At 34.0% G+C, this 44,794-nt stretch carries 37 protein-coding genes and 1 pseudogene; 4 read left to right on the top strand and 34 right to left on the bottom strand.

Going from position 1 to position 44,794, the window contains the following annotated elements; all coding sequences use genetic code 11:
- Window positions 1-787 precede the first annotated feature (787 nt).
- Together BC952_RS14685 and BC952_RS14680 are read right to left on the bottom strand one after the other, a co-directional pair.
- Window positions 788-1,648, bottom strand: a complete 861-nt coding sequence (locus BC952_RS14685; RefSeq protein ID WP_121366334.1) for a glycoside hydrolase family 25 protein — start codon at window positions 1,646-1,648, stop codon at window positions 788-790.
- Between the two features lie 8 nt (window positions 1,649-1,656).
- Window positions 1,657-2,373, bottom strand: coding sequence for a CDP-alcohol phosphatidyltransferase family protein (locus BC952_RS14680; RefSeq protein ID WP_121366333.1), 717 nt, complete (start codon window positions 2,371-2,373; stop codon window positions 1,657-1,659).
- A gap of 364 nt (window positions 2,374-2,737) precedes the next feature.
- On the opposite strand from BC952_RS14680, the gene BC952_RS14675 reads away from it, so the two are divergent.
- A complete protein-coding gene (locus BC952_RS14675; RefSeq protein ID WP_482788925.1) occupies window positions 2,738-3,808 on the top strand; it encodes a putative type IX sorting system protein PorV2 in 1,071 nt (356 codons plus the stop codon).
- A gap of 230 nt (window positions 3,809-4,038) precedes the next feature.
- Window positions 4,039-5,178, top strand: coding sequence for a lipoprotein N-acyltransferase Lnb domain-containing protein (locus BC952_RS14670; protein ID WP_121366332.1), 1,140 nt, complete (start codon window positions 4,039-4,041; stop codon window positions 5,176-5,178).
- Window positions 5,179-5,428: 250 nt separating this feature from the next.
- Here BC952_RS14670 and BC952_RS14665 read toward each other — a convergent pair whose 3' ends face one another.
- From BC952_RS14665 to BC952_RS14550, 24 genes are all read right to left on the bottom strand, one after another.
- Window positions 5,429-6,823, bottom strand: a complete 1,395-nt coding sequence (locus BC952_RS14665) for an exopolysaccharide biosynthesis polyprenyl glycosylphosphotransferase (protein ID WP_121366331.1) — start codon at window positions 6,821-6,823, stop codon at window positions 5,429-5,431.
- A gap of 165 nt (window positions 6,824-6,988) precedes the next feature.
- Entirely contained in the window at window positions 6,989-8,329 is a 1,341-nt protein-coding gene (locus BC952_RS14660; RefSeq protein ID WP_121366330.1) for an O-antigen ligase family protein, read from the bottom strand.
- A gap of 1 nt (window position 8,330) precedes the next feature.
- The gene (locus tag BC952_RS14655; RefSeq protein WP_121366329.1) at window positions 8,331-9,404 is read right to left on the bottom strand and encodes a glycosyltransferase; all 1,074 of its coding nucleotides are present in this window, start codon (window positions 9,402-9,404) and stop codon (window positions 8,331-8,333) included.
- Window positions 9,401-10,519, bottom strand: a complete 1,119-nt coding sequence (locus tag BC952_RS14650; RefSeq protein WP_121366328.1) for a glycosyltransferase family 4 protein — start codon at window positions 10,517-10,519, stop codon at window positions 9,401-9,403. Before BC952_RS14650 ends, BC952_RS14655 begins: the two co-directional genes overlap by 4 nt.
- Before the next feature lie 7 nt (window positions 10,520-10,526).
- Window positions 10,527-11,531 carry a glycosyltransferase family 2 protein gene (locus tag BC952_RS14645; RefSeq protein WP_121366327.1) on the bottom strand — a complete coding sequence of 335 codons (1,005 nt, stop codon included), beginning with the start codon at window positions 11,529-11,531 and terminating at the stop codon, window positions 10,527-10,529.
- 30 nt (window positions 11,532-11,561) lie between these two features.
- The gene (locus BC952_RS14640) at window positions 11,562-12,431 is read right to left on the bottom strand and encodes a hypothetical protein (RefSeq protein ID WP_121366326.1); all 870 of its coding nucleotides are present in this window, start codon (window positions 12,429-12,431) and stop codon (window positions 11,562-11,564) included.
- 51 nt (window positions 12,432-12,482) lie between these two features.
- Entirely contained in the window at window positions 12,483-14,129 is a 1,647-nt protein-coding gene (locus BC952_RS14635; RefSeq protein WP_121366325.1) for a hypothetical protein, read from the bottom strand.
- A complete protein-coding gene (locus BC952_RS14630; RefSeq protein WP_121366324.1) occupies window positions 14,126-15,667 on the bottom strand; it encodes a glycosyltransferase family 2 protein in 1,542 nt (513 codons plus the stop codon). The genes BC952_RS14635 and BC952_RS14630 overlap by 4 nt, the downstream gene beginning before the upstream one ends.
- A 2-nt stretch (window positions 15,668-15,669) precedes the next feature.
- Window positions 15,670-16,815: a glycosyltransferase family 4 protein gene (locus BC952_RS14625; protein ID WP_121366323.1), complete on the bottom strand. Its 1,146-nt coding sequence runs from the start codon at window positions 16,813-16,815 to the stop codon at window positions 15,670-15,672.
- A 2-nt stretch (window positions 16,816-16,817) separates the two neighbouring features.
- Window positions 16,818-17,693: a hypothetical protein gene (locus tag BC952_RS14620; protein ID WP_121366322.1), complete on the bottom strand. Its 876-nt coding sequence runs from the start codon at window positions 17,691-17,693 to the stop codon at window positions 16,818-16,820.
- 132 nt (window positions 17,694-17,825) lie between these two features.
- A complete protein-coding gene (locus BC952_RS14615; protein ID WP_121366321.1) occupies window positions 17,826-19,259 on the bottom strand; it encodes an MBOAT family O-acyltransferase in 1,434 nt (477 codons plus the stop codon).
- A gap of 48 nt (window positions 19,260-19,307) precedes the next feature.
- Window positions 19,308-20,708, bottom strand: coding sequence for a glycosyltransferase family protein (locus tag BC952_RS14610; protein ID WP_121366320.1), 1,401 nt, complete (start codon window positions 20,706-20,708; stop codon window positions 19,308-19,310).
- Window positions 20,698-21,828: a UDP-N-acetylglucosamine 2-epimerase gene (neuC, locus tag BC952_RS14605; protein WP_121366319.1), complete on the bottom strand. Its 1,131-nt coding sequence runs from the start codon at window positions 21,826-21,828 to the stop codon at window positions 20,698-20,700. Before neuC ends, BC952_RS14610 begins: the two co-directional genes overlap by 11 nt.
- Before the next feature lie 220 nt (window positions 21,829-22,048).
- Window positions 22,049-23,089 carry an N-acetylneuraminate synthase family protein gene (locus tag BC952_RS14600; RefSeq protein ID WP_121366336.1) on the bottom strand — a complete coding sequence of 347 codons (1,041 nt, stop codon included), beginning with the start codon at window positions 23,087-23,089 and terminating at the stop codon, window positions 22,049-22,051.
- A 141-nt stretch (window positions 23,090-23,230) separates the two neighbouring features.
- On the bottom strand, window positions 23,231-23,908 hold the full coding sequence (locus BC952_RS14595; protein WP_121366318.1) for an acylneuraminate cytidylyltransferase family protein: 678 nt from the start codon (window positions 23,906-23,908) through the stop codon (window positions 23,231-23,233).
- Between the two features lie 90 nt (window positions 23,909-23,998).
- A complete protein-coding gene (locus tag BC952_RS14590) occupies window positions 23,999-25,018 on the bottom strand; it encodes a glycosyltransferase family A protein (RefSeq protein WP_121366317.1) in 1,020 nt (339 codons plus the stop codon).
- Between the two features lie 2 nt (window positions 25,019-25,020).
- Window positions 25,021-25,869, bottom strand: a complete 849-nt coding sequence (locus BC952_RS14585; protein WP_121366316.1) for a glycosyltransferase family 2 protein — start codon at window positions 25,867-25,869, stop codon at window positions 25,021-25,023.
- 25 nt (window positions 25,870-25,894) lie between these two features.
- A complete protein-coding gene (locus BC952_RS14580) occupies window positions 25,895-26,833 on the bottom strand; it encodes a glycosyltransferase (protein WP_121366315.1) in 939 nt (312 codons plus the stop codon).
- Between the two features lie 151 nt (window positions 26,834-26,984).
- Window positions 26,985-27,896, bottom strand: a complete 912-nt coding sequence (locus tag BC952_RS14575; protein ID WP_121366314.1) for a glycosyltransferase family 2 protein — start codon at window positions 27,894-27,896, stop codon at window positions 26,985-26,987.
- Between the two features lie 9 nt (window positions 27,897-27,905).
- Window positions 27,906-28,796 carry a glycosyltransferase family 2 protein gene (locus BC952_RS14570; protein ID WP_121366313.1) on the bottom strand — a complete coding sequence of 297 codons (891 nt, stop codon included), beginning with the start codon at window positions 28,794-28,796 and terminating at the stop codon, window positions 27,906-27,908.
- Window positions 28,796-29,659, bottom strand: coding sequence for a hypothetical protein (locus tag BC952_RS14565; protein ID WP_121366312.1), 864 nt, complete (start codon window positions 29,657-29,659; stop codon window positions 28,796-28,798). Before BC952_RS14565 ends, BC952_RS14570 begins: the two co-directional genes overlap by 1 nt.
- On the bottom strand, window positions 29,652-30,950 hold the full coding sequence (locus BC952_RS14560) for an ABC transporter ATP-binding protein (RefSeq protein ID WP_121366311.1): 1,299 nt from the start codon (window positions 30,948-30,950) through the stop codon (window positions 29,652-29,654). Before BC952_RS14560 ends, BC952_RS14565 begins: the two co-directional genes overlap by 8 nt.
- 185 nt (window positions 30,951-31,135) lie before the next feature.
- Window positions 31,136-31,492 carry a four helix bundle protein gene (locus BC952_RS14555; RefSeq protein ID WP_121366310.1) on the bottom strand — a complete coding sequence of 119 codons (357 nt, stop codon included), beginning with the start codon at window positions 31,490-31,492 and terminating at the stop codon, window positions 31,136-31,138.
- 186 nt (window positions 31,493-31,678) lie between these two features.
- Window positions 31,679-32,548, bottom strand: coding sequence for an ABC transporter permease (locus tag BC952_RS14550; protein ID WP_121366309.1), 870 nt, complete (start codon window positions 32,546-32,548; stop codon window positions 31,679-31,681).
- 643 nt (window positions 32,549-33,191) lie between these two features.
- On the opposite strand from BC952_RS14550, the gene BC952_RS14780 reads away from it, so the two are divergent.
- Window positions 33,192-33,371 carry a hypothetical protein gene (locus BC952_RS14780; RefSeq protein WP_147405286.1) on the top strand — a complete coding sequence of 60 codons (180 nt, stop codon included), beginning with the start codon at window positions 33,192-33,194 and terminating at the stop codon, window positions 33,369-33,371.
- A 1,130-nt stretch (window positions 33,372-34,501) separates the two neighbouring features.
- Here the strand turns inward: BC952_RS14780 and BC952_RS14545 are convergent.
- From BC952_RS14545 to BC952_RS14530, 4 genes are all read right to left on the bottom strand, one after another.
- Window positions 34,502-35,068 (bottom strand): DUF7010 family protein, encoded by a 567-nt coding sequence (locus BC952_RS14545; RefSeq protein WP_208639996.1) that lies wholly within the window; start codon window positions 35,066-35,068, stop codon window positions 34,502-34,504.
- 164 nt (window positions 35,069-35,232) lie between these two features.
- Window positions 35,233-36,117 carry a pepsin/retropepsin-like aspartic protease family protein gene (locus BC952_RS14540; RefSeq protein WP_121366308.1) on the bottom strand — a complete coding sequence of 295 codons (885 nt, stop codon included), beginning with the start codon at window positions 36,115-36,117 and terminating at the stop codon, window positions 35,233-35,235.
- A gap of 90 nt (window positions 36,118-36,207) precedes the next feature.
- Window positions 36,208-36,903, bottom strand: coding sequence for a DUF4386 domain-containing protein (locus tag BC952_RS14535; protein ID WP_121366307.1), 696 nt, complete (start codon window positions 36,901-36,903; stop codon window positions 36,208-36,210).
- Between the two features lie 264 nt (window positions 36,904-37,167).
- Complete coding sequence (locus tag BC952_RS14530; RefSeq protein ID WP_121366306.1) at window positions 37,168-38,325, bottom strand: hypothetical protein; 1,158 nt, start codon at window positions 38,323-38,325, stop codon at window positions 37,168-37,170.
- A 142-nt stretch (window positions 38,326-38,467) separates the two neighbouring features.
- On the opposite strand from BC952_RS14530, the pseudogene BC952_RS15215 reads away from it, so the two are divergent.
- Window positions 38,468-39,115 (top strand): annotated as a pseudogene (locus tag BC952_RS15215) (IS91 family transposase); the annotation flags it as partial.
- A gap of 189 nt (window positions 39,116-39,304) precedes the next feature.
- Here the strand turns inward: BC952_RS15215 and BC952_RS14515 are convergent.
- The 4 genes from BC952_RS14515 to BC952_RS14955 all read right to left on the bottom strand — a co-directional run.
- Complete coding sequence (locus BC952_RS14515; RefSeq protein ID WP_121366303.1) at window positions 39,305-39,901, bottom strand: DKNYY domain-containing protein; 597 nt, start codon at window positions 39,899-39,901, stop codon at window positions 39,305-39,307.
- A 740-nt stretch (window positions 39,902-40,641) separates the two neighbouring features.
- Window positions 40,642-42,585, bottom strand: a complete 1,944-nt coding sequence (locus BC952_RS14510) for a polysaccharide biosynthesis protein (protein WP_425269367.1) — start codon at window positions 42,583-42,585, stop codon at window positions 40,642-40,644.
- A 208-nt stretch (window positions 42,586-42,793) separates the two neighbouring features.
- On the bottom strand, window positions 42,794-43,936 hold the full coding sequence (locus BC952_RS14505) for a DegT/DnrJ/EryC1/StrS family aminotransferase (RefSeq protein WP_121366301.1): 1,143 nt from the start codon (window positions 43,934-43,936) through the stop codon (window positions 42,794-42,796).
- A gap of 634 nt (window positions 43,937-44,570) precedes the next feature.
- A partial coding sequence (locus BC952_RS14955; protein WP_208639995.1) for a hypothetical protein occupies window positions 44,571-44,794 on the bottom strand: 224 nt, incomplete at its 5' end.

The raw sequence follows: 44,794 nt of genomic DNA, 5'->3' as shown, positions 1-44,794 counted from the left end.
CGCTTTTACAAGCTTTTTTAAACTCTTTTTTTACCCTTTTCTTAACTTTTACTTTAAACTGCTGAAAACATGGTTTTTGAAACAGAAAGTTTTTTAAACAAAATAGCAACACAATTGCCGATGGGTACAATTTTAAGTAAAAATCGCCAATTTCAGTACCATTGCACGCTTTCAACTACCCTTCTTTATTTACTAAAGCTTTCAAAATTCAACCTTTATTCATGTTTCAACAGCTCGTCACTAAGCTCTACTCCTTCAAAACAGTCTGCTTTGACAGTATTTGAACAAAAAAACTCGTCTGGATTAATAAAATGGTTTTATGCCGTACCTTATATAGTAACAAACATCCCTTTTCTAGTCTCTCATATATATAAGGTATCATAATAGGTCCGCACTAAAAAACGACACGAAGTTAAACCATCAATTGACAGAATAAACAGTTGTTTCATTGATGAACTAATGATTCTTCTAGTGTAGAAAAAAATGATGAGAAAAGAGTAGTAAAACCGAATCTTGAATTTATTGGACAAGCTATAATTAATAGAATATTAAAGCGTACGTTCTTACTATGTCAAAATTACGGATGCTACTACAATAATTGGATTGCGAAACCAAGTTATTCACGCCTACGATAACATATCTAATGAAACTAGTTTGAGCTATACTTACCAAAAGTAAAATATAGAAATAGATACAGTATTGAAAGGTAACAAAAGCATTAAATACTACCATTTCCCAATTTGAATATTGAAACTCAAAAACTGAGACTAATACTATTCGCTGAAAACTACTCCACAGTAATAAACCGCAACTGCTGCAAATCTCCATTATAAATATTCACATCGACATTTCCTTTAATACCAGGAATTGAAGCCTTTTCGGTAAACTGCCAAAACAACCAATCTTCGGCTATTTCTTCCCTGTACAAATTATAATTGGCAATCCAAAAAAGATAATCGCTGAATTCTTCCTTTAAAAAATCATCATAATAGCGCTCACCGGTATAGATAATAGGTTTCACACCATAATGAGACTCTACCGCTTGCAACCATCGTTTTAATCCCAATTTAAGATTGGCAATAGACTGATTTTTAGGAAGTTTTTCGATATCCAAAACGGGTGGTAAATCTCCTTTTTGAAGAGAAACGGTTTTAATAAAAAGTTCAGCTTGTTCCAATGAATTTTCGTTAGGACGGTAATAATGATAGGCACCTCGAATCATTTTATTTTCTTTGGCGCCAAGCCAATTCCTTTTAAACTGATAATCTTTCCTATCCTTACCCACCGAAGCACGGATAAAAACATAGTGTAAAGGATATTTTTTTTCTAATGTATCAACATAAGACCAATTGATCTTCCCTTGATATTCTGAAACATCGATGCCAATACTTTTACCCTCATGTTTTTCTAAAACCTGAAAATTCCGAACATCTGAAATGCGTTTGGAATCTCGTTCTGTTCTGGAAATTTTATCCGACTTAAAACCAAAATAATACGCTAAACCATTTCGATAATGCAAACCTACTGCAACTAGCAATACAATAAAAAAAGTAACAATCAAATAGCGTAAGAACTTCCCAGAGAAAACCCTCGCTTTCTTTTTAGGCTTACGAACTGCTGTTTTTCTTCGAGCGGTTTGTTTTCTCATTCAAAAAACTACTTTTTAAGTACTTTATTATTCAGAACCGACAGTAAAACATACAACAGTATCAACAAAGGAATTCCTAAATAGTGAAAGAAAACCAACAACAAAAGGGAACAAATCAAAAAGACAACTTGAAGTGTGTTTTCTTTGAAACTAAACTTCTTGATTTTCAAAGAGAATAATGGAATTTCAGCATTCAGCATGTAAGCGCTCAATAGCGTTATAGCCAACAAAAACCATGGATTAGTCAACAATTCAATTAGCATTAAAGAGTCGGCGTATTTCAAAACCAAGGGCAGACTTAAAATAAACAGCGCATTGGCTGGTGTTGGCAAACCAATGAAAGAATCCGTTTGGCGGGTATCAATATTAAAATTAGCCAAGCGGTAACAAGAACCCAAGGCAATGATAAAACCTAAATAGGGAAAAAACTGCAAATGACCAGCCGCTGCGGTAGAGGAATGGCTAATCATCATTTGAAACATCACTAAACCCGGAACAACACCGCTGGTTACCATGTCTGCCAAAGAATCCAACTGCAATCCCAGTGGGCTGGACACATTGAACAATCGGGCAAAAAAACCATCAAAAAAATCCAAAAATATACCCAGACAAACAAAATAAAAGGCCATTTCAAAATCTTCGTTAAAAGCAAATACCAACGCGATACAGCCGCAAAAAAGATTAAGTAAAGTAATGAAATTCGGGATATGCTTTTTAATAGTCATCATGATAAAGTTTTAAGGAATCAAAGGTGGCAAATTTAGCATAATAAGTCAATGAAAAATACGTTTTTAATAGCGATTTACAATAGAAACAGTCAACATCACCCGTTTTGACGGTACTTTTTCTATTCTCAAATTTATTATGTCGAATAAACCACGTCAGTAAAGCATTCTATTTGCAAAAAATCATCGAAAATCCGCTTCATCAGTATCATCCGCGTGCAATTTTAAACTTATAGTAAGAATCCATTAAAGCTAAACCACACTACCATCACACTAAATTCAACAGTAAAATGAAATAACCTCAGTAAAAAATTATATTTTTGATAAAAATTAAACAGACGTTCCGTTTGTAAAAATGACACCCTTGAAAAAAAGTTTTTTAGTGGCAACACTTTTGCTAAGCACCTTGACATACAGTCAGGCCGTTAGGAAATATTCGAATGAGTTCATGAATATCGGCGTGGATGCGGCAGCATTGGGTATGTCAAATACTGTCGTGGCTTCCACCAATGATGTCAATTCAGGATATTGGAATCCTGCCGGTCTCATTCGTCTGGAAGACCATCAGGTATCGTTAATGCATGCTAATTATTTTGCGAATATTGCCCAATACGACTACTTGGCGTATGCCAGTCCTATCGATGATCGCAGCGCTTGGGGGATTTCACTAATCCGTTTTGGGGTAGATGACATTTTGAATACTACAGAACTAATCGACAGTCAAGGGAATATTGACTACAACCGAATCAGTTTGTTCTCAACCGCTGATTACGGATTCACTTTTTCTTATGCGCGAAAATTACCGGTTCCTGGATTTCAATATGGCGTAAACGCAAAAATCATCCGACGCATTATTGGAAAATTTGCCAACTCTTGGGGATTTGGTTTTGATGCCGGAATCCAATTCGAAAAAAACAACTGGCAATTTGGGCTGATGCTTCGCGATATCACCACCACATATAATGTTTGGAATATTGACGAGGACGAGTATCAGAAAATTGCCAATGCAATACCCGGAGAAAATCAGGAATTACCAGAAAGCACCGAGATTACAGCTCCAAAAGCACAACTTGGAATTGCCAAAAAGTTTATTATCCGCTATGATTACAGCATTCAGGCTGCAGCCAATGTGAACATGCGGTTTGCCAGAACCAATGATATAATTGCAACTGATTTTGTCAGTATCGATCCAGCTTTGGGTTTGGAATTTGGATATACTGATTTGGTTTTCGTTCGTGCCGGAGTGGGAAATTTTCAGAATGTACAGCAACTGGACAGTACAGAAAAAGTAGGTTTCCAACCCAATATCGGCTTGGGATTCAAATACAAAGGCATTCAGATTGATTATGCGTTGACCGATTTAGGCAATCAAAGTGCCGCTTTATATTCAAATATTTTTTCGGTAAAAGTAGATTTGGGAATGTTTAGAAATTAATTCCGAAGAATATTCAGAATCAAATAGCAACTTTAAATCTTTGGCAGTTTTTCTGAAGGTTACACCAAATTGCAATAATCCGTTTCAACAGCAACAGTTTTTGGTTTAACAAAAAACTATGTGCGTCTTTTTTCTTTCTTTGAGTATCTTTGTCAGACAAATCCAATCAATGGGATCGTAAATCAGTTCAATCTGTGTCATCCGTGTTCCATATTTTAACATTCTCTTAAATGCATACATATCCTTTCAAAAAAATAGCACTGCTCCTATTCTTATTTCTAACGGTACACTTAAGTTTCGGACAAAACATTCAATTATCAAAAAACACGCACGTCAGCATAATCACTTGTGGAACGGGCAATGAATCCTATTCGCTTTTTGGACACACGGCCATTCGGGTACAGGATACAGCCAACGCCATTGATGTAGTGTATAATTACGGTGCTTTTGACTTCAACACGCCAAATTTTGTGATGAAATTCATAAAAGGAGATTTACAATACTTTGCTGTAGCCCATTCCTATCCTGATTTTATCAATCAATATCAATATGAAAAAAGATCCGTTTATGAGCAGGAACTGAATATTCCGGTCGATTTAAAACAGAAACTGTTTGACAACCTGAATATCTCTTTGGCTTCTGGTGAAAGTCATTACACCTATAAATTCATTGACAAAAATTGCACCTCGATGGTGGTTGACATCATCAATAAAACACTGGACACAGTTGCCATCGTAAAAAACACCGATACTGATATCACCTATAGAACCATATTATACCCGTATTTTGACGGTCATTTTTATGAAAAATTAGGCACCAGCATTATCTTCGGTAAAAAAGTAGATCAATTGGGAACCAAAATATTTCTCCCGTTTGAATTGCAAAAAAGCCTGAAAAAGGTTTCTTTTCAAAACCAGCCATTGGCACAGGAAAACAAAACCATAATAGAATTCAAAAATGAAACTCCTTTCTCTTGGTGGAATAATCCCTACACGTACTTTATACTGCTTAGTTTCATCGTTTTTATAAACAAGAAAAGCATTGATTTGTTTTACCTCAGCATCATTGGTATACTTGGAATATTCTTTGCGTTTGTTGGGCTATATTCCTCACATCTGGAATTAGGATACAACTACAACATGCTACTGTTCAACCCCACTTTATTAGGATTACTCTATTTTTACTGGACAAAAAACAAAAAGGGAATTTACAATTTGGCGCTATTCAACATACTGTCAGTAGTAGTTTATTTCTTTTTTATAATCAACAAAGCACATTTAGTATTAGTACTGCCGTTGGTAGTTTGCACCGGAGTTATTTTAGTGAGAATGGCCATTCAAAACAAGAAACGCATTCCTATCATTATCTAAGGAACCGTTCTAATACTCTTATTAGATTTTTTTGACTAGCAGTATTCAACCGCTAATTCGCTAATTTTTTTTAAGCATGAATTCGTGTAATTTGTCGCTAAAATAATTATTTTATATTAGGCAGAAATAGTTCTAAAAATAGAAAGTCATTTTAAATTTAATCTGTGTATAACAGCAAAAAAGTAACAACATTGCTTTCCACAATAAATAATAATAATAATAATAATAATAATAATAATAATAATAATAGCTACTGTCCCCTATAAAACAATACGGTCGTTATCGTTTTGAAAGCAATGTTCAAATCCAGATAAATACTGCGGTGCTTGATATAATACAAATCATACTGTAGCTTGATTAAACTATCATCTATCGTTTCCCCGTATGAATAATTGACTTGTGCCCAACCGGTAAGACCTGGTTTAATGATGTGCCTGGTTTCATAAAAAGGCATTATTTCAGCAATTTCTTTTACAAAAAAAGGACGTTCCGGACGTGGTCCAATAACAGCCATATCACCTTTTAAAATATTAATAAACTGAGGAAATTCATCCATTCTGGTTTTGCGTAGAAATTTACCAAACACAGTCACTCTGGAATCATTTGTAGCGGTAAAAACAGCACCATCTGACTCTGCATTTTTCACCATCGTACGAAATTTCAAAATCTTAAAAATAACACCATCTTTGCCCACACGTTGCTGTGAATAAAACAACCGTCCCTTGTTCCCTATCGCATTTCCAACCAAAATAAGCGGCAACAATAATAATCCTACAGCAAGACCCAACAAGGAAATCGTTATCTCAAAAACCCTAACAATCAATAAATACAATTTATTCTGATTGCTTCGGCTAAAAGGAAAAAAACGATAAAAATCTCGTGACATATATTGTACCGGAATACGCTGCGTTTTACTTTCATACACCTGCGTATATTCTCGAATGATATTACCGGACTCCAATAAATGCAGTAATTGTTGGTACAACTCAGGGGTGATCCCTTCTGTCTTTTGAGAGGCAATGACAATCTCAGATATACCATTTTCTTTTACAAAAGAAAACAAATCATCTCTTTTTATCAGTTTCACATAATGGTAATCCAAAACCGCATCTTCGGCAACATCAGTGTTAACAAATCCAACTATTTCATAATGCGGATCAATGTTTTCTAATCCTAAAATCAGCTCTTGAACTTGCTCTTTATCACATATCAATATCGCTTTCTGTACAAATCGATTGGACGCCAAAAACAGTACATAAAACATTCGCCATGAAAATAACGTCATAAAAACTACTAAAAAAAACAATACAACCTGAAGTCTGTTTGAGGGTAACTCAGGCGAGAAAAAAGGGGTAAAAAGATAAACAAAAACAGTTGTCGAAACCGTAAGGATCGTATTTTTTAAAACTAAAAACTGATTACTGGCAACTTGAAGATTGTACATTTCGAAAATTGTTGCAAAAAAAACAAGATAAACGACTAAGACAATGGTCCAGAAAGGGGTACTGACAGCTACAGTCAAGTATTCCTGATTAAAAATAGTACCAATAAAATACAAACCCAATAGAACAAAAAACACATCAAAAAAGCGAAGAATGATTTTTCGCTCAGAAATTTCAAAATGTATTTTCCTTTTAGTAGACATGCTTTGTTTTTGGTATTTTGGCAATTTAGTGATTTTGTCTCCAAATAATTAGGGAGATGGAAAATAATCTAATAAAATCGATACACGAAACGATGGTAAGTTCATTGTTAAAGCTATTAATACATAACATTAGAAAAACTAAAAAAAACTATTCTAATCCCAATACTATCCTTCTCTTTTTGGGGAACTTTCAAGTCGAATAATAAGCAACGACAAAGCATAGACAAACCCTGGTGCAGCGGTTCGCATAGCGGCATGATTAATTGTCAAAAACCAAAATGCTACAAAACACAGTAAGAAAACATTAAACTTATATTCTAAATACAAAACAAAAGGAGTAATAATAAGAATCAATAATCCAATTATCCCCAACACACCATGTTCGGCTAACATACGGGTAATTTCGTTGTGGGACGCCGCAGTCTCTCCTGTTTCGGATTGCCTGATTTCGATTACTTTGCCAACACCGGCACCAAAAAAAGGATGGTCTAAAAAAATATCAATTTCTTCATTTGCTAAATTCTCCCTGCCGGTAAACTGACTCGTTTTAACTCTTCCCGAAGCATCTTGATTCGCATACCGGTTATTGATAAGTCCTCCTGTTTGAAAAGAAGTATACATCCATACTCCTACAATTGCAAGAACAATTAGTACTAAACTATAATTCAATTTAACTTTTCCTTTGTCATTCGACTTAACATACAGAAATGCTAAAAGTATAAAAATCATTACTAAACCAGTAATCATACCTCCTCTGGAAAAAGTGATAAACCCCCTATAACTAATGTTTAAGGCAAGGAATAAATTGATGATAACAAGCAATTTTGTTTTGGATGCTAACAATACCCGTGAAAAAAAAATAAAAACACCAAGCCCTAAAGCGGTTGATACTTGATTGGGTCCAAAACCTCCTGAAGTTTGAAAATTAGATTCTGTTCCGGTAATTACATCTTTTATGATGGGTGTATAAGCAGTCAAATAGACCATGCAGGTAACAATAGGCAAACCCATATAGAGCAAGATACGATTCATCTGTTCTAAAGAAATACTACGCCTAAAAGTGTAGATGGAAGCAATCCCTAAACATAGGGGTCCAGAAATATTAAAGGCTATCCTAGTTCTAATATTAGTATCTAGATCTAAAGCAAAAGTAGCAACGATAAGGCCGGGGATTAATAAAATCAAAAAAAGCCAATACGAAATGGCTCCCCTTGAAAACCCACTGAAATACATCCCTAGGAGTAAAAAAAACAAGACACCATATTTAGATATTTCATAAAGGGGATTTCCGCCGGTCATTCTCAAAAAAACCTCACTTCCTACTACATACGCTGCAACTAGTAGGGCTTCATTATTTTTATTGCTGCTTTTTATGATGTAAATAGTACCAAAAATAAAAATGGAATACCCATATATCTTTGCGGTAAATGGCAATGCATAGACCAAAAGTCCAATCAAGGCATGAACAAGCAACAAACAGATATAGGAGATTTCCTCTTTTTTCATTTTAGATAGTTTCTAACCAATTTAAATAGTGTTTTATAATAACATTCTCTGAATTTCCCTCAACTACACTGGCATACAAGGCATCTCCAAACTCAACTTTAAGAGCATCATTTTCTACTAAAGTTAGCAGTGCAGTATAAAACAGATTGACATTCTGGGCTGGAACAATAAAACCATTTTTACCGTCCTGGACCAAAGCAGCTATTTCTCCGACATTTGTAACTACTATGGGTTTCTTATGCCAGCCGTATTCTAAAAGTGCAACGGGTAATCCTTCTGATTTTGAAGTTAGGACTGCAACTGTCGATTGATCCAAAATATTTTTTATATCTTGTTTCGAGCCGTAAAGAAACACATTTTTTTCTAAATCAAACGCCACAATTAAATCTCTGATTTCCTGGGAATAGTCATCTCTAAAATCTTTACCAATCAGATGAAAAGTCCAATCAGCGTTAAACACTTTTAGTTTCTTAGCAACTCTTAATAAGGTAAAATGATCTTTCTGATCTCTTAAATTAGCAACACAAACAATCCGCTTTCCTTCGATTCCCCTTAAAATTGTATGCTCGAAAACAGCATTCTCTTCCGAAGGGAAGTTAGGCAGATAAATGGCATTACTACTTTTGAGCCGCTCATCAGCCCAGTCTTTTAATTTTTGGTTTACGGCAATTATTCCATTAAAAAACGGAAGGATTATTCGTAAAATCCCTGATGGTCTTTTTGACAAAAACTCACTTTTTCCGTAATGGTCATGCCAAATTAACTTCAAAGAAGGCAACGTTAACTTTAGTAAAAAAGCAAGAAAAAAGGAAGAACTATGCGCATGAACAAACGTTACCTTATGCTGCAGCACATAATTTCTCAAGGCAAAAAGAGCTTTAAAATCAATTTTTTTTTTCTTTTTGAGGTATAAATAGGATACTTTAGTATGAATCTGAGAAGATAGCGCACCTTCTTTTCTTGTTACCACTAAACCTGAAAATGCTACAGACTTACTCAATGCATTGGCATAATGAACCGCCATGCGCTCTGCACCTCCTGGCTCTAAACTATCTATTAATTGAATAATTCTCATGGTCGAAGGAGTTTTTCAATTTCATTTTCAAATGCATCTAAAGTATAGGTTCTAGACCAATCACTGCTTCTTTTAGACATCATTTGAAAATAACTTTCATCATCTAAAACTGCTTCTAATTGTCGGACATCATTTCCCAAATTCATTTCCAGCAAAATACCGCTATTCCCATTATCCAACATAAGCGGAACACAAGACACCGCTGTTGCCACTGGCACACAACCCCAAAACATGCCTTCGGCAATTGCTTTCGGCCATCCTTCGCTTTCAGATGGCAAAACCACAAAATGACTGTTTTGATAGGCTTTTTTTATAATTTCCTGATTTTGATTGCCTTCCAATACAATTATTCCTTCTAATTTATGCTTCAAAATATAAGACTCCAATAGGGCTCGCTGAACCCCTTCTCCATAAATCCTTAACACAACATCGTATCCTTTTTGAAACAATTCTGCAACCAATTGAACTGCATACAACGGTTTTTTTCCTTGTACCAAAGTCCCAACAAAAACAAAAGTAATCGTGCCTTTTAATTCTTTTGGCAGTAATGGCAATATATCTTGATCCGGATAAGTAGCAGTGAAAAAAGATTTTATATTTTTAGTTTGATTGGGCCATTCTCCATACACTAAAACCTGCATATTTCTGGTCAGGAAGGAATTATTTAAAATCCATTTCTGCAAACGATAACTCCAAGGCTGCTTTGATTTTGGATCCCAATTGCCGGCATATTTGGCGGTTTTCGGTGTATTTGGAAATAGCATTTGAACAAAACAACCCAATAAACCTATATTTCCTGGACATCGCAAATGAATGTGATCGGCACAATACATCGCTTTATAAAGCGCTAAACTAATTTTAGGAACATTAAAAATAGTTTTAAATAGAGAACCAAAACTCAAAATATTAAAACTATCAACAGGAACAAACTTGATACAGGTATGATCATAAAAACTGTCTACAGGTGTTCTTTCTTGCTTTGTCATCGGGGCTACAACAATTAATTCTTGCACCTGTTTTGCCCAAACATTCATTTCTCGCACATAAGGGGCATAAGCATAATATTTCTGCTGTTCAAAAAAGTGAGGGACATGTGTAATGATAACGAAAGTCATGGCTTTTTCATTTTGGGGTATTAAAAAATAAACTCCACCAACCTACTGTTCTACCAAAGGCTTCAGTAAAGGCTTCTTTCCGTTTTTTTGTTGTAAATATATTGCTAAATCGAATCAATGTCAAAAGTACCGTAATGGAATGCCACTTAATTGTAGCATCAAATGAAGGCTTCCTGTTTTTTGTCCTCCAAACATACCAACCATTTCGCACTACCATTTTTCCATATTGATATTGATTGGGTCTTCCTGATGGATCATGATAATGATTCAACTGTACCTTTGTATTAATTACATTACTTCCAAATTGCAATGCCCTAATACTAAAATCAGCATCTTCATACAAACCGTAACCTTCAAAATAAGAGGAAAAGCGGATGGAGTCAAAAACCTTTTTCCGAAAGGCAAACGACATCCCTATAAGTAAATCAACTTTATAGATTTTAGTATTCAAAGGAAACCCACAGGTTTTACCATGAGAATAATCAGGCATTCTCCCAGGTCCAAGATTGGATTGTAATCCTAAATAATTACGAACCACATTACGTTGACCTTCTTTGTATACAAATTCATCAAATTGAAAATAATGATATTTATTATAATCTTTATTAGGTTCCGCCAAAATCCAACTATTTTCATTGATGGCGACTCCTCCAACACCCGAAATGGTTTCATTATCTTCAAATGTTTTGATAAGCTCTTCAAAATAACGGCGCTCTAAAACCGTATCGTCATCTAGAAAACAAATAATTTCCATCGCTGTTCCAACACGGGCAATACCATAATTTCGTTGTTTAGTCAAACCACGATGTTCCGAAGAAACTCTAAAATAATTTAAATTATCAAAATAATTTTGATTTAGAATAATTTCCGTTTCATCATTCGTAGAACCATCAACAATCAAGATTTCATCTGGATATAAAGTTTGACCCTGTACCGATTGCAATAATCGCAACAACGGATTGGGGCGCATGTAGGTACAAATAATCAGGGTAAACGGAAAGTGAGTTTTCATAAAACAAGGAGTAAAAAACTATTTTTATCATTAAACTTTTAGAACTACAAGAATATTTCCCGCTGTTAATTGCTCATCAGAATACCTCATATAATCAGTATTCAATTTAACTTTTTTAAATAAATCATATAATTTTGTTCCGCTTTTTGTACTTTCATATTCTAGATGAACAACCTCCAAACCACAAGTAGTAAAGATTTCTAAAAACTGTGGCAATCGCAAACGGTTATGATAATCAAATTTAGTATGAATTTTATCCCACTCTAACGTGCTATACTTTAAAAATTCCTGAAGTGATATAGTGTTGTCTCCGTGCTGCCGCAAATCACTTGGTGAAATGAAATGAATGACAGTGGTACCTTTCTTTAATTCCATTTTCATTTTTTTGTGGAGCGAAATCACATCATTTTCTCTCATATGGGATAATACATAACGCGAGAATACAATATCCGGACTTGGAATCCCTTGTGTTATTATATTATAGTTGGGAAAATATTCAATACCATTAGGCAATCCGAACTTATTACCCGGTTCAGGAATAATAGTACAATTGTATTTCTTAGAAAAGATCTGGTTTAATTCTAAAACGGTATCTTTTTTAAAGTGTTTATTGATATCATACGTTAAGACTTCTTTTGCTTCATACTTATATTTAAAAAAATAAGGCATACTCGGAAACCAACCAGACCCAAACTCGAAAACTGTTTTATCTCTTACATCTATATTCAATTTATGCAGCACTTTAGACAACCTCAAACAGGTATATTCTACACTTTTTAGCCGATCTTCAAGAGTAGATTTATCAAAAAAACCTTGAATTTTATGGTAAAAAAAATCGTCAACTTTATTGGGTAATAAAGCTAACATTCGAAACAATATTGTTTTTAATTTATGGTCCATTTTTTACTAAAAATTTAACAAGCTAATACGAAAGTAGTTTTAATGGCATAATTACTTAACCTTTCTATAATTCAAATCAGTTTTATTTTTCACAAACACAACTCCATTTAAGTCAACATCTAAAACTACAGTATCAAAATTAGACCAATACTCAACTAATTCAGTAAGAGTTGGATTCCAAATTTCATTATTTATAATTTTTGCACCTAAATAGTTGAAGTTGCCAGCCACAAAAGCATCAATTGTATTGGGTGTGGCAAACATCCTGCCTGTATGGTAGGAAATAGGCACCGAAAAATAGGTATGCGCAATAAATATCCCTTTTTCCTGTATCAAATCATCAATGTTTTTTTTACTTAGTGCTTTTTTAAAATCTACCATTTCAAGAGTTTGAAAAATGTAAAATTCTTTTTCAAAAATACAATGTTTAAACAAAATCGGTTGATACTTGGCCAGTTTATACGGTTTTATTTTAGTGCGTTTCCAAAAAATAAAGACAGAAAGGATTGCAACACTTAGTTTGAACGCATTCTTTAGTAATGGAAGTAAACTGCCTGCCTTTTTCTGAAAAAATAATTTTTTAAAATGAGTCGCAGTACTTTTATATTGCAATAGCAATACATTGTCATTATAATAATGAAATATAATATTCTTGATCATTAACTGCATCCTTTTTATCAAATGCAAATCTTTATTTCCAATCAAAAAACGCGACAAAGTAAAATGTTGAACATTGAGCTGGTTGATGACCCCAGAAGTCGCAGTGCCGGAATCGATATAATTCCATAGCGTACGGATTTTTTTTTGTTGTAAAGCATCTTCATAGACCTTATTAGCTACTTTTCTGTTTTGAAAAAGAGACAAATTATAAGGCTGATAACCATGATCAATCCAGGTTTCCACATCGGTAAACGGCGGCACAAAACAATAGAAATCATCAAAACTATCCTTTTCTGATTTTATCGATTGCGACAGTGAATGATAACACAATTCATGTCCGTCTTCCTTCCATTTAGCCAATTCTTCGGCATCATTCTGAAAGGATGCATTATCAGGTCGTTTGGAAAAATGATTTAAGAAAAAACCTTTGCTGATTTTTATCGCATTCTCCTTAAAAAAAGTCCGCTGTAATGCTATATTTTCTGCTGTATCAAAATCACAATGATCCGTAAAAGCGGCTATCGCTGAAAAAGGAATTTTAGATCGACTAATCTCTATCGCTTCATTTGAAGTAAATAATAACGCCGGATGCTCTTTAAAATTAAAATTTTGTTCGGCTTGCACAATTACTTTTTCATTTTTGCTCCCTAAATAAAGGGCCATTGGTGAAGACATTTCCGGATTAAACCGCCAAAGTAAAACTCTCGCATTATTTTTGTTTACTTCCCAAATACCATTCGTAATATTGGCCTGAACAAAAAACCCATTACTCAATTGGATGATTTTGGGGGAATACTGATTAGCAACACAATCAACAGGGCATTTTATCCAAGTATAATCGTGATTTCGGAATTTAGCAATAGGAATCGTAAAAACAATTTCGATATCGAATGCATTAAAATCGGGAAGATTTAAGTTTCCTGTATCGATACTCGTTTTATGTTTTTGATTTTCATCAAAAACAATTTCTTTTTTTCCTAAAGGTGTGATTACCGAAACAGACTGTATCAATTTTCTTCTCTGATTAATTGTATTCAACTTCTTTCTTTTAATTTATTGGCCCAAAATACACTTTGATTCCATTGTTTTCTGAAATTAAAATAATACCGTAACGGATTTTTAAAAGATTGTTTGGTGTAAAATTTAAAAAACAAAATCATCCGATATCCCTTTTGTTGCTCGTGGCTCAAATGTAAAATTTTAAACAACTGAACCGTTGGGGATGGTTTGGGTTGAATGCTATCTTTTTCCCAAGCGAATACCGGTTTTGTTCTAAAACCACCTATTGGGGCTTTAAAATGCAAAATTTCTGGAGAAGGCAAATACAAAATATCAATACCCTGATTACGGAGTTGCATTCCAAAATCAGCATCTTCTCCAAAACCAAATTCGTATTTTTCATTGAATTTGATTTTTTGAACTTCCCTTACATTAACAATACTGCAACCTGAACCGAAAGTTGACCATTGAATTATTTTCTCGTAAACCTTTTTTTTATTTTCTTGTAAGCAACTAAAAGTAAACGCTTTATTTTTATACTTAGAAATACCATCAAGCGCATTTCTAATAAAATAATTAGCAATACAAATATCATCATCTGCCAGAAAAACCCATTCGCTTTCCGTTTGTTTCAATGCTAAATTCCTAGCATTACAAACCCCCATTTGATGGGTAAACGTATGTTTTATGACAAATGGCCAAGTTTGATTAGTAAGATAATCCAATTCAGAAACACTATGCTCCGATGGATTTTGCTCTACTATAATTACGTTTATAGGCAGATGCGTTTGCTGCGCTAGATCTTTCAAAACATTAAACAAATATTCTTTTCTGCCAATAGTAGGTATAATAACATCAATAGATCCTTTATCAACAACTTTCAATGAAGAGTTGACTGCAATAGCGTCAACATGAATACTTTTTTTGTTTCTACTTTTAAAAAAAGCGGTATTTAGAAAAGCTACAATTGGAAAACTTCTCTCATACATCAGTAGATTAAAAAAAAGCAACCATACCCATCTTGTTTTATAATGTTGTTTTACAAATTTAAAGAGCGTAAAAACAGACGCTTTTTTACCATCAAAAACAGCAGTTTTGGTTAACAGTTTTGGTTCTGAATAACACAGCAACCCTAAAGACATGCATATTTTAGCGACCGAATTAAGATAGTAATCAAAATCATTGTCTGATTTGATTCTACCCTCTATTTTTAAAAGCAAAGAAGCATGGACCACTCCTACTAAACTACTCATTTGCCAGGTTGGATACGATACTTTTTTATTGATAGCAATGAATGGAGATTCTTCTATATAGCCAATTTTTCGTCCAAAATAAGCACTTTCGCCCGGAGAATAAGAAAGCATCATTTTATCATGATGAAAAAGGAATTCAACATCTTTTAAATTAATATACTCTTGACAGACCTCATCACACCAAACTATTTTTGATTTTGGAAATGCAGTTGCGAGTTGCAACAGTCCACTTGCAATAGTCGCACTCTTATCAAAAGATACCATTTTATTCTCAGCCGAAACTACTGTAGAAATTCGATTATTTTTATGGTAAACTACTATCAAAATTAAACGATTAGAGATTTAAAAAAAGTAATGTTTTCTATTGCTATTTTTTCAATATCAAATTTTGCCTCAACTCTTTCTCGTGCTTGGTTCCCTATTTGTATCATCAAATCAGTATTCTCAAAAACAGAATTTATTCTATTCGCAAACAACTGATGGTCTTTTGGATGAACCAAATAACCGCTTTCACCATCAACAATTATTTCTTTTGCCCAACCAATATTACTGTTGACGACAGGTTTTTGCATCGCCATAGATTCTATAGTCACCATTCCCAACGTTTCAGCAAAGGTGGGATATACACAAACATGAGCTTTTTTTAGATGCTCAAGTACTGCTTGGTATGGAATTTTACCCAAGTAAGAAACTTTTTCAAAATCATTGTCTTTGAATTCTTTTTGCATTAATTCCCAAGTAGATTTGGACTGCGTTGCAATGTCAAACGAATCACTTCCAATTAAAACTAGTGAGGCACCAGGATGTTTTTGCCTTACTAAATTAAAAATAGCGGCCAATTCGAGAACTCCTTTTTTCCGAATAATCGTCCCTATGTAAAGAATTACCTTTTTTTCGAAGTTTTCAGGATTGGAGTTCTGGAAAAAATGCAAATCCAATCCATTATGGATCGTTTGTATCGTTTTATTTTTAATGTTAAATATTTTTTGGGAAAGCTGACCAGCAAAAGTAGTTGGGGCTATAAATGCCTTCGCTTTTTGAAAAGCTAATTTCTCAAACCAATAGTTTTTTAATTTCTGTTTTCTATTTTCTAGATGACAGAAATACGCATCACTCCCGTGAAAACGAATCACCAACGGTACTTTCAGATTCATAAAAGCGGTAATTCCAGTCCAATCGGGTGCTTCAACCAAATCAATGTGCTCCGAAATAATTAATGTATTAAGATGATTTTGAATGTATTTTCGATGCAAATAACAACCCAATATTTTATATTTCTGTGTTTTTATCAAATGAAGTTTTACTCCTTCCTCCTCAAAATCAAGAGCTTCATTTTGACCATAAACAAAAACGGATACCTTCACTCCTTTTTGAGTTAAAGCAACAGCCAAGTTTTTGATACTTGTACCAATACCGGCTGAATGAAGCACACGCGAATGAGGGTATTCAGGAGTCAGAAAAGCAATGTGCATAATTATTTATTAAAAAAATCTTTTATAATTCGGGCAGTAAATAATCTAGAACCTGTGTCATTCATGTGTCCACAAGACGAAAAATAGCGATCTTCTAACACCACTTTTTCATAATTGTGAATTTCAGGATACAGTTTTTTTACTTTATCAAAATAATCCAATCCTTTGGTATTGGTACACATCGGTGTCATGATCGCTATAAAATTAATATTATTGGCTGCACAAATTTGCTTGATTTCTTGATAATACTTATTAGGTATGGGTTTCAAAGCGCGTATGTCATTTTTCATATTCCCTTTTTTCTTCCCTAAAGGATAATACCCTTGATTATCTAAATGAACTGTTTTCTTGTGAATACTATTAAAAAACATTTCCCTAAAACCTATTTTGGAGTCAAAAGCAACATAGCGGTAGAAAGGGATATAATACAATTCTTTGAAATTTTTCTCCTTAGAAAAATGCTCCCTAATGATATCCGATTGATGAATATAAGGCAAAAATTTAGCCGCTATTCCTTCTGCTTGATGCTCATTAGACAGATTCAAATCTGTTTCCAGTATCAGGTTTTTTATAACGTACTTACGCTCTACCATCAGCTTCAGCAGTAGCGAAGCTTCAAATAAATGAGAGCCACTCATACCAAAATTAAAGGCTTTCAATCCTTTTTCCTCAAACATCGGAGCAACAAAATGATTATTCGCTCTGGAGGAACCTAAAATCACCACATCATATTTTCTGGCTTTAGAATTATAAATGTAGTCTATTTTACCTCTGTTGGAAGAATTCAAATAAACAGCAGTGTATGTAAAGTCTAAGACAACAGCAATTAATACCGTTACGATTAGTGTTTTGAAAGCGAATACTATAAATTTTTTCATGCGTAACTTTATAATTATTGTTGTTTGTGAAATTGTAACAAAAGCATCATATTACAACCCCTACTGTCACTTCGTGCGCAGTAGAGACGATTTAAATTTTAAATGAATCTCGACTGCGCTTGATTGGACAAATCAAAACTGAAAATAAATAAATTCCTTATAATCGGAATACGTTCCTAAAGCAACCACTGCCGCAATGCATAACGCTAATTTCAAACTACTGTATTTTCCTGAAATAGGCTCCACTTGTGTTCGGCTCTTCCATTCGACCAATAAGAAGCCCAGAATTAAGAGTATTATTTCATAATTATAGCGTTCGTTTTCTAAGTATTGAGACTGAAAACTTTGATTGGTAAAAATCCGACCAATATAATCAAAAGCTTCCCCTATCGATTTTGCTCGGAAGAATATCCAGGCCAAACAGGTCAAAAGAAACGTGCTGACCATACTTAAAAAAACTTTGAACGAATCAAAATTCCAATACAAGTGCACCGTTTCCATATTAGACCGATTCTTCTTTAAAAGCAATAGCGGTAAAAAATACAACGCATTAATAAACCCCCAGACAATAAAAGTCCAGTTGGCTCCATGCCAAAATCCGCTGACCAGAAAAATGATAAAAGTATTGCGAATTTTCATACCTATACCTCCACTGCTTCCTCCTAATGGAATGTATAAATAATCCCGGAACCAGGACGAGAGTGAGATGTGCCAACGCCGCCAAAACTCAGCGATATCTCTGGAAAAATAAGGATAATTAAAATTTCGCAGTAAATCAATTCCAAATAGTTTGGACATTCCCAAAGCCATGTCAGAATAACCCGAAAAATCCCCATAAATCTGGAAAGCAAAATAAAAAGCACCCAACAGCAAAGACAGCGAATTCATAGATTCATAATGGTCAAAAATAGCATTGGCATAGGTGGCACAGGTATCAGCAATAACTACTTTCTTAACCAATCCCCATACAAACTGACACACGCCTTCTTTAGCTTTATTAAAATCAAACGTGCGTTTTACTTTTACCTGAGGCAATAAATGGGTTGCTCTTTCTATAGGTCCGGCAACGAGCAATGGAAAATAACTGACAAACAGCGAATAATCCACAAAGTTATATTCGGCTTTTATTCTTTTTAGATAAATATCAATCACATAGGACAATCCGTGAAACGTATAAAAGGAAATACCTACCGGCAGAATAACGTTAAGTAATAAAGGACTGGTGTGTAACCCGAGCCCATTCAATAATTCGGAAAAGGAATCCGCAAAAAAATTATAGTATTTAAAGACGCCTAAGAAACCGAGATTTATGGTAATAGTGAACCAAAACCATAATTTTCGACCCATTGATGTCTTGGCTTTTTCAATGCGAATACCGGTATAATAATCTAAAAACGTGGAAAAAACCAACAAGAATAAAAAACGCCAATCCCAACAGGAATAGAAATAATAACTCGCTATAATGAGGACTGCATTTTGGGTATTCTTGTTTTTATTAAAAACAAACCAATACAGCAAAAATACTATCGGCAGAAAAATAGTAAAGGATAAGGAATTGAAAAACATAATTGATCGTAAAAAATTGTAATCTATTTTATGCTGCAAAGAAAAGGATTATTCTTTATAAATAATGGTTTTAATCGACTTCCAAATTCGGGAAGATGCTTCTTCAGGGGGATGTTGATTAATAATTTCGAACCATTGCTTTGCACTTTTAATGGAAGATTGATTGCCCTTAATCACGTTTTCAATAATTCCAGCTATAGATTCAGGTTTATCAATCCAAAAAACAGCGGTTTCGTTGGGCATCGAGCGAAAGTGGATGTAATTGTATATTTTTTCAACAGACCAATTTGGAAGTAGTGCATTAGGAATATCATAGTTAATAAATGCACATGATTTATGATGAGCCACATAATCAAAAACCATTGAAGATCCTAAATTGATTACCATTTCAGTATGCGCGATAGTATTCATTTGTAAATCAATGTCAGCTTGAGTAGGAAAAACAGTATTCCATTCCTTACCTACTTTTCCCCAAAGTGGTACAATAGCGGTGATCACATCTTGATAATCATTCAATACTTTTTCGAAACGACTAGAAAAGTCAACAGGGCAACTTCGGAAAATAACACCCAGCAGACACCCTTTTTTATTCAATTCTCGTATGGTTAGTGCAACATCTTCAAGGTATTTTGGGTCATTAGGACTTGTAGTAACATCATCCCCTGAATAACAAATGTATTTTTTATCTAAATCCAGTCTGTTTTGCTCAAAAAAAGTATCTCTGGAAAGTAATTTGCTTTGATCAAAATGAGATTCGAACTGTGGCGTTCCGGTAATAAAAATTTGTTCTTGCTTAAGATAGGGATAATACAAAAGTAATTCCTGTTTCATGTGATCACTCCATACAAAGTAATAATCAGTTTCCACTACCATCGTCGCTTTGGGTATATTGTCCCATGAAAAAATGAATGTAGCCGTAGGTATCCCTAAATCTTGTGCTGCTAATAATGGTGCAATAGCAGTCATAGGGCGTTGATTCGTACAAAAAACAAAAGCAGGTTGTTCCTTTTGCAAGGTTTCCATACTTTGATGATAATACAAAGTCTTGCGTTCCTGGTTTTTTATTTGATTGCGAATGCGCTTCAAACCGCTTTCGCTAGAATGGCTTACAACTAGAAATCGGGTAAATCCGCTTTTTAGTGCTTTCTTTATACCTTTATATTCAAACGGAAAGCGATACGAATCATATACAGAATCTTTCATTCTAGTAATGCTTCTGTTTAACTCTATATGCTTACGCGCATTTTTATATACTTCAGTAAGCGGATGTGATTTTGAATTTTGAATTTTTATTTCCTCAAATCCCAAATCCTTTAAATCAAAAGGGGTAGCATTCCAATACTTAATAACAAAATCTGCATCAATGCCTAATTTATAAAAATCAGAAAAGGCAAAATTTTTCAATCCGATTCCATCTGGAAGCAATACAAAAATCTTTTTATTTGTCATTAAAATCTCTAAACTGTTTTTGGTGGTTCAGATTCCAAATATCGCTTTTTTTCAAAGAATCTAAAAACAAATGGGCACTATTTCCAATTCCAAAATCAGGATTCACATGTTTAATTTTATTTGTCTCGATAGAACGTAGCGCTGTAACGATGCTTTCTTTGTTATAATCTACATTGATTATAGCAGCATCTACAGAACGATTCTGTTGACGCGTACCTATATTAATAATAGGAATTTCATAGTAAGGCGCTTCACGAATTCCGGCACTGCTGTTTCCTATTATAAATTGGGCATTCTTGAGTAACGTTAAAAAATATTCAAATCGTAAAGAAGGAATAATTCGAAATCGAGAGTTCCCTTTTAACTGTTCATAGGCACTTAAAACCAATCGACTTCCTAAATCATTGTTGGGATAAACTACTACATAATTGTGATTATCTTCTAATAATGCCGTTACAAATTGAATAGCATGCTGCTCCATCTGGTCTATTTCTGTAGTAACTGGATGAAACATAACAATAGCAAACACATCAAAATCTATTTGATAGTACCTTTTTGCCACAGCCAGTTCCGGTAATGAATCCGAGAACATTACGTCAACATCTGGTGAACCAATAGTAAAAATAGACTCTTGAACCTCCCCCATTTGCAACAACCGTTTGGCCGCATCAGCATTAGAAACAAAATGAATATGACTCAATTTGCTCACACTATGCCGAATCAATTCATCTACCGTTCCAGAGAGTTCACCGCCTTCAATATGGGCAACCAATATATTATTTAAGGAGCCTACAATAGCACCAGCCAAAGTTTCAACCCGGTCACCGTGAACCACAATCAAATCAGGGCTTACTCCTTTGCAATAGCTTGACAATCCTTCAATGGTTTTAGCCAAAGTTAAATCCATCGTGGTTTCATGCGTGTGATTCTCAAAAGTAGAAACATTCTTAAAATGACACCGTTCAATTTCTATCAGGGTGTAACCATAGGTTTCTTGCAAATGCATCCCGGTTACAAATACAAATACCTCAAAATCATCCTGATCTTCAAGGATGGTAATCAGTGATTTTATTTTACCAAAATCAGCTCGGGTTCCCGTTAGGAATACTATTTTTTTCATTATTATGCTGTCATATCGAGCGCAGTCGAGATATTTTTAGTAATCCGTATTATTTATTAATGTGTATCCGTTGGGTGCAATTATCCAGAACGTCAGTTCGAGTGTTTTTTGTGTAGTAAAACGAAACAAAAATGCATCGAGAACCATTTTTAATTGTAAGTACCCCCAATGGGTGAATCCGCTTTAATTTTTATTCAAACAAAATAGGATAAAGTCACCACTACGCAAAATCGATCCAATCTAATTGTTCGTCATTTGCAATAGTTCGCGTGGCCACTTTACCAATTAAATCATTAAAATGTTCTGCCAGAATCTTGCCGGTTCCAGGACGTTTCACCCAAATATTTTCTTTGGTTAGCACGTCTCCTTTTTGTATTGGTTTAATGGCACAAACGGTAGCAAAAGCAAAATCTATTGTTACCTGTTCTTCTAAAGCGGGTTCTTTAACTCCACCACGCATTTGCCACATTTCATTGGAACTTAGTAGTAAATCCTTTGTAGTTTGTTCATCCATACTGCATACGATATCGGGACCCGTCCGCTGCATGTGGTCTGTAAAATGGCGTTCCAGAATACTGGCACCCAAGGCAACAGCACCTAAACACGCCGTATTATTCAACGTATGATCTGATAAACCAAAAACTTTATCCGGAAAAGCGTGATGCATTTCCATCATGGCTCCAAATCGAACCAAACGAATTGGTGTGGGATATAAATTAGTCGTATGCAATACTGCAACAGGGACTTTATGTTTATCAAAAATAGCAATGGCTTTGCGAATACTTGCAATGGTGTTCATCCCCGTACTCAATAGTACAGGTTTTCCAAAAGAAGCAATATGCTCCAATAAAGGATAATTATTACATTCCCCAGATCCTATTTTATAGGCGGGGACATCGAAATTCTCCAACCGATCGGCTGCGGCACGAGAAAAAGGAGTTGATATAAAGAGCATGCCTTTACTTTCTACATACTTTTTTAAGTCCAATTCGTCAGCTTCGTTCAACGAACAACGTTCCATAATTTCGTAAATAGAAACATCGGCATTACCCGGAATTACTTTTTTGGCTGCTCCAGACATCTCGTCTGCTACAATATGGGTTTGGTGCTTCACCACCTCAACACCCGCTCTTTTTGCGGCATCAACCATTTCTTTGGCTACAGCCAACGATCCTTCGTGATTAATGCCTATTTCGGCAATAACTAAGGGGGGATAATCTGCACCAATTTTTCGTCCGGCAATTTCTATATAGGGGTTCATGGTTTTCTGTTGTGAGTTATCTATTTTATCTTCTAACTTAGCCTGTCTTGAGCAATCACCGAAAGACTCGAAAGGACAACTATATTGCATTTTGTCTTGTATAGCGCAATCGAGACATGTTCTCGTACTGGTTGTGTTATGTCATGTCGAGCGCAGTCGAGACACTTTTTCCATTAAATACTCCGCGTACTCCATATCTTCTTTCGTATCAATATCTACATGGGCAAAAATATGATTTACAAGATATGGAAATGCATTTTTTGTAATTATTTTATTTTCAAGAATGGACTTTGCCTTTGTAATATACAACAATCCGTTTTCAAAATAAAGCGGTTCTAAATCCTGGCTGCGTTGACCAATCTCGTAATTGAAAGGAACAAAGGTACCAGATGTAATTTTTCCGAATTTCTGATGGTTTTGAGTAACGGTAAACAAACTATCCACTTTTTTATTTTGAAATTTCTCAAGGCAATCTTTTAACAAATTTGGCGGGCGCAAAGGATTGGTGGGCTGCAACAATATGACATTTTCAACTTCAAAACCTATATTTTCCAGAACATGCTGAACAGCTGTAATGGTTGGCTCCAAATCTCCTGAAAGATAATCTGGTCTATCAATGACTTTAGCCCCATAAGTCAATGCTATTTCTTTTATGGCGGGATCATCGGTAGAAACATAAACAGCATCAATAAAGGCACTATTCGCAACTGCATACTGTATCGAATGCACCAATAAAGGCAATCCTCCAAACAATTGGATGTTCTTTTCGGGGATGCGTTTTGATCCTCCTCGGGCAGGAATGATGGCTATGTTTTTCATATGTATTTAATCTTCCTACATTTAATAATTTGCATTGTTTTTATAAGCTAGCTGACATTGCTCTTAGAACAAAATAGTTATATTATAAATTTAATACTCTTTAGCTTCTGATTTCGTCAATCCTTTGTATCTTAAAAATAATTTCCAAATTGATTTTCTAAATAATATTTTGGAAAAAACCTTGATTTTAAACCAATTCATAAAAGCATTTGATTTTACTTTTGACAACTGAGGCACTTTATCATACACAAAATTATTCACTTTCAAATCTTCAACATGTTTTGACATCCAGTCCTCAAGTGTATTCCCCATGTGATAGGCATAATTTTCCTCTGTCGATAAACGCCAATAGCCTTGAAAAGAAACTGGCTTGTCCAATAAATCGCTCTCACTCTCACCACCTAACTTGAAAACTGAATAGGAATGTCTTAGTTTTTTAAAAACATCTGAACGATAAGTCCCTACAAAATGACCCGCTCCAACGACAGCATGGACATGATTATTGGAAACGGTTAAGTATTTTTTCAGATGATGTTTGTTAAACAGTCTTGGATTTCCAATACTGTCAGCAAAAGATTGCATTGCCTTAGGATTTTTTACATTTCTAAATCTTAATGATTCTGAAATCAATTTTTCGAAAAAAATATTAGTAGTATAATATTTAAGTAATTTTGAGTTTGGACATGGCGAAACTGAACCTGTTTTTGGAAATGCTTCAAAAACAGCATATGTTTCTTCTTGCCAATTATTTACAAACAAAACATCTGCATCCGCAATAGTAATTAAAGTAAATTGATTACCCGTAAGACCTTTTAAAATAGCATTTAATTTACCAATGTTTGTAGTGTGCACTACCTCATGTATTATTTCATTCTGAAACAAATGATCCAAATAGGTCCTGACTTCATCACAGCTTCCATTATTTACAACTGTAAAATAGGTTCTCTTATGACTAGTTCTAAAAAGAGAGTCCAAACAAAGTTTTAGAATCGAAAAATTGCCTTTAAAATACCCCTCCTGATTGGGTATGTAGACTGGAACTAAGACCTGATGAAAAAAATCGCTAGGATGTAATTTTTTATCTTTTTGTGGATTAAAACCTATTCGCATTATTAGTTCTCTTTCAAATTTGACATTCTATATCCTTTTATTGTATTCCCTAGCTGAGCAATATTTCCTGAACGTAATAACTTTTTAACACCTTCAATGATTCCCAAATACAATTGTTGCTTTAGTACAGATGCAGAAAAATGCTTTCTATAGAAATAAAAATAAAGTTTCTGTTTTTCTAGTGCAACATTTAATGTTCTTCCCTTATCGCGTTGACCTCCTGATGCTGCTCCAAGATGTTCTACTAATATCTTTGGCTGAAAATAAATATTAGCTCCGGCTTGCAACAAGCGCATTCCATAATCCCAATCATCTCCCCAAATGGTGAAATTTTCATCAAAATAAAAACCCGCTTCTTTAAATATTAATCTTTTCACAATATTGAGACCGGAACACACTTGCAGACGAAAGCGTCCCTTGGAAAAATTATGCGGTTTGGCAATAGTATCTAAAACGGTATGATACACAAATTCAGCTTTTTCCATCCCTTCAAATTGAATTCCTGGAATAAGCACATCTACAATATTAGGGTCAAGTGTAGCTATTATTTGTTCAAAAGCAATACCCGGTATTCTCAGGTCATCATCTAGAAAAAAAAGCCATTCCTCTTCCTTATACAATTGCAAAGCCAAATTTCTGGAATGATTTACGGAGTTATCTCTATTGTTTTCTATGATAGAAAAAGAATAATCCAAGGACAATTTCTCAATTTCTTCTTTGATAGATTCCTGACTTTGATCTACTATAACCACTTGAGATATATGTTTTGAAAAAAAATTTAAATCATAAAGTAAGTTGCTTAAATAGCCAATACGATCTCTTGTGGGGATAACTAAAAAGAAATTTTTCATGAGATAGAATATATCATTTAAGAAATTATTTTTTTACAAAACCAAACAGTTTTGCTTTTTTGAGTACTATTATGACACCCGTTTTAAGTAATCGAAAATGAAATTGTATTAATTCACCCAATCCAATTTGACTGCAATAATAAGAAGATAATATCAGATAATTTTTAAGCAAAGGAATATTAAAGAAAGCCTGTTCTAACTTTTTAAGTATAATCTTCTTTTGTTCTCTAGAAAACGAAGCTGAGTACTCTAGAAAAAGCACCGCGCAAAATTCATAAGTAGCTTGATTTTTCTTTATTTTCAAACCTGAGTCACCTGTGATACTATGAAAAGAAACTCTCACAGACATAGTCGCTTCATTGATAGAATAGCAATTCTCAAAATCAGAAAACTCCAAAACTGCCATGTCGTCTGAATGCCAAGCTAGAGAAAAATTTCTAAAGGTCATTTCTATCACTGTTGATTTTCTAAAGATGTATTCACTCAGGGAGCTTCTGGTTTTTTTTGAAAATTTTCTACATAAAAAATCGGTAGTCTTTTCTAGTAACGGGTGTTTATAAACACTTGACAGAACATCGCCCATATCGTTTATAACCACAGTAGCAAATCGCACAACGTTTATAGTATTCAAATCAATATTGCTATGATTAGCATAAAACGAAGCTACAAGATTTAAACAAGGCACATCATCATCGCCCAATATCATTAACCATTCTTCATCTTTAGTCATCGCAATACAACGTTCCCATTGTTTAACCAATGAAGTCCCTCCGAGATTTTCTTCAAAACGATGATATTCAAAATCAAACTTTTGTTGGTACTTTTCTAACAAATCATCTGGACTTTCTTGACTGGCATCATCACCTATATATACCATAAATCGCTTATCCGTTTGATCAGCTAGCGATTGTAATGTAGCTTCAAAGAAAGAAAGTTTGTAGTAGGGAATTACTATGGCTAACATTTAATACTTTTATTATCCTTATGATTTTATTGAAAATTGCTACAAAAAAAAACCTACTTCAGCTAAAAGAAAACTTTGCAAATTATAAAAATGAAATGTGAAATTTTCTTTCAAAAAAATATATTTACAATATCGGAAACAAATATTAATATCAAACTTTTTTTAATTTATTAAAAATCCAAGTACAAATAGTTAACAACCGCATTATTTTTAAAAAGTGTTTAATCTTAAAACCTAATTTAAAAGTATTAGACTCTTTTATGTTTTTTAATTTAATTTGAAATTCTCTTGTAGAATCATAATGTTTTTTTATTGAAAAAGCTAAATATTCAAAAAAATCTTTTTCTGTCAAAAATCTTTTTAATAAATCAAACGACTCAAAATAATTAACGCTCATGTGATTGTAATCTTTCGTCATATTTTTTGGATGTAATCTATAATATGCTAAAGTTTTATCAATGAAGCAAACATTAGGTTCTATCTGAAGCAAATACAGCCACATTAACCAATCTTCTTTTGCTTTTAACTCTAATGGAAATCTAAAATCATGGAATAGACTAGCCTCAAAAAAACCGCAATGAATTGGAATGTTAAAAACTGAATCCCAATTAAACAATACACTTTTAAAATTAAATAAGTCATGATTCAAGTCATAAGAAGGGTTTATCAAATTCTTTGTATTATTTTTAAAAATTTTAAAATTTGTAATTACAATTTTTTTATTTTTATTTTCCTGTTGATGTATTTCTTTTAATGATAACATTAATTTTTTACTATCAATCAAATCATCCGAATCAACAAATTGAATGTAATATCCTTTTGCTTTTTCTAATCCAACATTTCTAGCACTACTCACCCCCATGTTTTCTTGAAATACATAGTAAAACCTATCATCTATGCCAGTATATCTTTTTACTATATCTTCAGTATTATCAGTGCTCCCATCATCTACAATTATACATTCCCAATTCGGATAAGTTTGTGACCAAACACTTTCCAAGGTCTCGCCTATAAACTGAGCACGATTATACGTGGGAATAATTATAGAAACTAATGAATTCATAACTTATTTTTATTTTCTTCTAAAAACATTAAAAAATATTGATTTAATAAAACCAAAATAGTCAGTAAACAAAAAATTAATTAAATAAATTTTAGAAATTTTAAAAAAATAATTTAATTCTTTTTTATTATAAATATAACATTTAGAGATTTTTAAAAGCAACTCAATTTTCTGATTCTTTACAAACTGGCCACTCTTTTTCGTCAATAAATAGTTATAAAAATAGAAAGTAGCTTTTGCTTTTAATTTCAAATTATTTTGATTTCCTGAAATACTCAAATCAGTAATTCGAATGTAAACTACTGCTTCATTTATAGTAATAACTTCTTTAAAATCTGAAAATTCTAAAACTGCTAATACATCCGAAAACCATGCTAAAGGAAAATCTTTGAAACCTATATTTAAAATCTGTTTTTTATTAAATACATATTCACTTAACGAACTCCTTGAATCTCTAAAAATAAAATCAATAGATTTTTCACTCCTTGGATGTGAATATATTTTGGAAATTGACATTCCGTCTCCATCAATTTTCATACTTGCAAACCTTATAATATTTGAAACTCTCGTAATTCCCTCAATATCATGATAAAAAGCCTCCACTACATTTTCTCCTAACACATCATCATCTCCCAATATCATTATCCACTTTTCTTTGTTTGATAATGCAATACAACGTTCCCATTGTTGTGTAAGCGAAATTCCTCCCAAATTTTCTTCAAAACGATGATACACAAAATCAAACTTTCGTTGGTACTCTTCCAACAATTCAATTGGACTCTCAGGACTGGCATCATCACCAATATAAACTTTGAATCGCTGATCCGTTTGACTTGCCAAAGACTGTAAAGTTTGTTCAAAAAAAGTAAGCTTATAATAAGGGATTACTATCGCTAACATTATTCTCTACCAATTATTATTTTTACCATAGACTTAAATATTTTCATTTTTGACAAATTAATCAATATTTGTCTGTTTCTGATCGAATATGTATTAATGAATTCATCTATTGATTTTGAAGGCAAAAAATGTAATTTATTCCATACCTCAGGATTTATTGGATGTATGTTATTATAATTCATATAATCCGAACTTGAAATGTTTTTCCAAAATTCAAAATAGTTCTTGGTATTAAAATCATCACGATGGCCCCAATTTTTTATTTTTGTTTGAATTTCATCATCCGTTCGAGCCCATGATTGATGAACTACATTAACATTAACAAAATGATTTCTTACTTTGGTATTATACCTTGTAAACTCATATTTATTCAAATTTGTAATAAAAGGAAATTTCTCATCATTATCAATGTATAGAAACCCTTCTTCAGTTTGTTTAAATAATGTAATTAATTTACCCTTAAAAACTATAGGAGTAAACTTTGGAAATAAAGTTAAATACCAATATTTATTTAAATAATTAGTTAATGTTTTGAAATCATATACATATTCATCAACATCCAATTGAATTAACCATCCCCTACCCATCTTTTTTAATAATAGGTTACGTTCCCTTGTTTCGCATTCAATAGGGATTAATTCAGAAATATAAAAATTATCTTCATAAATCTGAATCTTATTTTTATAATCTAACAATTCAATATTTTCAAAGAATGACAATGGCAATTCATAGTCATTCCCACTCCATGTCCTTCTATTGACATCAATAGCAATAAATATTTTATCTGCTTCTTCATATATTTGATTAATTGACGTAAAAATCAAATCATAATCGTATGACAATAAGTACCCGACTTTAATCATTATCTTTATTTAGAATTTCAACACTCCATTTAGAATGTAAATATACTTTTGAATGGCTCGGTAATTGTTTTGTTCTCTTTGTATAAGCACTTTGTTCAATAATGAAATTGAAAAAATTTTTAATGTCGTACACCCCTTCAACCTGTCCTATTCCAAACCAAATATTCATAGAATAGGAACTAGGAATAAATAATAACTCCGACGTTTCTATTTCAAAAATTTTACAATCTTTATTCTTTAATTTATTCGAATAAAATCCATCATCTTCATTTGTTAAATGAGACATTAACCCACCATTCTTATCTAGAATATCAATTGCTATCGATAAATCATCAAAATCATCTTTGATTAAAATATTTAAAATTATTTTAATTTTTTGCCCTAAAAGAATACTTGTTCCTGATTTGACAATTCTATCATTAACTTTTACATGAAATGACAAAATTTCAATCTTATTAGAATAATCCTTGTAAACGGGCGGGTCACTAAACACTTTCGAAAAAATTTCAGTGTAATAATCTACACTTTCCTCAATCCCCCCCTCAAACACCACTTTCCCATGCTCAAGCACAATTCCCCTGGTACACAAACTCTTTACTGCCGCCATATTATGACTCACAAACAATACCGTTCTACCGCCTTGTCTTGAAATATCCTGCATTTTCCCCAAAGCTTTCTTCTGAAACTCAGCATCGCCTACAGCCAAAACCTCATCAATGATAAGAATTTCAGGTTCTAAAAATGCCGCTACGGCAAAAGCCAATCGCACCGTCATTCCGGAACTGTATCGTTTTACCGGTGTGTCAATATAGCGTTCGCATCCCGAAAAATCAATGATTTCGTCCAGTTTTGCAGCAATCTCTTTCTTGGTCATTCCCAGAATGGCACCGTTCAAGAAAATGTTTTCCCTACCCGTCAACTCCGGATGAAAACCTGTTCCCACTTCAAGCAAAGAAGCAATCCTCCCTCTGGATTTAATACTTCCCGTGGTGGGTGCTGCCACTTTGGACAGAATTTTAAGCAAAGTCGATTTTCCAGCCCCGTTTTTTCCTATAATACCAATGACTTCTCCGCGCTCCACTTCAAAGTTGATATCCTGCAAAGCCCAGACATAATCACTCTCCCCTTTGGTACTGCGGTCATTAGTATCACCTATTTTAAGATAGGGATCCTCTTTCCCTCTCAGTTTATGCCACCATCGGTTCAAATCATGACTGATGGTACCAGTACCTACCTGTCCCAAACGGTATTGTTTGGAGATATTTTCAGCTTTTAATATAATGTCTTCCATAATAAGTGAGTGGTGAATCGTGAGAAGTGAAAAGGTGTTAGCGAGATGAAATTCGTTAGCCTTGAAATGATATTAGTTAGTAGTTTTTAGTGAGATGTAAAACGATAGTATTGAAAAACGGGATTTTGTTACCCAATTCTATTCACTTTTTACTACTCATGCTTCACTTCTGATTTTTCACTCTTTTACTTTTCACTCTTTCTTTCTAAATAATTTCTAAATCCTAAAAGTATTTTTTTAACATCGGTAATTTGATTCTCAATATTTTCCTCTTTACTAGTATAATTTATTCTAACAGCTATTGTATATTGGGTGTCTAACTCTGAAAGTGAGCCCAAGGCAATATAAAGGAAATGAATTAATTCCTTATCTCCTTTTCTTGCGGACCCTTCAGCAATATTAGATGGAATTGAAACTGCAGATCTTCGCATTTGACTCGTCAAACCAAATTTTTCCGAATCTGGAAATGTTTGAGTCAACTTATAAATAGTCTCCACCAAATCCATGCTTTTCTTCCAAACCTCCAAATCTTTATTATCCATATCTTTTTTATTTAATGAAATTTTTTTGCAAACAGTGCGTATAAACTATGAATTCACTTCCTCACCCTCACCCTTCACTTTTCACTTCTCACCTCCTCACCCTTCACTTTTTACTTCTCACTTTTTACTTCTCACTTCTCACCTCCTCACTTCTCACCTCCTCACTTCTCACTTCTCACTTCATCACTAAACCGTATCTATAAATGTTTTTTCTGTTTTGTTAAAAATCAGCAATCCTATAAAAAAAACAGCTACCGCTACAACACCAACATATAGAAAGGAACCAACCGAAAAACTTCCAGTGTTCAACAACATATATCGAGATATTTCAATAACATACGCCATCGGATTATAATCAATAATCCACGAATAATCAGGCATCTTTTCTTGTATCAATGCCAATGGGTAATTGACCGCCGAAATATACATCAGCAACTGTATTCCAAAAGTCACTAAATAGGTCAAGTCCCTGTATTTAGTGACCATAGAAGAAATAATCATTCCAAGACCCAACCCCAACAACCCCATCAAGAATACTAAAACCGGAAAAAAAAGGAGCGTAAAATTAGGCGATAAGGACTCCCCAGATACTATAAAATAAATATAAAAAACTACAAAAATAAGCAACTGCAATCCAAACTTAATCAGGTTGGAGAGCACTATAGATAATGGCATGATGATTCTTGGAAAATAAACTTTCCCAAACAACCCGGCATTGGCTTTAAAAGTATCCGAAGTAGCCAACAAACAGGAGGAAAAATAATTCCAAACAGTAATACTGGCTAAATTAAACAAAAACGGCGGAACACTACCAGTAACAATTCCTGCAACAGTATTGAAAATAATAGTAAAAATAACGGATGTAAACAGCGGCTGGATAAAATACCAGAGCGGACCTAAAACGGTTTGTTTGTAAACCGTTACAATATCTCTTTTAACAAAAAGCAGCAACAAGTCCCTATACTGCCAAACCTCATTAAGATTCAGTGAAAAGAATTTATTTTTAGGCGTTATTTCAAACAACCACGGCGTAGCGCCATTTTCTGAATTATTCATTGTTTTAGGATGCTTATGTACAAAGTAAAACATCGCAAGCCGACATTCATTTTCTTTATACAACGGTGGTATTATCAGGCAAATATAACCATTTGCTCTAGAATTAACCCATTGGGTGTAATTATTAAAAATGGCAGCTCAAATACTTTTTTTAGCATGAACGAAAAAGAAAACAAATTGCTAACCATTTTAATTACACCCAACGGGTTAATAATAATAATAATAATAATAATAAACGTTCATTCAACCCCTCCTCTCCCGCCCTTATAGTTATATCCCAAAAAATCACGGTAAGTATTTAAGCCTTGGCCGAAGGGAGCAGCCCCCGAGTCGAGTGTGAAACACGAGCGGCTGGGGTTGCGATAGGAAAATACGTCCGATGATTTTGGGATATAACTATTCAGGCTTGATCTTTTGTTTCTTTTTTCATCAAGGAAAAAAGTAAAGATCGTTCTTCAGAAATAATAATAATAATAATAATAATAATAGTAGTTCCAATAAACGTTCATATAAACCCTCCTCTAACCGCCCTTAAATAAAAGCATAAAAAACAACATTTGAAATTAAAAGGAGGACTGCCAGTGGCAGTCAGGTAAAAAACCCAAAACAGCTTTTGATTTTCAGGCAGTGAAATCGAAGATTCATGAAAACCAAAAAAACAATAACAACCCGTGAATATTTTTTTGTTTCTTTTTTGATCAAGCAAAAAAGAAAAGATCGTTCTTCATATAAAGTAGTAGTAGTAGTAGTAGTAGTAGTAGTAGTAGTAGTAGTAGTTCCAATAAACGTTTATGTAACCACTCCTCTAACCGCCCTTAAATAAAAAGCATAGAAAAACAACGAAAAAGTAAAGTGGCAGCAGTCCGCTAGTTGAGCCTGGAAGGCGAACGGCTCGGGCTGCGGAACGGTACTTTGAGGTAGTTTTTGAGCTTTTGATTTTCAGGCTTGATCTTTTGTTTCTTTTGTATCAAGACAAAAGAAAAATAAGTACACCTTGATTTTTACTCTCAATAAAAAGTCATTGGTAACACCATTTAAAGTCTCCATATAGTCGAAACAACATCATGCTCTGAATTTCCGACTCCCTTTAGGGCTGGGGTAAAAACGAAAATCACAAACCTCCTCACTAAAACCCAATACCAAAAACCTAGAACCCATAACTGAAAACTCCTCTCCTGCCCTTAAATAAAAAGCATCGAAAAACAACGAAAAAGTAAAGTGGCAGCAGTCCGCGAGTTGAGCCTGGAAGGCGAACGGCTCGGGCTGCGGAACGGCGCTTTGAGGTAGTTTTTAAGCTTTTGATTTTCAGGCTTGATCTTTTGTTTCTTTTGCATCAAGGCAAATCGAAGATTCAGCGAACACCACTTATAATAAAAGTTAAGTGAGCTAAAAGAAAAGAGTGTTCTTGAATAATACTATATAGTACCAATAGACCTACAGTTAACCCATATATATTTTTTGTTTCTTTTGAAATCGAAGATTCACGAACTCCAATAAAGCAGTAACTTGTGACTAATCAAAGCAAAAGAAGAAACGTTCAATAATAACCCATGAATACTTTTCTATCACTTTTTTGATCAAGACAAATCGAAGATTCAAACACATGAACTAAAAGAAAAGATCATTCTTTAAGAAATAATAATTTTAACCAAAAATAGTATTTGTTTATTTATATCGCATTGAAAAAGGCAAACACTCAATAAACGATTGTTTAGCGCTACAAAAAACCTATAAATACGCTTGATTTTCTTGTAACTCTTGTATCGAAAAACCCATAAAGAATAAACGTGTGGACGATTCCGTTCAAAAAAGGGTTACTTCACAAATAGTTATTTATTGTGATGTTCAGTGACTTTAATTCCTTGTTCATGCTGCACACCCAACAACTCTGGCTGCTACCAGCAGGTATTTTAATCTCATTTCATTTATGTAGCAAAGAGTCCCATCAATTTTCTATATCTTTTGTTTGTCATATCTGTAAAGACAATAAATAACAATCCCAAATATAATTTCAATTAAACCGCCTGTCAATGCAGAAGGAAAGCCGCCTGCTTCCATTCTAAAAAGAGCATAAGCTGCCAATCCCAGAATAATTCCCAAAACCCAATAAAGGCGTATACCGTAAATACTTGCAAAGGTTAAGTATCGTCCGGCAATGACCATCATCATTCCTTGAAAAAACCATTCTACTTTTATCAGTGACAAACCATAAGCTAACGGAATACACATAATCATCCATAGTGTACCTTCCATTGCCAGTTTCCCAAAAGGGTTATTCTTTTGATGTCCTCCTTTAATACCCATCAGTTTTCCAAGTAATGTTGCTATTGGAAAGATGAACATTCCTCCAATAATTAAAGTCCAGATCCCTTTTTGTGAGGAATGGTAATTTACAATCAAGCTCGAAAATACCCAAACTATTCCTGAAACAAAAACACCTATGGAGCCATACCCATAGCCATTTCTCATATCACCTTGGGCTTCGTGTAAATTACTGATATTTAAATTTTTATATATCATAGTTGCGTTAGATTGTTGAGTCAGTATTCTGTTTGCGGTTTTATGTTCACTTGCTGCAAGAGCTTTGGAACTAAAGTAAGCCTTCTTTTTGAAAGCACCAAAATTCCCAAATACAAAACCATTTTCTCGAGTAAATCTAAACCCACCATAGTACCAACCAGCGATTATATGCCGTTTTTCTTTTGGTCAATGTATTTGTCGTTAAATAAATGATTGGGTTTTAAGTACACGACGTTTTTTTGAAAATCAAGGAACAGGTTAAATCTTTTCAGAATTTCGTTGCCTAAAAGATGAACATTTTTATCACGTAATGGCTTTTGCGAAATGGTTGTTTGAACTGGAATATTTTTAACTTTATATTTTCCAATTTTTAAGGTTTTTAAATTAGAGGTAATAACAGGAATTTCATTTCCTTGCGCACCTTTCATGATTACTTTTTTGACAAACTCCATTTTGTTAGTTGGAAAGTTACCTTCTTTTAATAAATCATTATCTAACAGTACAGTTCTGTCAAAGCCTGTATCAAAGAGAAAAAGGGCTGTATTTACAATCCCATTTTCCTTTATTTCACTTGAAACTAAAAACAAGTCTTTCCAGAATTCCATTTTCAGTGTAGTGAATTTACTGTCTAATGGTACATATTTAGGTAATTCAGAATGAACAATCATAGAATGATTATCATAATTGAGTTCAACGACTTTTCCTTTGAAAAAGTCCCAACCAAATCTCCCATCGGTTTCATGTCCTGCTAATTCAGCGTCATAAACTTTAGTTTTATAATTTGTTGCTCCAATTTTTAAATTATAGAATGTGCTGTAAAGTTTGGGCTTAGATTTAAGTGTATTATTTAAAACATCATTTGTTAAAATCAATTCGGTTGTCCCGGTATCGAAATTTAAATTTAAAGTGTCTTTTTCATTGAAAATAGCTTTTATAAAAATGGTGTTATGGTCGTTAATAGTCAATGAAATAGTATCACGCAAGGGTATGTTTTGAGCAAAAATAGGAATCGACATAAGTACAAAAGCAATAAGTAAATTTCGTTTCATATTGTAGGTTGGTGTGTAGTTTGGAAGTAAATTAAGATTTATTTTTCGGTTTATCACTAATTTTCAATAGGGTGTGTTGTCTTTTTGGCATCAGTTTTTAATCATTTTAGAAGTATCAATACCTTTTATGAGTAGCCATAAGCAAAGTGATAACTCTCCAATAAAAATCGGGATAGCAAGATAGATAAACAATGGATTTTCAAAGCCTTTTGAAAGGAGCATTGTAAAGCTATTTACCAAGTAACACAAACCCGTAACGGCATAAAGTGCCCCAAATAGTTTAGGTAAATATTTTGATTTATAGAGTACATAACCTACAATTAGACAGTAAAATCCAAAGAACACCAAACCAATAGCGTAGCCTTGAGCCTGAATATTTAGTGATAGTAGAGAAAGGGTTGCAAGTTGATCCGGTTGGAATGTCTTTAGGTAAGTATCGTTGCTTAATAGCAGTAATGGTGAAATTTGATTCAGAAGGTTTACTGCAATTATAGCAGTTTGGATAATAACAAACGCAACTGCTAGCTGTAATAATAGCTTATTTGTTCGTTTGAATAAATAATAAATAATCAGTATGGTAGGCAAACCAACTACAAAGTTGATTAGGTCAGCAACAAAACCCCAACGAAAAAGCATTTCGTTGGTTTGAATGTTATGAGCGGTAGTCAAAGCATCGTTTGACACTCTTAATGTTTGTCTAACGAAAACTTCCGAAAATAACCCTGTAGCTATTACAATTAGATAGCAAAAGCCTGCAATTCGTGCTAAATTTTTATTTGAAATCATTTTGTTGGAAGTATAATTTAGTCATTGTCGTTTTTCTATATCTGTCAGTTCAATTTACTTTTCGTTACAGTGAATTCTACGGTTGTTTTCTTGCCTGACTGCTAACGTTATGATAAAAAAGCGTGTAAGCTACCAAATTAAGCCTTGCCTTCGGATTTGCTACCTGAACGATCGCATAAAAGTGAAGCAAATTCATCCCAAATAGAAAACCAACTTTCCTCCCGATACTTCGGGAAAACCTATTGCCCAAATCCGTTGTAGCTGTTACTGGGTGGCTTTTAATTTTACAGTATCAAACTTATTCTCCTTGGATATTTTTTCTATCCGCTGTCTTATAATTTTATTCAAATCTCCTTTTTTTACTTTCAATTCTTTTTCTATAAATAAAAGGAATTCCTCATCGCTTTTGCTCTTATTTAGAAAACGTTTTAATGTACTAATTCCTCCTTTTTCAAATGCAATATCACAAATTATAGCTCCAGTAACATATTGAGGGTTCGTTTCTTCATCTAATTTCCAAAATTCATTTGGTTTGTTTAAATCAATTTCAGGATGGTTTTTTAAATATTCATTAACTCTTTTTACACTATAAAGTAATGGTTTTCCTTTGTGAGCGTTTTCTTCTCCCCAATATGCTGATAGTCCTGTTAATAATAATTCATTTGCATTTGGAAAATAATTGTTTATAAAATGAGTGATTTCGTGTTGGTGGTTTTCACCTGCAAAAGCCGTAGCGTAAATTATATTATTATATTTATCAAAAAAGCCACATTCTGTTGCATTTCCCATTGATAACACATAATCAAAACCTTTGACTCTAAAAATATCTTCGCAATCACGACAAATAAAATAATTGATTATTTCAGGCTTTAGTTCAAACACAGAACAAATTTTATTTAAATATGCGTTTGCTTGTGCTGCCTTTTCTTCACTAAATTGATAGTCTGAATAAAAATGATAAATAATATTTCCTACTGTTCTTGTTTGCCAGTCTTTAATTAATTTAGGCTGATAATTTGTAAGATAAAAAATGTCATTTATTTTTGTTGCCACTACATTTGTAATAGCATAGATATCAAAAGTTTCACTATCATAAAATGCTGATTTTATAATATAATCATTTTCTGTTTTTGATATTGATAAAATTTTATTGTTCAGTTGAAAGTAATAAAGGGAAGGACTTAAAAATCCTTCGCTTTTCAATAAATCATAACTTTTGTATTTTATTCTGTCATTTTCACACCAATTTGGATTGTTATTTATTTCATCTGGATTTGACTTTAAATAATCACTCCAAAGTTTCACAATCTTACTTCTCTCTAAACTTAAAGTGTCTAAACCAATATTAACAGAAATTTTTTGTGCTGTTGTGTAAAAGATATTTGTAAAGATGAATAATAATGTGAAATATAATAGCTTCATATTTTGCTTTTAATGATTTTTCTGCGATTCTGCATACGGCTTGCCTTAACGTCAGTTGGTCTAAAAATCTACAAACGAACTGTATTTAGTTAATCAGAGAGTAAATATATATGATTTAAACTACAATTGAAATTCTTTATTGAAAAACGGACAGTGGCAAAATAGCAGAAACGGTGTTAGATTCTTGTTTCCGGTCAAAACCTTGTCTAAAGTTTTTAGGGCTAAATATTACGCCAAAATCAAGTCAAAATTACCTATTCAATACAACAAATTCGCCAGAAATTATGGCAGAAACCTGGGCGGTATTTACTAAGAAACCTTTTGGAAGCCCAATGTCGGTAGCGGAATATTTGGGTAAATACACCCATAAAATCGCCATTAGTACTGCTAGAATCAAAAGCATAGATAATGAAAACGTAACTTTTGATGATAAGGATTACCGTGTAGCGGGCATCAAAAAAAAAATCACACTTGCGCACCGGGATTGTATCAGGCGGTGTTCAATACATATTTTGCCCAAACGCTTAATCAAGATCCGTCATGACGGTTTTTGGAGCAGTACTTGGAAACGAGCAAAGTTGCAACTTTTACAAGAAAAACTGTAAGTGAAAGTATTAGAGAAAGAAGAAAAAAAGCCTTTCTTGCCTAAATGTCCGTGTTGTAAAACAGGCAACGTACATCGGATAGCAGTTTTGACCAGCGGGGTACACCTGCATGGTATCTTGGCGATAGCCAAAGTTCAATTCCCTATGAAAGTTCATTCTATGGATATGGGCACGTATGCCCATAAGTGAAGGAAAACACGTAAAAACCATCTTGATTTTACCATACAAAAAAAGAGGACACTCAATCCTCTTAAAATCCATTCAAACAACTTAACGATAACTCACAAATGTTGACGGCATGTAATCGATTCCGTTCAACACCTATTTCATTGTTCGTGCTACGCCCGCAACGAAGCCTTATCTGTTGTGTGGAGTTATTTTTTCTTTTTGTATCCATCAAATTTTTCCGTTAAAGTTTCACCTTGTCCGTCACCATAAATTACCCCATTGTATTTTAATGTGTCTATAAATGAAAATTCAGGATTAAATTTAATAAAGTGTGAGCTCAGTGCAGTTGTTTTCCCGCCAGAAGTCCGAATTACTTTAAAGTTTTCAACATCTTTAACATCCATTGGAATAGTCCCACAAAATATTGTATTGTCGTCACGTGAATATGGGTAGTCAAGCATCTTAAATGAAAGTGGATTTGCTCCTATCATAATTTCATTATCCATAAAAACTTGAAAGTTGTCTTTTGAATAACCTTGCCCTATTATGTTGAAAGTTTTACTATCTGCTGTAGGTATTATTGTTCCTGTATAAAAAACTTTACTTTTGTCTTTGGCGTAATCATTTTCTTTTAAAATTTCAAATGTCTCATTGTCAACTTCAATATATCTAACTCGTCTACCTGCCGCTTCGTCGTAAGTCACATAAGCCCATTTATTGTCAATTTTTCTGTAACCTGGATTACAACTTGTAATTAAAAAAGTCAGTAGAAATAAAAATAGTATTTTCTTCTTTGATATCATTTGTCTGTCGGTCTTTTAAAATTACACACAACTTGTATATATATCGGATAGCGTCCAACATATCTACCCTAAATTGGGTTGCTATGTCTGACAAACATCAGTATTTTTTGTTTTGCTAATATATAGTTTTTTTATTACAAATTATCAAAACAAAAAAAGACACCTCGTCAGCATCTTTCTATCGCTTCCCCCTATCATTATAAAGTCTATTCCTCAAATACTCCTAAAACGTACCTCTCCCTTTTCACTTTTCACAATTCACTTTTCATTATTCACTTTTCACAATTCCCTTTTCCCTTTTCATTATTCACTATTCCCTTTTCACTAAATCTCCTTTAGGATCAGGGTCAACCCAAAACCTAGAACCTAGAACTCCTAACCCCGCACTTATAGTTTTAACCCAAAAAATCACGGTAAGGATTTAAGCGTTGGCCGAAGGGAGCACCCCCCCAGTCGAGTGTGAAACACGAGCGGCTGGGGTTGCGATAGGAAAATACGTCCGATGATTTTGGGATAAAACTATTCAGGCAGTGATTTTTTTGTTTCTTTTTTGATCAAGCAAAAAAGAAAAGATCGTTCTTCAGAAATAATAAACCTACACCGAAAACCACTATAAAAACCACTATAAAAACCACTACAAACAACTACAATAAAAAATCCACTACAAACACAAAAAAGCCCATAAAACAAAACTGTCCTATGGGCTTCTCCCTAATAATAATAAAAATTATTAATAATTCTTATTTATCCAATAACTCAAAAGTCGAATTCATACTCTTAAACTCCGGCACAATCTTTTTCATTTTCGCAACAACAGCATCATTCTGATACTGATTAGCAATACCAATCAATTCATCAATATCAACATGAAGAGTTTCAAACTCATCTTGAATTTCCTGTGCAATCATAATTTTTTCATGATGCGTAGCCAATGTCTTTGACGTATCATTGAGCAATTCCTCATATAATTTCTCTCCCGGTCGCAAACCAACAATTTGAATTTTAATATCTTTTTCAGGAATGAATCCGGCAAGCTTAATCATCTTTCGGGCCAAATCAATAATTTTAACCGGTTTTCCCATGTCAAAAATATAAATTTCACCGCCGTTCCCCATGGCACCGGCTTCCAAAACCAGTTGGCAAGCCTCCGGTATCGTCATAAAATACCGAATAATATCAGGATGTGTAATCGTTAAGGGACCACCTTCCGCGATTTGTTTGGTAAACAAAGGCACAACGGAACCATTAGAACCCAAAACATTTCCAAAACGGGTAGTAATAAATTTTGTTGCGTTGGAATGAACCTCCCTTTGACTTCTTAGATGAAGGGATTGAACATATTTCTCTGCTATTCGTTTACTGGCTCCCATCACATTGCTGGGATTCACCGCTTTATCGGTAGACACCATTACAAATTTCTTTACGTTGTACTTACAAGCTAAATCAGCTAGATTTTTAGTGCCCTGAATATTGGTAAGAATGGCTTGAGAAGGATTTTCCTCCATCAAGGGAACGTGCTTGTAGGCAGCAGCGTGAAAAACCACTTGAGGACGATACAAACTGAAAAGATTCTCCAAAGCCTCTTTATTACGGATATCACCTATTACAGTTCTGATTTTTGAATCAGAAATTAGAGCTTGGGTCTCTAGGCATAAATGATGCAGCGGAGTTTCCGCTTGATCTAAAATAATAATCTTTTTAGGATGAAAACTCAATACCTGACGTACAATTTCACTGCCTATCGATCCTGCTGCTCCGGTAATCAGTACAGTCCTGTCTTTCAGCTGTCTAGTAATTGATTTATTATCTAATACAATGGGTTGTCTTTCTAATAAATCCTCAATTTCTATATTCTTTACTTTTTGGGAAATCTCCTTTTGGTTTTCCCAGTTAGAAATCAAAGGGACATTATACACCTTAAAATTGTATTCTAAACATTGGTCCACAATGATCAATTGCTCTTCTTTGGTCAAGCTTTTATCTGCTATAATGACACCTTCAGCACCCACGGAGCGCATCAAGGTCGGCATCTTTTTCTTTTGCACCAAAATAGGCAAATCCAACATTCTTTTGGAGGCATTTTGATTGTTCTTGTCTACAAAACCAACAATTTTAAAACGGGAAGGAGTTTCAAATTTTAACGCATTGGCTACAGATATCGCATTCGCATCAGTACCATAGATAATGGCTCTGATGAGTTTATTATTCCCTTTCTCCGAAAAATAAAGTTCAAAAGTCTGTTTCACGACCACACGATACAAAAACAAACCACAAAAAGAGAGCACGACATTGATAAACAAAGCGGTATTCAAAAAGGCTTTGTCATCAAACAGCAACTCATAAGCAAAATTAAAAAAAAGAAGCAGCACCAAAACAGCCATTTGTGAAAACAAAAGTTTGACTGCATCGATGTAAGAAGAGTGTCTGATAATTCCGGAATACGTTCTAAAAATCCAAAAGAAGAAAATATTAACGCCAAAAAAAGAACTTATAAAAAGAAAACGATGTGACGTAATAATATAATCCAGACCAGTTCCTCTGAAGATCAGATAGGTAAAAAAGAAAGCGACAATCAAAACAGTCACATCCATCATCACGATGATCCAACGGGGCAGATAACTAAGGTTATGAATATTAAATCGCAGATTAGCTCTCGAAAAATATTTTGAAACAAACCCATCCAGATTCGTATTATTATTTCTATCCAATTGATATAGCTTTAAAATTATTCTTTGTTATGATAACAAAACTACAAATAATTGATGTTAAAATAACAGGTTTATGCATTACATTTCGGTTTTTATAACGACTATGATAAAAACGCAACCGGACTTCGGGCACGGATGATATCGTTTTAAAAGACCGCTTTTTCAAAAAGACAGGCTTCTTGGTTTATCCTAAGCCCATTAATTGCAAGAAGACCCCTTTAATCCTGTTTAGTGCTTCATCACTAAGATTTGAACCCGACGGCAAACAAAGTCCATGCGCAAATAAAGTTGCGGCTACTGCATGACCGTAATAGGCATTTTCCTTAAAAAGAGGTTGCAAATGCATCGGTTTCCAAAGGGGACGAGATTCAATATTTTCCTCGGAAAGCGCTTGCATCACTTTATCTCTTGTCATTTGATAAGGATTAATGGGATCTATTAAAATGGCAGTCAACCAATAATTAGAAAAATAGCGGTCATCAGGTACAGCATGCACCGTAATTCCGGCGATACCTTCAAAAAAAACGGTATAAAATTGATGGACCCACCTCCTTGATACCAAATGTTTTTCCAGTACTTCCATTTGTCCCCGACCGATGCCGGCACATACATTGCTCATTCTGTACGTATACCCGATCTGACTGTGCTCATAATGACTAGCATCCTCCCTGGATTGCGTGGCATAAAAAATAGCTTTCTTCTTTAAGGCCGCGGAATTTGTCACAATAGCACCTCCTCCCGAGGTCGTTATGATTTTACTGCCATTAAAAGAGAATATGCCAACATCCCCAAAAGTGCCACATTTTTGTCCTTTATAACTACTTCCTAGTGCCTCAGCGCTATCTTCCAAAATTGGAATTCCATAAATATCAGCAAGCGCTCGAATGGCGTCAATGTTATAAGGGATTCCGTATAAATGCACTGCAATAATAGCTTTGGGCTTTTTCCCTTTTTTTATCTGGTCAATGATAGCTTCTTCAAGGGCAATAGGACATAAATTCCAGGTTTCGGCCTCACTGTCTATAAAAATAGGGATTGCCCCTTGATACAAAATAGGATTGGCTGAAGCTGAAAAGGTCATGCTCTGACAAAGTACGGTATCACCTGACTGAACCCCTAAAAGAATCAATCCCAAATGAATGGCCGCGGTACCCGAGTTCAATGCGGCAACATACCATGAACCCAGATAATGCTCCAAACTTTGTTCAAAAAAATCAATATTGGGTCCTATCGGAGCAATCCAGTTGGTATCAAAGGCCTCTTGGATATATCGTTGTTCGTTTCCTCCCATATGAGGAGGTGAAAGCCAAATTTTGTTTTTTTGCATCTTCAAAATAAAGAGTTGTTCCTATTCATAACGAATACGATTGGAATATATTTTTTAAAGTTAAAAATTTATAGGAACGGAGACCGCAGTTAACTCAAGATAAATAAAAAGTGGAATAAAAATAATTCAGCACAACTCCCTGCTCAAAGAAAACTAAAAAACGCTTTTCAACTATTTTTATAAAATAACGATAGCTATTTTATAAAAATGTACCGAAAATTATTCCAGCCGCTACAGAGCTGTCATCTTGAGCACCGTCGGGGGACAACATCACGTTCTGATTTTTCGACTCCCTTTAGGGCTGGTTCAAAACGAAAATTGCAAACCCAACATCCATAAAACCAATAAACGTTCATATAAACCCTCTTCTAACCGCCCTTATAGTTTTATCCCAAAAAATCAAGGTAAGGATTTAAGCGTTGGCCGAGGGGAGCAACCCCCGAGTCGAGTGTGAAACACGAGCGGCTGGGGTTGCGATAGAAAAATACGTCCGATGATTTTTGGGATAAAACTATTCAGGCTTGAAATCGAAGATTCATGAATACCAAAAAAACAATAACAACCCGTGAATAATTTTTGTTTCTTTTGAAATCGAAGATTCACGAACTCCAAAAAAGCATTAACTTGTGAGTAATCAAGACAAAAGAAAAAATTGTACTTCATATAAAGTAGTAGTAGTAGTAGTAGTAGTAGTAGTAGTAGTAGTAGTAGTAGTAGTAGTAGTAGTAGTAGTAGTTCCAATAAACGTTTCTGTAACCACTCTTCTAACCGCCCTTAAATAAAAAGCATAAAAAAACAACGAAAAAGTAAAGTGGCAGCAGTCCGCGAGTTGAGCCTGGAAGGCGAACGGCTCGGGCT

Origin of the sequence: Flavobacterium limicola, from assembly GCF_003634755.1 — a bacterium.
GTDB classification, from domain to species: Bacteria; Bacteroidota; Bacteroidia; order Flavobacteriales; family Flavobacteriaceae; genus Flavobacterium; species Flavobacterium limicola.
This window is presented reverse-complemented; position numbering and strand designations above follow the sequence as displayed.

Excerpts from the sequence above, each read along its gene's own strand:
- BC952_RS14555 (WP_121366310.1), bottom strand. The coding sequence starts at position 31,492 with ATGGATAATAAAGATTTGGAGGTTTGGAAGAAAAGCATGGATTTGGTG.
- BC952_RS14550 (WP_121366309.1), bottom strand. The coding sequence starts at position 32,548 with ATGAATAATTCAGAAAATGGCGCTACGCCGTGGTTGTTTGAAATAACG.
- BC952_RS14625 (WP_121366323.1), bottom strand. The coding sequence starts at position 16,815 with ATGCACATTGCTTTTCTGACTCCTGAATACCCTCATTCGCGTGTGCTT.
- BC952_RS14660 (WP_121366330.1), bottom strand. The coding sequence starts at position 8,329 with ATGAAAAAAGAGGAAATCTCCTATATCTGTTTGTTGCTTGTTCATGCC.
- BC952_RS14505 (WP_121366301.1), bottom strand. The coding sequence starts at position 43,936 with ATGCAAAAAAACAAAATTTGGCTTTCACCTCCTCATATGGGAGGAAAC.
- BC952_RS14655 (WP_121366329.1), bottom strand. The coding sequence starts at position 9,404 with ATGAGAATTATTCAATTAATAGATAGTTTAGAGCCAGGAGGTGCAGAG.
- BC952_RS14545 (WP_208639996.1), bottom strand. The coding sequence starts at position 35,068 with ATGATATATAAAAATTTAAATATCAGTAATTTACACGAAGCCCAAGGT.
- BC952_RS14640 (WP_121366326.1), bottom strand. The coding sequence starts at position 12,431 with ATGGACCATAAATTAAAAACAATATTGTTTCGAATGTTAGCTTTATTA.
- BC952_RS14535 (WP_121366307.1), bottom strand. The coding sequence starts at position 36,903 with ATGATTTCAAATAAAAATTTAGCACGAATTGCAGGCTTTTGCTATCTA.
- BC952_RS14645 (WP_121366327.1), bottom strand. The coding sequence starts at position 11,531 with ATGAAAACTCACTTTCCGTTTACCCTGATTATTTGTACCTACATGCGC.
- BC952_RS14680 (WP_121366333.1), bottom strand. The coding sequence starts at position 2,373 with ATGACTATTAAAAAGCATATCCCGAATTTCATTACTTTACTTAATCTT.
- BC952_RS14780 (WP_147405286.1), top strand. The coding sequence starts at position 33,192 with ATGAAAACCAAAAAAACAATAACAACCCGTGAATATTTTTTTGTTTCT.
- neuC (WP_121366319.1), bottom strand. The coding sequence starts at position 21,828 with ATGAAAAAAATAGTATTCCTAACGGGAACCCGAGCTGATTTTGGTAAA.
- BC952_RS14560 (WP_121366311.1), bottom strand. The coding sequence starts at position 30,950 with ATGGAAGACATTATATTAAAAGCTGAAAATATCTCCAAACAATACCGT.
- BC952_RS14530 (WP_121366306.1), bottom strand. The coding sequence starts at position 38,325 with ATGAAGCTATTATATTTCACATTATTATTCATCTTTACAAATATCTTT.
- BC952_RS14580 (WP_121366315.1), bottom strand. The coding sequence starts at position 26,833 with ATGTTAGCCATAGTAATTCCCTACTACAAACTTTCTTTCTTTGAAGCT.
- BC952_RS14590 (WP_121366317.1), bottom strand. The coding sequence starts at position 25,018 with ATGCGAATAGGTTTTAATCCACAAAAAGATAAAAAATTACATCCTAGC.
- BC952_RS14685 (WP_121366334.1), bottom strand. The coding sequence starts at position 1,648 with ATGAGAAAACAAACCGCTCGAAGAAAAACAGCAGTTCGTAAGCCTAAA.
- BC952_RS14650 (WP_121366328.1), bottom strand. The coding sequence starts at position 10,519 with ATGACTTTCGTTATCATTACACATGTCCCTCACTTTTTTGAACAGCAG.
- BC952_RS14565 (WP_121366312.1), bottom strand. The coding sequence starts at position 29,659 with ATGATTAAAGTCGGGTACTTATTGTCATACGATTATGATTTGATTTTT.
- BC952_RS14575 (WP_121366314.1), bottom strand. The coding sequence starts at position 27,896 with ATGAATTCATTAGTTTCTATAATTATTCCCACGTATAATCGTGCTCAG.
- BC952_RS14515 (WP_121366303.1), bottom strand. The coding sequence starts at position 39,901 with ATGATATCAAAGAAGAAAATACTATTTTTATTTCTACTGACTTTTTTA.
- BC952_RS14585 (WP_121366316.1), bottom strand. The coding sequence starts at position 25,869 with ATGAAAAATTTCTTTTTAGTTATCCCCACAAGAGATCGTATTGGCTAT.
- BC952_RS14540 (WP_121366308.1), bottom strand. The coding sequence starts at position 36,117 with ATGAAACGAAATTTACTTATTGCTTTTGTACTTATGTCGATTCCTATT.
- BC952_RS14615 (WP_121366321.1), bottom strand. The coding sequence starts at position 19,259 with ATGTTTTTCAATTCCTTATCCTTTACTATTTTTCTGCCGATAGTATTT.
- BC952_RS14595 (WP_121366318.1), bottom strand. The coding sequence starts at position 23,908 with ATGAAAAACATAGCCATCATTCCTGCCCGAGGAGGATCAAAACGCATC.
- BC952_RS14670 (WP_121366332.1), top strand. The coding sequence starts at position 4,039 with ATGCATACATATCCTTTCAAAAAAATAGCACTGCTCCTATTCTTATTT.
- BC952_RS14570 (WP_121366313.1), bottom strand. The coding sequence starts at position 28,796 with ATGTTAGCGATAGTAATCCCTTATTATAAGCTTACTTTTTTTGAACAA.
- BC952_RS14610 (WP_121366320.1), bottom strand. The coding sequence starts at position 20,708 with ATGACAAATAAAAAGATTTTTGTATTGCTTCCAGATGGAATCGGATTG.
- BC952_RS14600 (WP_121366336.1), bottom strand. The coding sequence starts at position 23,089 with ATGAACCCCTATATAGAAATTGCCGGACGAAAAATTGGTGCAGATTAT.
- BC952_RS14665 (WP_121366331.1), bottom strand. The coding sequence starts at position 6,823 with ATGTCTACTAAAAGGAAAATACATTTTGAAATTTCTGAGCGAAAAATC.
- BC952_RS14620 (WP_121366322.1), bottom strand. The coding sequence starts at position 17,693 with ATGAAAAAATTTATAGTATTCGCTTTCAAAACACTAATCGTAACGGTA.